Annotated in this window: 62 protein-coding genes and 1 pseudogene (1 of these 63 only partly in view); 34 read left to right on the forward strand and 29 right to left on the reverse strand. The window is 69.6% G+C overall.

The features are described from left to right. Positions 1-33 precede the first annotated feature (33 nt). The gene (locus AC5JOC_RS03040) at positions 34-1044 is read right to left on the reverse strand and encodes a substrate-binding domain-containing protein (RefSeq protein ID WP_192003948.1); all 1011 of its coding nucleotides are present in this window, start codon (positions 1042-1044) and stop codon (positions 34-36) included. 102 nt (positions 1045-1146) lie between these two features. On the opposite strand from AC5JOC_RS03040, the gene AC5JOC_RS03045 reads away from it, so the two are divergent. The 5 genes from AC5JOC_RS03045 (at position 1147) to AC5JOC_RS03065 (ending at position 8715) form a co-directional block, all read left to right on the forward strand. Next, a complete protein-coding gene (locus AC5JOC_RS03045; RefSeq protein WP_191939912.1) occupies positions 1147-2499 on the forward strand; it encodes an MFS transporter in 1353 nt (450 codons plus the stop codon). A 27-nt stretch (positions 2500-2526) separates the two neighbouring features. Further along, positions 2527-5022 (forward strand): alpha-L-rhamnosidase, encoded by a 2496-nt coding sequence (locus AC5JOC_RS03050; protein WP_494245292.1) that lies wholly within the window; start codon positions 2527-2529, stop codon positions 5020-5022. After that, the gene (locus AC5JOC_RS03055; protein ID WP_494245294.1) at positions 5019-7271 is read left to right on the forward strand and encodes a glycoside hydrolase family 3 C-terminal domain-containing protein; all 2253 of its coding nucleotides are present in this window, start codon (positions 5019-5021) and stop codon (positions 7269-7271) included. The genes AC5JOC_RS03050 and AC5JOC_RS03055 overlap by 4 nt, the downstream gene beginning before the upstream one ends. 86 nt (positions 7272-7357) lie before the next feature. Then, positions 7358-8143 (forward strand): SDR family NAD(P)-dependent oxidoreductase, encoded by a 786-nt coding sequence (locus AC5JOC_RS03060; protein ID WP_191939909.1) that lies wholly within the window; start codon positions 7358-7360, stop codon positions 8141-8143. 146 nt (positions 8144-8289) lie between these two features. Further along, entirely contained in the window at positions 8290-8715 is a 426-nt protein-coding gene (locus AC5JOC_RS03065; protein ID WP_494245369.1) for an RES family NAD+ phosphorylase, read from the forward strand. A gap of 49 nt (positions 8716-8764) precedes the next feature. On the opposite strand, the gene AC5JOC_RS03070 is transcribed toward AC5JOC_RS03065, so the two are convergent. Beyond that, complete coding sequence (locus AC5JOC_RS03070) at positions 8765-9109, reverse strand: CGNR zinc finger domain-containing protein (protein ID WP_494245296.1); 345 nt, start codon at positions 9107-9109, stop codon at positions 8765-8767. Positions 9110-9348: 239 nt separating this feature from the next. On the opposite strand from AC5JOC_RS03070, the gene AC5JOC_RS03075 reads away from it, so the two are divergent. Beyond that, positions 9349-10221 carry an alpha/beta fold hydrolase gene (locus tag AC5JOC_RS03075; protein WP_494245298.1) on the forward strand — a complete coding sequence of 291 codons (873 nt, stop codon included), beginning with the start codon at positions 9349-9351 and terminating at the stop codon, positions 10219-10221. Positions 10222-10283: 62 nt separating this feature from the next. Here the strand turns inward: AC5JOC_RS03075 and AC5JOC_RS03080 are convergent, their stop codons facing one another. The 3 genes from AC5JOC_RS03080 to AC5JOC_RS03090 all read right to left on the reverse strand — a co-directional run bounded on the left by AC5JOC_RS03080 (position 10284) and on the right by AC5JOC_RS03090 (position 12569). Further along, positions 10284-11159, reverse strand: coding sequence for a hypothetical protein (locus tag AC5JOC_RS03080; RefSeq protein WP_494245300.1), 876 nt, complete (start codon positions 11157-11159; stop codon positions 10284-10286). A gap of 93 nt (positions 11160-11252) precedes the next feature. Next, a complete protein-coding gene (locus AC5JOC_RS03085) occupies positions 11253-11732 on the reverse strand; it encodes a hypothetical protein (protein ID WP_494245302.1) in 480 nt (159 codons plus the stop codon). A gap of 633 nt (positions 11733-12365) precedes the next feature. Next, the gene (locus AC5JOC_RS03090; RefSeq protein WP_192003942.1) at positions 12366-12569 is read right to left on the reverse strand and encodes a hypothetical protein; all 204 of its coding nucleotides are present in this window, start codon (positions 12567-12569) and stop codon (positions 12366-12368) included. A gap of 151 nt (positions 12570-12720) precedes the next feature. Here AC5JOC_RS03090 and AC5JOC_RS03095 point away from each other — a divergent pair, with 151 nt between their 5' ends. Continuing rightward, positions 12721-13608 (forward strand): MerR family transcriptional regulator, encoded by an 888-nt coding sequence (locus AC5JOC_RS03095; RefSeq protein WP_494245304.1) that lies wholly within the window; start codon positions 12721-12723, stop codon positions 13606-13608. Between the two features lie 215 nt (positions 13609-13823). Here AC5JOC_RS03095 and AC5JOC_RS03100 read toward each other — a convergent pair whose 3' ends face one another. After that, positions 13824-14507, reverse strand: a complete 684-nt coding sequence (locus AC5JOC_RS03100; protein ID WP_206428274.1) for a response regulator transcription factor — start codon at positions 14505-14507, stop codon at positions 13824-13826. A gap of 116 nt (positions 14508-14623) precedes the next feature. Here AC5JOC_RS03100 and AC5JOC_RS03105 point away from each other — a divergent pair, with 116 nt between their 5' ends. The 5 genes from AC5JOC_RS03105 to AC5JOC_RS03125 all read left to right on the forward strand — a co-directional run bounded on the left by AC5JOC_RS03105 (position 14624) and on the right by AC5JOC_RS03125 (position 20020). After that, positions 14624-15238 carry a hypothetical protein gene (locus AC5JOC_RS03105; RefSeq protein WP_079704232.1) on the forward strand — a complete coding sequence of 205 codons (615 nt, stop codon included), beginning with the start codon at positions 14624-14626 and terminating at the stop codon, positions 15236-15238. Further along, positions 15235-16278 carry an efflux RND transporter periplasmic adaptor subunit gene (locus AC5JOC_RS03110; protein ID WP_494245306.1) on the forward strand — a complete coding sequence of 348 codons (1044 nt, stop codon included), beginning with the start codon at positions 15235-15237 and terminating at the stop codon, positions 16276-16278. The genes AC5JOC_RS03105 and AC5JOC_RS03110 overlap by 4 nt, the downstream gene beginning before the upstream one ends. Continuing rightward, positions 16275-16976 carry an ABC transporter ATP-binding protein gene (locus tag AC5JOC_RS03115; protein WP_159876406.1) on the forward strand — a complete coding sequence of 234 codons (702 nt, stop codon included), beginning with the start codon at positions 16275-16277 and terminating at the stop codon, positions 16974-16976. Before AC5JOC_RS03110 ends, AC5JOC_RS03115 begins: the two co-directional genes overlap by 4 nt. After that, positions 16969-18156 carry an ABC transporter permease gene (locus AC5JOC_RS03120; RefSeq protein ID WP_494245308.1) on the forward strand — a complete coding sequence of 396 codons (1188 nt, stop codon included), beginning with the start codon at positions 16969-16971 and terminating at the stop codon, positions 18154-18156. Before AC5JOC_RS03115 ends, AC5JOC_RS03120 begins: the two co-directional genes overlap by 8 nt. A 70-nt stretch (positions 18157-18226) precedes the next feature. Continuing rightward, entirely contained in the window at positions 18227-20020 is a 1794-nt protein-coding gene (locus AC5JOC_RS03125) for a sensor histidine kinase (protein WP_167374488.1), read from the forward strand. Between the two features lie 42 nt (positions 20021-20062). Here AC5JOC_RS03125 and AC5JOC_RS03130 read toward each other — a convergent pair whose 3' ends face one another. After that, complete coding sequence (locus tag AC5JOC_RS03130) at positions 20063-20407, reverse strand: cupin domain-containing protein (RefSeq protein ID WP_494245310.1); 345 nt, start codon at positions 20405-20407, stop codon at positions 20063-20065. Beyond that, on the reverse strand, positions 20400-21296 hold the full coding sequence (locus AC5JOC_RS03135) for a hypothetical protein (protein ID WP_494245312.1): 897 nt from the start codon (positions 21294-21296) through the stop codon (positions 20400-20402). The genes AC5JOC_RS03130 and AC5JOC_RS03135 overlap by 8 nt, the downstream gene beginning before the upstream one ends. Positions 21297-21429: 133 nt before the next feature. Between AC5JOC_RS03135 and AC5JOC_RS03140 the strand changes: the two genes are divergently transcribed. Continuing rightward, positions 21430-22161, forward strand: coding sequence for a hypothetical protein (locus tag AC5JOC_RS03140; protein ID WP_430893012.1), 732 nt, complete (start codon positions 21430-21432; stop codon positions 22159-22161). A 56-nt stretch (positions 22162-22217) separates the two neighbouring features. Here the strand turns inward: AC5JOC_RS03140 and AC5JOC_RS03145 are convergent, their stop codons facing one another. From AC5JOC_RS03145 to AC5JOC_RS03155, 3 genes are all read right to left on the reverse strand, one after another. Beyond that, positions 22218-22610, reverse strand: a complete 393-nt coding sequence (locus AC5JOC_RS03145; RefSeq protein WP_494245314.1) for a hypothetical protein — start codon at positions 22608-22610, stop codon at positions 22218-22220. A gap of 189 nt (positions 22611-22799) precedes the next feature. Further along, a complete protein-coding gene (locus tag AC5JOC_RS03150) occupies positions 22800-23102 on the reverse strand; it encodes a hypothetical protein (RefSeq protein WP_494245315.1) in 303 nt (100 codons plus the stop codon). A 496-nt stretch (positions 23103-23598) separates the two neighbouring features. Beyond that, positions 23599-23958 carry a PadR family transcriptional regulator gene (locus tag AC5JOC_RS03155; RefSeq protein ID WP_124767744.1) on the reverse strand — a complete coding sequence of 120 codons (360 nt, stop codon included), beginning with the start codon at positions 23956-23958 and terminating at the stop codon, positions 23599-23601. Between the two features lie 144 nt (positions 23959-24102). Between AC5JOC_RS03155 and AC5JOC_RS03160 the strand changes: the two genes are divergently transcribed. Then, on the forward strand, positions 24103-24822 hold the full coding sequence (locus AC5JOC_RS03160; protein ID WP_274498803.1) for a hypothetical protein: 720 nt from the start codon (positions 24103-24105) through the stop codon (positions 24820-24822). A gap of 50 nt (positions 24823-24872) precedes the next feature. Continuing rightward, a complete protein-coding gene (locus tag AC5JOC_RS03165) occupies positions 24873-25424 on the forward strand; it encodes a hypothetical protein (protein ID WP_494245317.1) in 552 nt (183 codons plus the stop codon). A 202-nt stretch (positions 25425-25626) separates the two neighbouring features. Here AC5JOC_RS03165 and AC5JOC_RS03170 read toward each other — a convergent pair whose 3' ends face one another. The 6 genes from AC5JOC_RS03170 to AC5JOC_RS03195 all read right to left on the reverse strand — a co-directional run bounded on the left by AC5JOC_RS03170 (position 25627) and on the right by AC5JOC_RS03195 (position 32874). Further along, on the reverse strand, positions 25627-27024 hold the full coding sequence (locus AC5JOC_RS03170) for a (Fe-S)-binding protein (RefSeq protein WP_494245319.1): 1398 nt from the start codon (positions 27022-27024) through the stop codon (positions 25627-25629). Further along, positions 26990-28480, reverse strand: coding sequence for an FAD-binding oxidoreductase (locus tag AC5JOC_RS03175; protein ID WP_494245320.1), 1491 nt, complete (start codon positions 28478-28480; stop codon positions 26990-26992). Before AC5JOC_RS03175 ends, AC5JOC_RS03170 begins: the two co-directional genes overlap by 35 nt. 118 nt (positions 28481-28598) lie before the next feature. Beyond that, positions 28599-29384, reverse strand: coding sequence for a glucosamine-6-phosphate deaminase (nagB, locus tag AC5JOC_RS03180; protein WP_137243006.1), 786 nt, complete (start codon positions 29382-29384; stop codon positions 28599-28601). 19 nt (positions 29385-29403) lie between these two features. Then, positions 29404-30021, reverse strand: coding sequence for an N-acetylmuramic acid 6-phosphate etherase (locus tag AC5JOC_RS03185; protein ID WP_494245322.1), 618 nt, complete (start codon positions 30019-30021; stop codon positions 29404-29406). Between the two features lie 367 nt (positions 30022-30388). Then, positions 30389-31552, reverse strand: a complete 1164-nt coding sequence (locus tag AC5JOC_RS03190; RefSeq protein WP_494245324.1) for an anhydro-N-acetylmuramic acid kinase — start codon at positions 31550-31552, stop codon at positions 30389-30391. Next, complete coding sequence (locus tag AC5JOC_RS03195) at positions 31549-32874, reverse strand: MFS transporter (RefSeq protein ID WP_430893029.1); 1326 nt, start codon at positions 32872-32874, stop codon at positions 31549-31551. Before AC5JOC_RS03195 ends, AC5JOC_RS03190 begins: the two co-directional genes overlap by 4 nt. A gap of 202 nt (positions 32875-33076) precedes the next feature. Between AC5JOC_RS03195 and AC5JOC_RS03200 the strand changes: the two genes are divergently transcribed. Then, a complete protein-coding gene (locus AC5JOC_RS03200; RefSeq protein ID WP_064295640.1) occupies positions 33077-33967 on the forward strand; it encodes a MurR/RpiR family transcriptional regulator in 891 nt (296 codons plus the stop codon). Between the two features lie 70 nt (positions 33968-34037). On the opposite strand, the gene AC5JOC_RS03205 is transcribed toward AC5JOC_RS03200, so the two are convergent. Next, positions 34038-34643 carry a TetR/AcrR family transcriptional regulator gene (locus tag AC5JOC_RS03205; RefSeq protein ID WP_494245325.1) on the reverse strand — a complete coding sequence of 202 codons (606 nt, stop codon included), beginning with the start codon at positions 34641-34643 and terminating at the stop codon, positions 34038-34040. A 128-nt stretch (positions 34644-34771) separates the two neighbouring features. Between AC5JOC_RS03205 and AC5JOC_RS03210 the strand changes: the two genes are divergently transcribed. Then, complete coding sequence (locus AC5JOC_RS03210; protein WP_494245326.1) at positions 34772-35428, forward strand: hypothetical protein; 657 nt, start codon at positions 34772-34774, stop codon at positions 35426-35428. A 44-nt stretch (positions 35429-35472) separates the two neighbouring features. Beyond that, positions 35473-36099 carry a hypothetical protein gene (locus AC5JOC_RS03215; protein ID WP_494245328.1) on the forward strand — a complete coding sequence of 209 codons (627 nt, stop codon included), beginning with the start codon at positions 35473-35475 and terminating at the stop codon, positions 36097-36099. A gap of 30 nt (positions 36100-36129) precedes the next feature. On the opposite strand, the gene AC5JOC_RS03220 is transcribed toward AC5JOC_RS03215, so the two are convergent. Beyond that, positions 36130-36921 carry an SDR family NAD(P)-dependent oxidoreductase gene (locus AC5JOC_RS03220; RefSeq protein WP_494245330.1) on the reverse strand — a complete coding sequence of 264 codons (792 nt, stop codon included), beginning with the start codon at positions 36919-36921 and terminating at the stop codon, positions 36130-36132. A gap of 96 nt (positions 36922-37017) precedes the next feature. On the opposite strand from AC5JOC_RS03220, the gene AC5JOC_RS03225 reads away from it, so the two are divergent. Both AC5JOC_RS03225 and AC5JOC_RS03230 read left to right on the forward strand, forming a co-directional pair. Then, a complete protein-coding gene (locus AC5JOC_RS03225; protein WP_494245332.1) occupies positions 37018-37506 on the forward strand; it encodes a MarR family winged helix-turn-helix transcriptional regulator in 489 nt (162 codons plus the stop codon). A 53-nt stretch (positions 37507-37559) separates the two neighbouring features. Further along, positions 37560-37964 (forward strand): VOC family protein, encoded by a 405-nt coding sequence (locus tag AC5JOC_RS03230; RefSeq protein WP_124767731.1) that lies wholly within the window; start codon positions 37560-37562, stop codon positions 37962-37964. On the opposite strand, the gene AC5JOC_RS03235 is transcribed toward AC5JOC_RS03230, so the two are convergent. From AC5JOC_RS03235 to AC5JOC_RS03250, 4 genes and pseudogenes are all read right to left on the reverse strand, one after another. Next, complete coding sequence (locus AC5JOC_RS03235; RefSeq protein ID WP_494245334.1) at positions 37919-38428, reverse strand: hypothetical protein; 510 nt, start codon at positions 38426-38428, stop codon at positions 37919-37921. The two genes, AC5JOC_RS03230 and AC5JOC_RS03235, sit on opposite strands and share 46 nt — an antisense overlap. Before the next feature lie 142 nt (positions 38429-38570). Continuing rightward, positions 38571-38855, reverse strand: coding sequence for a GNAT family N-acetyltransferase (locus AC5JOC_RS03240; RefSeq protein WP_494245335.1), 285 nt, complete (start codon positions 38853-38855; stop codon positions 38571-38573). Between the two features lie 472 nt (positions 38856-39327). Continuing rightward, positions 39328-40023: pseudogene (locus tag AC5JOC_RS03245) on the reverse strand (phosphotransferase); the annotation flags it as partial. Next, complete coding sequence (locus AC5JOC_RS03250) at positions 39930-40568, reverse strand: phosphatase PAP2 family protein (protein WP_494245337.1); 639 nt, start codon at positions 40566-40568, stop codon at positions 39930-39932. The gene AC5JOC_RS03250 and the pseudogene AC5JOC_RS03245, both read right to left, overlap by 94 nt. 250 nt (positions 40569-40818) lie before the next feature. Between AC5JOC_RS03250 and AC5JOC_RS03255 the strand changes: the two genes are divergently transcribed. From AC5JOC_RS03255 to AC5JOC_RS03265, 3 genes are all read left to right on the forward strand, one after another. After that, positions 40819-41202 carry a cupin domain-containing protein gene (locus tag AC5JOC_RS03255; RefSeq protein WP_079704208.1) on the forward strand — a complete coding sequence of 128 codons (384 nt, stop codon included), beginning with the start codon at positions 40819-40821 and terminating at the stop codon, positions 41200-41202. Positions 41203-41266: 64 nt separating this feature from the next. Then, on the forward strand, positions 41267-41677 hold the full coding sequence (locus tag AC5JOC_RS03260; RefSeq protein ID WP_494245339.1) for an NUDIX hydrolase: 411 nt from the start codon (positions 41267-41269) through the stop codon (positions 41675-41677). A 267-nt stretch (positions 41678-41944) separates the two neighbouring features. Then, positions 41945-42217 (forward strand): hypothetical protein, encoded by a 273-nt coding sequence (locus AC5JOC_RS03265; RefSeq protein ID WP_494245340.1) that lies wholly within the window; start codon positions 41945-41947, stop codon positions 42215-42217. On the opposite strand, the gene AC5JOC_RS03270 is transcribed toward AC5JOC_RS03265, so the two are convergent. Further along, on the reverse strand, positions 42178-42672 hold the full coding sequence (locus AC5JOC_RS03270; RefSeq protein WP_494245342.1) for a GyrI-like domain-containing protein: 495 nt from the start codon (positions 42670-42672) through the stop codon (positions 42178-42180). The two genes, AC5JOC_RS03265 and AC5JOC_RS03270, sit on opposite strands and share 40 nt — an antisense overlap. Positions 42673-42713: 41 nt before the next feature. Between AC5JOC_RS03270 and AC5JOC_RS03275 the strand changes: the two genes are divergently transcribed. Further along, the gene (locus AC5JOC_RS03275; protein WP_124767723.1) at positions 42714-43181 is read left to right on the forward strand and encodes an LptM family lipoprotein; all 468 of its coding nucleotides are present in this window, start codon (positions 42714-42716) and stop codon (positions 43179-43181) included. A gap of 141 nt (positions 43182-43322) precedes the next feature. Here the strand turns inward: AC5JOC_RS03275 and AC5JOC_RS03280 are convergent, their stop codons facing one another. Both AC5JOC_RS03280 and AC5JOC_RS03285 read right to left on the reverse strand, forming a co-directional pair. Beyond that, entirely contained in the window at positions 43323-44159 is an 837-nt protein-coding gene (locus AC5JOC_RS03280; protein ID WP_086472353.1) for an alpha/beta fold hydrolase, read from the reverse strand. A gap of 249 nt (positions 44160-44408) precedes the next feature. After that, positions 44409-45479, reverse strand: coding sequence for a S41 family peptidase (locus tag AC5JOC_RS03285; RefSeq protein WP_086472352.1), 1071 nt, complete (start codon positions 45477-45479; stop codon positions 44409-44411). Between the two features lie 123 nt (positions 45480-45602). On the opposite strand from AC5JOC_RS03285, the gene AC5JOC_RS03290 reads away from it, so the two are divergent. The 3 genes from AC5JOC_RS03290 (at position 45603) to bla (ending at position 47267) form a co-directional block, all read left to right on the forward strand. Then, entirely contained in the window at positions 45603-45998 is a 396-nt protein-coding gene (locus AC5JOC_RS03290; protein WP_494245344.1) for an SRPBCC family protein, read from the forward strand. A gap of 82 nt (positions 45999-46080) precedes the next feature. Then, positions 46081-46332 carry a hypothetical protein gene (locus AC5JOC_RS03295; RefSeq protein ID WP_494245346.1) on the forward strand — a complete coding sequence of 84 codons (252 nt, stop codon included), beginning with the start codon at positions 46081-46083 and terminating at the stop codon, positions 46330-46332. Next, a complete protein-coding gene (gene bla, locus AC5JOC_RS03300; protein WP_494245347.1) occupies positions 46329-47267 on the forward strand; it encodes a class A beta-lactamase in 939 nt (312 codons plus the stop codon). Before AC5JOC_RS03295 ends, bla begins: the two co-directional genes overlap by 4 nt. Before the next feature lie 14 nt (positions 47268-47281). On the opposite strand, the gene AC5JOC_RS03305 is transcribed toward bla, so the two are convergent. Further along, the gene (locus AC5JOC_RS03305; protein ID WP_494245348.1) at positions 47282-48331 is read right to left on the reverse strand and encodes an SDR family oxidoreductase; all 1050 of its coding nucleotides are present in this window, start codon (positions 48329-48331) and stop codon (positions 47282-47284) included. Positions 48332-48416: 85 nt separating this feature from the next. On the opposite strand from AC5JOC_RS03305, the gene AC5JOC_RS03310 reads away from it, so the two are divergent. The 7 genes from AC5JOC_RS03310 (at position 48417) to AC5JOC_RS03340 (ending at position 52490) form a co-directional block, all read left to right on the forward strand. Further along, positions 48417-48731 carry an ArsR/SmtB family transcription factor gene (locus AC5JOC_RS03310; RefSeq protein WP_124767719.1) on the forward strand — a complete coding sequence of 105 codons (315 nt, stop codon included), beginning with the start codon at positions 48417-48419 and terminating at the stop codon, positions 48729-48731. Positions 48732-48829: 98 nt separating this feature from the next. After that, positions 48830-49273 carry a hypothetical protein gene (locus AC5JOC_RS03315; RefSeq protein ID WP_159876346.1) on the forward strand — a complete coding sequence of 148 codons (444 nt, stop codon included), beginning with the start codon at positions 48830-48832 and terminating at the stop codon, positions 49271-49273. Next, the gene (locus AC5JOC_RS03320) at positions 49266-49592 is read left to right on the forward strand and encodes a transcriptional regulator (protein WP_494245350.1); all 327 of its coding nucleotides are present in this window, start codon (positions 49266-49268) and stop codon (positions 49590-49592) included. The genes AC5JOC_RS03315 and AC5JOC_RS03320 overlap by 8 nt, the downstream gene beginning before the upstream one ends. A 119-nt stretch (positions 49593-49711) precedes the next feature. Continuing rightward, a complete protein-coding gene (locus AC5JOC_RS03325; RefSeq protein WP_494245352.1) occupies positions 49712-50851 on the forward strand; it encodes an FAD binding domain-containing protein in 1140 nt (379 codons plus the stop codon). 27 nt (positions 50852-50878) lie between these two features. After that, entirely contained in the window at positions 50879-51232 is a 354-nt protein-coding gene (locus AC5JOC_RS03330; protein WP_079704193.1) for a UBP-type zinc finger domain-containing protein, read from the forward strand. Then, positions 51229-52161 carry an FAD-dependent oxidoreductase gene (locus tag AC5JOC_RS03335; RefSeq protein WP_494245353.1) on the forward strand — a complete coding sequence of 311 codons (933 nt, stop codon included), beginning with the start codon at positions 51229-51231 and terminating at the stop codon, positions 52159-52161. Before AC5JOC_RS03330 ends, AC5JOC_RS03335 begins: the two co-directional genes overlap by 4 nt. A 2-nt stretch (positions 52162-52163) precedes the next feature. After that, entirely contained in the window at positions 52164-52490 is a 327-nt protein-coding gene (locus tag AC5JOC_RS03340; protein WP_494245371.1) for an NAD(P)/FAD-dependent oxidoreductase, read from the forward strand. A gap of 41 nt (positions 52491-52531) precedes the next feature. On the opposite strand, the gene AC5JOC_RS03345 is transcribed toward AC5JOC_RS03340, so the two are convergent. Next, positions 52532-53752, reverse strand: a complete 1221-nt coding sequence (locus AC5JOC_RS03345; protein ID WP_426739096.1) for an MFS transporter — start codon at positions 53750-53752, stop codon at positions 52532-52534. Between the two features lie 31 nt (positions 53753-53783). Then, positions 53784-54465, reverse strand: the 3' portion of a protein-coding gene (locus AC5JOC_RS03350) for an SDR family NAD(P)-dependent oxidoreductase (RefSeq protein ID WP_228501397.1). The gene runs 134 nt beyond the window's last position; the window shows 682 of its 816 coding nt (coding positions 135-816); its start codon lies beyond the right edge, outside the window; the stop codon is at positions 53784-53786.

The raw sequence follows: 54465 nt of genomic DNA on the forward strand, positions 1-54465 counted from the left end.
GGTAGGACCGCGTTTCGCGAGGTCGCCCGCCGTTCAGCGAACGAGCTGGTCCGAGGCGGGTATCGCGGCGCAGGAGTCACGGACGATGACCTGTTCCAGGACCGCTTCGGAGAGATCCGGCAGCTCGGTCCCGCTGGCTTGGGCGATCGCGACGGCTGCGAAGTTCGCGCCGTCGGCTTCTTCGTTGCGGCGCACGGTCGTCAGGGAGGGGACGAAGAGGGCTGCGATCGGTGCGTCGTCGTGGCCGATCACGGAGAGATCGTTCGGCACGCTGAGGCCGAGTCGCAGAGCCGCTCCCACGATGAGGGCCGCGACGTCGTCGTTGTAGGCGGCTACGGCGGTGACTCCGGCGGCGCGCCAGTCACGGACCGCTTCGATCGCATCGTCCTGCCCGGCCAGTGTCCGCACGTCGAGTGGAACCCGGTCGTGTCGTTGCTCGTGCTGCTGAGCTGCCTGGACGCGCACGCTGGCGAGATCAGTCAGCCGGGGATCAGCCGTCGAGGCATAAGCGATGCGGCGGTGTCCGAGGCCGTGCAGGAACCTGAGTTGCTCGGCAGGTCCCGTTTCGGGTGAGGCGCTGCCGCCGATGTCGTCGGGGAAGATGTGATTGATGCCCTGAGCGCGCATGCTCACGAGTTGCTCCGGCGTGAACGGGGCGAACCCCATCACGACCTCCGGCTCGAGCAGCTCCCACAGTGGCCGAACGGCGCTTTCGCGGCGAGGCGTATACGTCACCAGGGTGTACCCCGCATCGTCGAGCACGCTGCTGGCTGCCTCGATCAACCGCTGCATGCTCGCGCCGACAGGCCAGTCGGGGAGGACGAGGAGGACGATGCGGCTCGCCCCTCGGGCGAGTGCCTGCGCTCCGGCGTGCGGCCGGTAGCCGATCCGCTCGGCCGCCTCCAACACGCGTGCGCGGGTACTCGACGAGATCGTCTGTCCGGCGGTCTGGTTGAAGACGAACCCGACGGTCGCGCGCGACACTCCGGCTTCGCGTCCGACGTCGGCGGCCGTTGGGCGTTTCTTCACGAGGGGATCGCTCACCGGACCACTCTGCCGTACTTGTGCTTGCGCGTGCTAGTTCGATCGGACTAGAGTGCAGAACTAGCGCGCGCTACCCGGCGCCATTTCGACAACGGAGTCCCCATGACACACGAGCCCCCACGCAACGAGACGCCGCGAGCGTCCGCTGCCCCCGCCCAGCCGTTCCCTGCAGCGCCGGCAGCCGTCGAGGAGGTCATCGACAGCGCACCCACCCGGGCCGAGCCGCAGGCGAGCCCGTCCTACATCTGGTTCCAGGTACTGGGGCAGTTCGGCGTCTTCGTCGCCTTCATCACTCCGCTGGCGATCTCCCTGGCGATCCGCCTCTCGGAGCTTGCTCCCGGCCGTGACGAGTACCTCGGCTACATCACCGGGTCGGGTGCCCTCGTCGTGATGCTCACCGCTCCGTTGTTCGGGGTGCTCAGCGACCGCACGCGTACGCGGATCGGGCGTCGTCGTCCGTTCATGATCGCGGGCACGGTGTTGGGTGTGGTCTCCCTCGTGGTGATGGCGCTCGCTCCATCCGTGTTGGTGCTCGGTTTCGGCTGGGTTCTCGCGCAGATCGGCTGGGGTCAGGTGCTGCAGAATCTGCAGACGTCGATGGCGGACAAGCTGTCTGAAACACAGCGTGGCAAGGTCGCCGGACTCGCGGGGTTCGCGACCCAGGTGGCGCCGGTGTTCGGTGTCGTGATCGCCGGGTCGTTCTCCGGGAACGCTCTGCTCCTCTTCCTGCTCCCGGGGCTCGTCGGAGTGATCTTCGTCGCCATGTTCGTGCTCTTCACGCGGGAACCGGACACGCGGGGGGCCCGCTTCGATGAGCGGCTCTCGCCGAAGACCTTGTTCAGTAAGTATCTGTACAACCCGCGGCGGTTCCCGGACTTCTCGCTGGTCTGGCTGGGGCGGTTCCTCTTCTACTTCGGTCTCACCCTGAACACGACCTTCACCGCGTTCTTCTTCGCCTCACGGCTCGGCGTCGAGGTGACCGAGGTCGCACCGATCATCGCCACCCTCGGCCTGTTCGGGATCGGAGCGACGACCCTGGGCGCGATCGGGGGCGGGTTCCTGTCGGACAAGGTCCGCCGCCGACGCGTCTTCGTCCTCCTCGGCGCCGTGCTGTTCGCCGTCGGCGCGATCGTGATGGCCCTGGCTTCCGACGTCCCGGTGCTGTACACCGGGTCGCTGATCACGTCGGTCGGCATCGGGATGTTCGCCGCGGTCGATCAGGCGCTGATCCTGGACGTCCTGCCGGAGAAGGCCACCAACGCCGGGCGGTACATGGGGATCATCGGCTTCGCCGTGTCGATCCCGCAAGCTGTCGCGCCGTTCATCGCGCCCGTCTTCCTCGCGATCGGCGTGACCGCCGGCGGCGGTAAGAACTACACACTGCTCTACATCATCGCCGCAGCGTTCACCCTGCTCGGAGGGCTCGTGGTCCTGAGAATCCGATCCGTCCGATAGCCCGTCACCACCGCTCGAGGAGCCACCATGTCGACCTGGACCGCGTCCTTCATCACTTCAGCCACCCCCAGTCCAGCGCCCGAGGGCCCTGCCGCGTACCTTCGCAAGGAATTCACGCTCACGAGACAACCTGCTGCCGCGACACTGCGAGTCACCGCCGTGGGGTTGATCGAACCCCACCTCAACGGATCAGTGGTCGGTGATGAGGTCCTCACTCCGGGCTGGACGTCCTATCGTCACCGCCTCGTGGTGAGCAGCCACGAGGTGACCGATCGCATCCGCATAGGCGGCAACGTGATCGGTGCCGTCGTGGGCGAGGGGTGGGCGCTGGGGCGACTCGGGTGGGAGGGCAAGCGCCACCACTACTCGGAGCGACCCGCCGGCTGGTTGCAGCTCGAGCTCGAATACGCCGACGGCAGCACCGAGGTGATCGTGAGCGACGACACCTTCCGATCCAGCACCGGTGGGGGGCTGACCGACAGCATCTACGACGGTGAAGAGTTCGACGCGCGCCTGGAGCCATCAGGGTGGGACGCGCCGGGCTTCGACGACAGTGCTTGGGATGGTGTGTCCCTGATGGACTGGCCGCAGGAGTCCCTCGTCGAACCCATCGCCCCGCCGATCCGGCGCATCGAGGAGCTCGCGCCGGTGGACATCCTCACCACACCCGCTGGTCTCACCGTGCTGGACTTCGGCCAGATCATCTCCGGATGGGTGCGACTGCAGGTCACGGGCCCCGCCGGCACGACCATCGCGCTCCGCCACGCAGAGGTCATGACCGACGGCGAGCCTGACTACGAGACGATCCGCACAGCGCGGGCGACGGACCGGTACACCTTGAGCGGTGGTGGCCCCGAGGTGTGGGAACCGCGCTTCACGTTCCACGGCTTCCGGTATGTGCAGGTCGACGGGTGGCCCGGCGAACTCACCGCCGATGCGGTCCGAGCGATCGTCGTGCACTCCGACATGCGGCGCACCGGGTGGCTCGAGACGTCCGATCCGCTGCTGAACCAACTCCACGCGAACGCCGTCTGGTCGATGCGCGACAACTTCGTCGGCGTACCCACCGACTGCCCGCAGCGGGACGAACGGCTGGGCTGGACCGGCGACATCAACGCCTTCGCGCCCTCCGCCGCATTCCTCTACGACGTCCGCGGCGTGCTCGGGTCCTGGCTGCGCGACCTCGCCGCCGAGCAGGCGGCGCGGGGCTTCGTGCCCTGGGTCGTCCCCGACGTCCTGTCGACCCCGTCATCGCCGACCGCCCTGTGGAGCGACGTGGCCGTCAGTCTGCCCTGGACGCTGTATCGGGAGTACGGCGACCCGCGGATCCTCGCGGAGGCCTACCCCTCGATGACCGCATTCATCCGCCAGGTCGCCGATCTGCTCGACGAGAACGGGCTGTGGAGCAGTGGATTCCAGTATGGGGACTGGCTCGACCCCGATGCGCCGGCGGACAACCCGGCCGGCGGGAAGACCGATCGGCACCTGGTCGCCGCGGCCTATCTCTGCCGAACCACTCGGGAGATGGCCGACACCGCCGGCGTCCTCGAGCGGCCCGACGATGCAGCGGAGTTCCGAGCGCTGGCCGAACGCGTGCGGACCGCCTTCCTGAATGAATACGTCAGTGCGAACGGGCGAGTGGTCGACGAGACCGCGACCGCCTACGCGCTGGCGATCGCGTTCGACATCCTCGACGAGTCCCAGCGGGCACACGCGGGGGACCGGCTCGCAGCGATCGTCGCGAAGGCCGGCTACCGCATCTCGACCGGATTCGCCGGCACTCCGTTGGTCACCGACGCCCTGTCCTCGACCGGCCACCTCGATGCGGCCTACCTGCTCCTCCTGGAGACGGGCTGCCCGTCGTTCCTGTACCCCGTGACCATGGGGGCCACGACCGTCTGGGAGCGATGGGACTCGATCCGTCCCGACGGCTCGATCAACCCGTCCGGCATGACCTCCCTGAACCACTACGCGCTCGGCGCCGTCGTCGACTGGATGCACCGCACGATCGGCGGCCTCACCCCGGTCGAGCCCGGCTACTCCAGGATGCGCATCGCGCCCCGGCCTGGCCGCGGTGTCACTTCCGCCGTGCTCAGACACACCACCACGCACGGCGACGTCCTCGTCGACTGGCGGATCGTCGACGGTGAGGGCCGCGTGCTCGTCACGATCCCGGACGGCACGACCGCCGTGGTCGAGCTCCCGCTGCACCCGGATGCGGCGGCGTTCGAGATCGCTGCCGGGTCGCACGAGTGGAACTACCCCGTGGAGGACGCGGGCCAGGGCGGTTCGTACAACTTGGACTCGACCCTGGGCGAGATCGCAGCCGATCCGAACGCCTGGCGCCTGTTCACCGACGCGTTCGGCCGACACGTCCCTGGCGTGCCGCTGGACGGCGACGACCCCGGCGCCGCGGCCCTGTCCATCAGAACCCTCCTGGACTACATCCCGGGCGCATCCGAGGAACTGAAGACCGACATCGAAGCGTCCCTCGACGCCGCAACCACTGGAGCATCAGCATGACGTTCGATCCATCAGCACTGACCCTCGCGCAGAAGGCAGCCCTCCTCTCCGGCGCCGACTTCTGGTCCACGAAGAGCCTGCCCGACGCGGGCATCCCATCGATCGTCCTCACCGACGGACCCCACGGCGTGCGACGCCAGGCCGGTGACGCCGACCACCTCGGCATCAACGACAGCCTGCCATCGACGTGCTTCCCCCTCGCCGTGGCGGTGGGCAGCAGCTGGGACCCGCAGCTCGCCGCACAGGTGGGTGCCGCCGTCGGCCGGGAAGCACGGGCGTTCGGAGTCTCCGTCGTCCTCGGACCAGGGGTGAACATCAAACGCAGCCCGCTGTGCGGCCGGAACTTCGAGTACTACTCCGAGGACCCTCACCTCTCCGGAGTGCTCGGCGCCGCTCACGTCACCGCGATGCAGGAGACGGGGGTGGGGGCTTCGGTCAAGCACTTCGCCGCGAACAACCAGGAACACGAACGGATGCGCATCAGCGCAGACGTGGACGAGCGCACCCTCCGGGAGATCTACTTCCCGGCCTTCGAACGAGTCGTCCGGGAGGCCAGGCCCGCCACCGTGATGTGTTCGTACAACAAGATCAACGGGGTCTACGCCTCCCACAACCGATGGCTGCTCACGGACATCCTGCGCACCGATTGGGGCTTCGAGGGCGCGGTGGTCTCCGATTGGGGCGCCGTCAGTGACCGCGTCGCAGGTGTGGCAGCCGGGATGGACCTGGAGATGCCCGGCAGTGGAGGAGCCACCGACCAGCAGATCGTCGACGCCGTGCTGGCCGGGCGACTCGACGAAGAGCTCGTGGACGAATCCGTCCGCAGGGTCGTGGCGCTCACCGAGCTGGCAAGCGATGCCACCGGTGATCTCGACGTGGACGGCCACCACACGCTGGCCCGACAGGTCGCGGCGGATTCGATCGTGCTGCTCAAGAACGATGAGTCCACCCTCCCCATCCGGCCGGACACCCGCATCGCCGTGCTCGGCGCCTTCGCGACCACGCCCCGGTATCAGGGAGGCGGCAGCTCCCACATCAACGCCACCCGCGTCGACGCCGCCCTCGACGCCATCCGCGACCAGTCGTGGGCGGAGGGGGTGACCATCGAGCACGCGACCGGGTTCACCGAGGACGGCTCCGGTGACACCGCCGCGCTCCTCGACGAAGCGGTCGCCGTCGCCGCCCGTGCGGACGTCGCCGTGCTGTTCGTCGGGCTGGGAGACCGCGACGAGTCCGAAGGGTTCGACCGCGACACCCTCGCCCTCCCGGCCCCGCAGGTCGATCTCATCCACGCCGTCGCAGCGACAGCGGCGAAGACCGTCGTCGTGCTCTCGAATGGAGGCGTCGTCTCGCTCGAAGGCTGGCACGACGAGGTCGACGCGATCCTGGAAGGGTGGCTGCTCGGTCAGGCGAGCGGCTCAGCCATGTCGGATGTGCTGTTCGGCCGGGTCAACCCGTCCGGCCACCTGGCGGAATCGATCCCGCTCCGTTTGGAAGACACCCCCAGCTGGGTGAACTTCCCCGGCGAGCAGGGCCACGTGCGGTACGGCGAAGGCGTCTTCGTCGGGTACCGGTACTACACCTCGGCGGAGGTGCCGGTGCGGTACCCGTTCGGTCACGGACTCAGTTACACCACGTTCTCCACCGAGAGCGTCGTCGCCCGGGTCGTCGGTGACGCCGAGGTCGAGGTCGACGTCACCGTGACCAACACCGGTGAGCGCACTGGCAAGCACGTCGTCCAGCTCTACGTCGCCCCGGCACCGGCGCCGGTGCGCCGCCCGGTTCGAGAGCTGCGCGGTTTCGCGAAGGTCGACCTCGGTGCCGGCGAGAGCACCACGGTCACGCTGCGGCTCGATCGGCGCGCCTTCGCCTACTGGGACATCGAGCTCGACCGGTGGGTCGTCACCGCCGGCGACCACCTGATCCAGGTCGGCTCGGACGCCGCCACCATCACCCGCGAGACGGCCGTGACGCTGAGCGGAGACACGATCGTCCGCGAACTCACCCTGGCGTCCACGGTCGGCGACTGGTTCGGTCACCCCGAGGTCGGACCCTTGCTCATGCAGGGCATGTCCGCGGGGATGACCGCGGAGCAGGCCCAGCAGGCCGCGGAGAACCCCGACCAGCTCAAGATGGTCGAATCCATGCCCATGCAGCAGTTCCTCGCATTCGTCCAGGGCGCCATCCCCGAGGAGTCCCTCGAGCAGATGATGCAGCTGTCGCGATCCGCTGCGGGTGCCGCACGATGACGAGGGTGCCGCCGCCTGGCGGTCCGGGCTCGCCGGTCGGCCGGCCACAGAACATCCCGAGAACGACGACGCCGATGGAGGCACACATGAACAGATACGACGACAGGCGAGTCCTCATCACCGGGGCAGGCTCCGGTATCGGACAGGCGACGACCCTGCGGATCCTCGCGGAAGGCGGGACGGTCGTCGCCGCGGACATCAGCGACACAGGCCTGGCGGACACCGCGTCGAAGGCAGGCTCTGACCTCGAACGCTTCCATCCGGTGATCATCGACATCGGTGACGAAGGATCGGTCCGTGGCGGCGTGGAGGAGGCCGTCGGAATCCTCGGCGGGCTCGACGTCCTCGTCAACGCGGCCGGCATCCTGCGTTCCTCCCACACGGCGACGACCAGCCTGGAGAGCTTCCAACAGATCATCCGCGTCAACCTCACCGGGACGTTCCTCATGATCCGCGAGGCCCTTCCAGCCCTGCAGCGGGGTACTGGAGCCGCCGTCGTGAACTTCAGCTCCACATCCGCCGGCTTCGCCCATCCCTACATGGCCGCGTACGCCGCGAGCAAGGGAGGCGTGCAGTCGATGACGCACGCGCTCGCCGCCGAGTACGCCAAGGATGGCATCCGGTTCACCTCCGTCCAGCCGGGCTCCATCTCATCCGGGATGACCAGCGGGACGGGCATGAGCGGTCAAAGCGTGGGTCCGGGCCTGCCGGACGACGTCGACTACAGCCTCATGATGAAGCTCCAACCCATGCTCGGTGAAGGCTTCGCCTCACCCGATGCCGTCGCGGGCGTCGTCGCGATGCTCGCGAGCGCCGACGGCGCGTTCATCACAGGCACGGAGATCCGGATCGACGGCGGAACCCACGCCTGACCCCTCGATCACCTGCTGACATCGGGTCGCGCGCGACATTCCGCGGTGAGAAGCTTGCGTTGTGACCGGTATCGACCTGACCTTCGCGCCACCGCTGAGGGGCACGTTCTACCGCGCCGATCGACCCGAGCTTCCGCGAGTTCGCGATCGCCGGATCGCGCGCCGCCGGGCGCTACTCGCGGGCGAACGAGCCGACGCTCTACCTGAGCTCGTCCATCGATGGCGTCGAGGCCGCGATGATCGCCCACCAGGATGCTCGGGCGGCGGCGCGCGAGATCGTGGAGATCGATGTCGAGGCGTCCGGCATCGTCGACCTGCGCGACGTGGGAGCGCTGGAGTCGGCAGGCATCGACCTCGCTGACGCGACAGCCCCGTGGCAGGACGTCGCCGCCGCCGGAGGCACGCCGACGTCGTGGAGCGTCCGCGACCGCCTCCTTGCCGGCGGCGCGAACGGGTTGATCGATCCCTCGCGCAAGCGCCCGGGGCTCTGGCATCTGGTGCTCTTCCGCTGGAACGAGCCTGATGCGCCGGTCGTCAGCTTGAGAGGGACTCATGTCGCCGCCGCGAATTGATGCCGCGACACGACGTTCGTCTCTGATCCGAGCGCGTCCCGAGCCCCGCTCAGCTCTGAGCGCGGCGCGCGTGCGTGCGCGCCTTCATCCGGTTGCCGCAGACCGCCATCGAGCACCACTTCGCGGTGCCAGGGCGGCTGTGGTCGACGAGGAACTGCGTGCACTCGTGGTTCGCGCAGGCACGGAGGCGCCCGGGGAACTCCGTGATCACGCTCGACCACGCCAGCACGACCCCCGCCACCAAGGCGATCGTCGTCAGGGACCTGAAGCTCCCAGACCACGCCATCCGGGGTGATGCGCGGCGTGCGCACGGCATCGTCGAGGATGCCCGCGAGGTCTCTGATCGCTCCTCCGTCATCTCCACGGACCATGGTCTGCAGCGCCTGTCTCGCATGTCGGAGGCGCGCCACCTCGTCCACGGATCCCGTGCCGCCCCAGCTGCGCGCCAGGTCTTGTCCGGTCGCCCCCTCGAGACGGTCGGTCGGGGTGCCCTCGACGACCGGCGCACTGTTCAACAGGCCCAGCAGCAGCTCCTCGTCGCGAAGCATCGTTCTCCGTTCTCGTGCGCCGTCCGGCGCCCTGGATCCATGCTACCGTCTGACTAACCAGTAAAACAATCTAAAGGGGTTAGCAATGGTCACCGTCCACCACCGCACCGTCTCGATCGACGGGCTCGACGTCTTCTACCGCGAGGCCGGCCCGGCAGACGCTCCCGTGCTCCTGCTCCTCCACGGGTACCCGAGCAGCTCCCACATGTTCCGGCACCTCATCCCGGCGCTTGCCGGCCAGTACCGCGTCATCGCTCCGGACCACATCGGCTTCGGTCGCTCCTCCGCCCCCTCGGTCGACGAGTTCGAGTACACCTTCGCGGCCCTCGCAGGGGTCACCGGCCGGTTCCTCTCGACCATCGGCGTGACGCAGTACACGATCTACGTCCAGGACTACGGCGCCCCGGTCGGCTGGCGCCTGGCCCTCAACGACCCCACTGCCGTCGTCGGGGTCATCTCCCAGAACGGCAACGCCTACGAAGAAGGCTTCGTGCCGAGCTTCTGGGACCCGATCTGGGCCGACGCCGCCGAACGGACCACCGAGACGCGCGACGCGCTCCGTCCAGCCCTCGGACGGGAAGCCGTCGAATGGCAGTACACCCACGGCGTGCCGGACGTGACGACCGTCGACCCCGACGCCTGGGAGCACGACCTCGCGCTCCTCGCCCGTCCGGGTCAGGACGACGTGCAGCTGGCGCTCTTCCGCGACTACGCCACCAACCGGGACCTCTACCCCGCGGTGCACGAATGGCTCCGCACCTCACAGGTACCGGTGCTCGCGATCTGGGGGCGTAACGACGAGATCTTCGCCGCCGCCGGCGCCACAGCGTTCACCCGCGACGCCCCCGATGCTCGCGTCGAGCTCGTCGACGGCGGACACTTCCTCCTCGAATCCGACCTCGACCACGTCGCTGACACCATCACGGACTGGCTCCGGACGACTGACCGAAGCGCATAGCCCGGCGGGTCGGTCCCTCCACCTGGACCGAGGTCAGCGGCGGCGCGTTCGGCTCGGACGGCTCAGGCTGCTGGCGGGTTGATCGTCAGTACGCCGGGGAGTCCGGAGGCTGCGAACGCCGCTTGGATGGCGGCGGTGACCTGGTCATCCGGCTTGCTGAGGTTGGCGTGGAGCGTGGTTTCGCCGTCGGCGACGGTGTAGATGATGCTGTCCAGGCCCGATGATCCCTGGAACGGGATGGTGAGCGCTTCGAGGAAGTCGGCGAGCGCAGCGGGCGGTGTCTCGTCAGTGGTGATGCGTACGCCCTTGTAGGCGCCGGTGCCGCTGTCCCAGGTCAGGGTCCATCGGACGGGACCGACGGTGTCCTCGAGGCGGTCGCCGGTCGTGTGCTGGCGGAGCAGGTCGACGAAGTCGGTGTACCGTCCCCGCTCGGAAGCGTCCAGATGGGCTGGGGCGTCGGTGGCGAAGTACAGCGTGATCGGCCCCGGTCCGGCCAGGTGTTCGGCGACCGACACCCAGCCGTCGTCGGAGATGGTGTTCCAGTTCTCGGCGAACACGGTCGAACGGGCGGCCGTTTCGACGGTGCTGATGTCGCAGGGTGCGAAGCGGTCGGTGGGTGCGAGTGACTGCAGGACCGTCGCCGTCTCATCGACCGTGATGTCCTCGTCGAGGTCCACCGACAGGGTGCAGCTCGAGCCGGAGCTGTAGGTGAACTCCTTCGCGTACGCCGAGACGGTGCCGTGATCGCCGACGACCTCCTGGAGGACCGGTGTCACCCGCCAGGAGGCGATCTTCATCGTCGAACAGGAGTACAGGATCATCGCTGCGATGCAGGCCATGGCGATGAGGAGGACGAGCACGACGATCCGGCCGGCCCTACTGCGGCGGGTGCGTGGCGATCTCGGCCGGGGTTCGCGAAGGGTCGGCTGGACGAACACGTCACACCACTTCCTGTGTGGCCGACCTGCGTCGGCGGAGGCGACCGGTGCCGACGGCGGCCGCGCGCGGTCCGATCGTCGCCGTCGCGGACATCATCGTCGGGAGAAGAGCCGCTCGAACAGCGAGGGCTTCGGAGCGGGCCGGCTGCCGGCGATCCGGCGCATCCGTGCCTGGATCTCCGGATCGCTCTGCATCGCCAACATCGCCAACCGCGCCGATCCGAGACCCCACTGCGACCAGTGCTTCGCGTGAGCCGTCACCGCCGTGATCTGGCTGAGCTGGTTCAGATCGCTGAGTTCCCGCCATCGCGTGAGGTCGAGCATCGCGATCTCCTCGGCATAGGTCTCGTTCACCCGGGTGATCCCGGCGTTGCCCGCTCGACGGCGCGCAGGGGTCTCGGCCGAGGCGTCGCCCGTCGCGAGGTGGATGGTGGCGAGCTCGTCGAGCAACTCCTCGAACACTGCGTGCAGCTCGGAACGGACCTTGGGGGCTGTCGCGATGACCTGGTCCTCCTCGGTCCTCCACGCGATGAGCACGCCGCCGGAGCAGAGGCGGCACAGTTGCCTGGGCACGATGCGGCTCGTGGCGTAGCCGCACTGGCAATACCCCGCGATGTTGGCAGAGGGTGTCGTCGAGTGAGACGAAGGTGCTGTTCTCCTCCGACTCGGCCTCTTCCACGGACTCCATCAGCAGCAGGGCTCCGGGCACGCCGACGGCCGCCGCCCGTCCGACATAGGTGCCGGGCACCCGGCTGATCTTCGCGGTCCACAGGTCGACGTCCTCGGCACTGAACAGCCCACTGGCCTGACGGACGTACTCACTGACGCTCCGCTCGACGATCGCCTCGAGCTCGGTGTCGAGTCGCTTCATCGCCGTATCGTCCGACGGGTCGTCGAATCGTTCGTTCAGCGCGATCACGGCTTCGCGGCCGCGAGCCACGATCGCCTGGTGCACGGCTGCGGCGCGCGGGTTCCGCTGCAGCAGCAGCTCCTCAGTGCCGAGTATCTCGATGCTCGTGATCATGGGGTTCCTCGCAACGTTGTGGTCGCGCTCAGCGCATGTTCTCGCAGCTGCGTCCCGAAGCGTTGTGATGCGTGCGATGCGATTCCCCATGGCCAAACCGTACCGGTCGCAATCGGCTCAGCGAATGGGGACCGCTCACCATCGAACGTCACCGTGCCCAGGGGCGTTCGTTCGATCGAGATTCACTCGTCGGTCGATGCTGCCCGGGAGTGGTGGCCACGGGCGACAACCGTCGTAGAGGCGAGCCCGGCGATGCCGAAGAGCGCGAACACTGCGACGACCGCCCAGTTCTGGGTGACGATCCCGAAGATGATGAACGCGACAGCGATCACCACGGTCAAGACGGCCGCAATCTGGGAGAGGTTCAGGTTCGTTGCTCTGGTCATGGTCGGCTCCATCCTGTTCGTGCATTCGAACGTAGGAGAACCACAACCGATGCACATCCGTCTCCCGGGGGACGGCCGTGGGTCGACTTGCACCTGCCGTAGCGTCATGTGGTGCAGTGGACGTATTCCGCCCACCGAGGAAGGCCCCCACATGTTCTCGTCCTTCACCCCGCCGCGCCAGGTCACGATCGGAGGCGCCGCTGCGTTCGTCGGCACCACCCCGCGGGCGATCCGTCACTACCACCAGATCGGTCTGCTCCCTGAGCCCGAGCGGGGGAGTGACGATCGCCGCCGCTACGGCTACGACGAGATGATCCGGCTGCTATGGATCCGTCGGATGGCGGACGCCGGCATCGCCCTCGACGACATCCGCGACGCCTTCGCGGACGGCGGCGCCGACACCGACGACGATGTCGCGCGCATCCTGGACCGCCTGGAGGGCTCCCTCGTCGCTCGGCAGGCGGAACTCGAGCAGCAGCGGACCGCCGTGCAGCGCATGCGTGCGCAGGGCAGCAGGTTGGGGCTGCTCTCCGACGTCGTGAGCGACCGCCTCACAGACCTGCCCGAGGGCGCCCTGCGGCAGGACGACCTGGACACCCTGCTCGTGACCGAGCGGATCTTCGGCGGGCTCGGCGCGTCCGTCCAGGCGTCGCGGTTCATCGCCCTGGCCACCCACCCGGAGCTGCGGGAGGAGTCCGACCGGGTCGACGCCGCCGAAGCAGCACTCGACGACACGGTCGCGGTCGACGACCCCCGCGTGGCGGAGGTCGCCGCCGAACGGCATGCCTTCGAGGCGGCCCTCCGCACGGTCATCGAGGACTCCGGCCTGGCGCAGGCCGACGACGACCGCTTCGACGCGTGGGACGAGTCCCACCCCCTTCCCGACGACGAGGACGGCGCAGGCTCGACGTGCGGCTCGACGAGCCTCACCGAGGCCGTCCGGATGATGCCCTACGACTTCTCCCGCGCACGCCTGCGGTGCATGGAACTGGTCCTCGAACTCGATGCACTTGACCTCGCACCACCGGCCGAACGCTGAGTCGTCGACCGCGATCATCCGTGTCGGGACTGGTCAGCACCACACCGCGCCGACCCGTCGTCCGTGTCGGGACTGGTCGTCACCGGTCTCGCCAGGAGGATCAGCGCGGGCCTCGTGTGTGCTGCCGGGCTGGTGCTCGTCTCGGGTGCCGTGCTGAGCTTCTGGGCACTGCCTGTCCTGACCTGAGCCAGCCTCGCGAGGCGTCCGGGCCTCGCTCAGCCCGCGTGGAGGGCGTACCCGACCCCGTAGACGGTGACGAGGCGGGTGGGCTGCTGTGGATCGGACTCGATCTTGGCCCGGAGGTTCTTCACGTGGGTGTCGATGGTGCGGCCTCCGATCCAGCGGTCGGTCCCGTGGAGACGATCGAGCAGGCGGGCACGGCTGAGGACGATGCCGGGATGCAGGGCGAACTCCTCGAGGAGGTCGAACTCGGCACGCGTGAGGTCGAGCAGCCGATCCGCGAGGGTGGCTCGATGCCGGTCCGGGTCGATCTCGAGGTCTCCGACGGTGATGACCGTCGAGGCCGGCACCGTGCGGCGGGCTCGTCGCAACAGCGCTCGGACCCGGGCGACGAGTTCGCGGGGGCTGTAGGGCTTCGCGAGGTAGTCGTCGGCACCGAGTTCGAGCCCGAGTAGCAGGTCGTTCTCGGTGGAGCGTGCGGTGAGGAGCAGGATCGGGAGGTCGAACTGCTCCTCGCGAAGCGTGCGGCAGACCGTGAGGCCGTCGGCCCCGGGGAGCATGACGTCGAGGACGAGCAGGTCGGGCGCGGAGCGACGCACCTCGGAGAGCGCTTCGGCGCCGTCGGCCAGGACGGTCACGTCGTGCCCCTCCCGTTCGAGGTAGCGGCGGACGAGCTCCGACTGCAGGGCATCGTCCTCGACGATCAAGACTCTGGTCACGATCCGATCCTAGGCACGGGCTCGGCGCGCGGTCGGGCTCCGGACCGATCGCTCACAAGTCCTTCACATCCCTCGGCGAGCGTGGGTCACAGCCGCTCACGACACGAGGAGGAACCGTGACACGCATCATCCACCGATCCCTGACCGCCGCCGCGGGTGCCCTGGCGCTCCTGGCGGCACTCACCGCTTGCGCTGCACCGTCCGCCGATCAGTCCGGAGACGGAGGCATCGCGACGTTGGAGACCGCCGCTCCGACGCCCACCGAGGTCGCCGACCCGCTCGTCGCGAAGTACGGCGAGCCCGTGCGTCTGCGTCTCGACATGTCGGATGAGGAGGAGGCCGACGCGTGGAAGCCACGGGACCGCTGTCTCGCAGACCACAGCCCGGCGACGCCGGACGCTCCGACGGGCGGTGATGGAGACGCGGTCAGCGGCGGCGTCGCAGAGGATCTCGCGGGGTTCGCCGAGGCCGAGGCGCTCTGCCAGCGCGTGGCGCCCTTGCCGCCGTGGGAGCTCGACGCTCAGAACCCGGACGCCCTGCGGTTCGCGCAGCGCGTGGTGGACTGCCTGCACGAACGCGGTGTCCGCGAGGTCGAGATCACCGAGCCGGATGCGTTCGGCCGGATCAACCTCGCCTTCGGTGGCGAGGCCAACGACGCCACCTCGATCTCGCTGGGGATGCAGTACGTGGACGCCTGCATGGTGTCCGCATCGGATGGGAGCGCCGAATGACCCGGTCGCGTCGCCGCACCGCGCTCGTCGGATCGCTCGTGCTCTGTGCCGTCCTCGCGGCGGGGGCCGGAGGAGCCGCCCTGCTCCTCCGGCCCGTGGCCGACGCAGCCCCGGTCGAGCAGACCGCCGCGCCGGCCACCGCGGTCGTCGAGCGGGGTGAGCTCGTGCAGACCGCTCGCCTCGACGGCACCGTCGGCTTCGGTACCGCGGTCCCCGTGACGACGAAGGCCGACGGCATCATCACCGGGTTGCCCGACGTCGGCGCGACACTCGATCGGGGATCCGTGGCACTGCGCGCGAACGAGCGACCGGTGCCGGTGCTGATCGGAGCGCTTCCGCTCTATCGCGCGATCGACGGCTCGGGGATGGAGGGGGCGGATGTGAGCATGGTCGCTTCGAACCTGATGGACCTCGGACATCTCAGCCGCAGTGATCCGGAGACCTTCGAGGCCGGGTGGGAGTTCACGGAGGCTGTCAGGGACTGGCAGGAATCGCTCGGCCTGGAGTGCACCGGCACGCTGGCCCCCGCCGACGTGGTCGTCTTGAGTGCGCCGAGTCGCATCGCCGCAGTGACGGCACGCCTCGGCGACGCGGCGGGCGGTCAGCCGTTCTCGGTCACGCCAACGACACGCGTCGTCGATGCGTCGGTCCCGGCGCAGGACGCGGGAGTCATCGGGGTCGGCGCGAAAGCGACGATCGAACTGCCCGACGGGCGCGCCGTCGGCGGGTCCATCGTCACGGTGACCACGACCGGGGAAGGAGCCGACGCGAAGGTCCGCGCGCTCGTCGCGATCGACGATCAGGCTGCACTCGCGGGCGTCGACGCCGCCGCCGTGACCGTTCGGGTCGTCACGAGATCCGTGCCGGACGTGCTGATCGTGCCCGTCGCCGCGCTCGTGGCGCTCGCCGAAGGCGGCTACGCGCTGCAGGACGACCGCGGCCGACTCCACGGTGTCGAGATCGGCCTCATCGCAGACGACCGGGTCGAGGTCAGCGGTGCAGGGATCGAGGCCGGCATGACGGTGGTGTCTGCACGATGACGACGCCGGCACTCGAGCTCGAGCACGTCAGCCGCGTCCACCCCGGCGGAGTCGCTGCACTCGACGACGTCTCGTTGCAGATCGACGCGGGTGAACTCACCGCGATCGTCGGACGATCCGGCGCCGGCAAGTCGACGTTGCTCAACGTCCTCGGCACCCTCGACCGTCCCACGGCCGGCGTGGTCCGCATCGGCGGCACCGACACCCGCGACCTCACGGATCGCGCGCTGTCCACCTTGCGCGGGAGCTCGATCGGGTTCGTCTTCCAGGGCTTCCATCTGACCGACGGCGTGACCGCAGAACAGAACGTCGCAATGGCGCTGCTCTACAGCGGCGTTCCCAGGCGGGAGCGCCGTGACCTCGCCCGCGCGGCACTCGAGCGCGTGGGACTCGAGCACCGCATCGGGCACGCGGCGCAGGACCTCTCCGGCGGTGAACGACAGCGGGTCGCCATCGCCCGGGCGATCGTGACCGACCCGCTCGTCGTCCTCGCCGACGAACCCACCGGCGCCCTCGACACGGCGAACGGCGAACGCGTGCTCAGCCTCCTCGAGCGACTGCACGACGAGGGCACCACCGTCGTCGTCATCACCCATGACGTCGAGCTCGCCGCACGACTGCCACGACGCATCGAGCTGCGGGACGGCCGCATCATCACCGACACCCGGACCGACACCAGGGCGGTGCCGCATGCGTGAGCGTCGCAGACGTCTCGACCCCCGGGATCTGCTCGCCGTCGGCACGGTCGGGCTTCGCACCCGACCGCTTCGCGCCGTGCTCTCGACCATCGGGATCGCCATCGGCATCGCGACACTGGTGACCGTCACCGCCGTGCCCGCGTCCTCCCAGGCCGCGCTCGATCAACAGCTCACGGCGCTCGGAGCGGACCTGCTGCGAGCCGACCCTCGCGCAGGCGCAGACGGAACCCCCGTGCCGCTTCCGGCCGAGGCACTCGGCATGCTGCAGCGCATCGGAACCGTGAAGGATGCCGCCACGGTCGGCAACGCCCACGCCCCCGTCCGCAGCAACGAGCTCCGCGGATACCCGGAGACCGGGCTGACCACACTCGCGGTCCGCGGTGATCTTCGCGAGGTGCTGCGAACGGACGTGACCTCCGGCCGCTGGCTCGACGGGAGCGACCTGCCGACGGCCGTGCTCGGCATCGACGCCGCTGATCGGCTCGGCCTGTCGCAGCTCCCCGATCGGCCGGTCACGATCGACGTCGACGGCGTCGCGTTCACCGTGATCGGCGTGCTCGCAGCGACGCCGCTCTCCGCCGACGTGCAGTCGGCGGTCCTCGTCGACGATGCTGCCGCGCGGCGCTGGCTGAGCTTCGACGGCGCACCGACGGTCGCCTACGTCACGGGTGTCGAGGCGTCGATCGACGCCTTGCGGCCGGTCGTCGCCGCAACCCTCTCCCCGGGGGCGAGCGGACTCGTGCAGGTGAGCCAGCCGTCGGCCGTGCTCGCCGCGAAGGCTGCTGCCCGATCCAGCTTCGATGGACTCTTCCTCGCGCTCGCCGCAGTCGCACTCGTGATCGGAGGCATCGGCATCGCGAACACGATGTTCGTCTCCGTGCTCGAGCGTCGCCGGGAGATCGGATTGCGACGAGCGCTCGGCGCGCACCGCGGTCAGATCCAGGCGCAGTTCCTCGTGGAGGCCATCCTGCTCTGCGCGCTGGGCGGCGTATCCGGAGTCGTGCTCGGTCTCCTCGGGACCGCGGCTTGGAGCGGTCTGCAGGGCTGGCCGCTGGTCGTTCCGGTGGAGACGATCCTGTCCGGCATGAGTGCCGCGCTGGTGACGGGCGCCGTCGCCGGACTCGCCCCGTCCATCCGCGCCGCCCGCCAATCGCCGACCGCGGCGCTCGCCGCGACCTGAGCGGGTCCGACGGTGCGCGGGTGCGCGGATGCGGTCCGGGATGGAAAGTGATGAGAGCATGGCCGACGACATGAGCAACAGCAGAAGAGCGGGTACCGCTGGGCCCCGACGCGTGCCCCGGCTGCTCGCGCGCTATCTCGCGGCTGGACTGCTGCTCGTGCTCGCCTCGGCCGGCGGTACGGTCTGGCTGGCTCAGACCTCGGAGTACCGGTACGACGAGCAGGCGTCCGGTGCCGATCTCGTGCGAGACGAGCAGGTGCTGGATGCGCTCAGGACGTGGGCCGGACGCCACGACGGCTGGAGCGATGTCGGGTCCACGCTGCTGCTGCTCAGCCAGGAGACCGGGCGTCGCATCGCCGTGGTCGACGGTGCCGGAACGGTGATCGCCGACACGGCGCCCGAGCTGCCCCGTCCGGCGGCCTCCACCCGATTGCTCGACCCGCTCGAACCCCTCGGGGACCCGGTGACATCCGAACTGCGTCTGCCCGACGGCATCAGCGGGCCGTTCTCGCTCGACGATGCGCAACGTGACCAGCTCACCGGGCAGGCCGCCGCCGTGGTGGCGTGCCTGGGCGATGCGGTCGTCGACACCGGGGTGTGGGGGAGCGGCCGCCCCGTGGTCAACGGGTACGACGATGCACCGGACTGTGGCCGTGCCGCCTTGAACACCCCGCTGCCGAGCGAGCGGGTCGCCCTCGACGAGCTCCGTGATCGCACGAACGCCTGCCTGCTCGCCGCGAACGCGCCGCTGGTCACCGACGTCGAACTCGATCTGTCTCCGTCGAGCGCCCCTGCGCAGCTCGCGTTGCGCACCGTCCCGACCGGCGACGACTCGGCTGACGGGTGCCTGCTGCAGGCGCGCATCGACCAGGCTCGGGCGACGACGGCGCCTGCCGTGAACGTGGTGCTCACCGACCAGCGAGGTGACGCGCAGGGCCCGCTCGACGCGAGTCCTGGATCGATCGCCCGCGTGGGCGTGTTCGTCGTGGTGCTGCTCGCACTCCTGGCGGTGGCCGCGGCGCTCATCGTCGTGCCGACCCTCCGTAGTGCCCGCCGACTCGAGACCGCGGTCGATCGGTTCAGCGCGGGCGATCGTGAGGCCCGCGCGGCGTTGCCCGCTCGCGATGACCTCGCCGGCGTCGGCGCCGCGTTCGACCGCATGTCCGGTGAGATCGCTGGACACGAAGCGTCACGGCGACGGCTACTCGGCGACATCGCCCACGAACTGCGCAGCCCGCTCACGAACATCCGCGGATGGGTCGAGGCGGCTGACGACGGTCTCGGTCTCGACGATGCGGCACTCCGCCGGCTCGTGCTCGACGAGGCCGGGCGGATGGAGCGGATCACCGGGGACCTGCAGCTCCTCGCGCTCGCGGAGGCCGGCGACCTCGTGCTGGAGCGCAGGGCGTGCGACGCGGCGGTGATCGTGCGAGAGCTCGGCGAAGCGTACCGAGCGCAGGCGGCGAGCACGGACATCGCGTTGCACGTCGAGCTCTCGGGGCCGTTGCCGCTCGAGACCGATCCTGCGCGGCTGCGGCAGATCCTCGACAATCTGCTCTCGAACGCTCTGCGCCACACGCCGCCGGGCGGTCGTGTCGACCTCGAAGCGGTGACCGCTGACGACCTGGTGCGGATCGCGGTCGTCGACACCGGCGAGGGCATCGCCCCGGCAGACCTGCCGCGGGTCTTCGACCGGCTCTGGCGCGGCGAGCCGTCTCGGGTCCGCGCCGGGCAGAGCACCGGCCTCGGTCTCTCGATCGCCCGCGGCCTCGCTGAGGCGTTGGGCGGCACGCTCGTCGCGCAGAGCGCCCTCGGCGAGGGCAGCCGCTTCGAGCTGTCGCTGCCTGCGCGCGTGCCGGAGTGACGGAATCCGCTTCGCGTCAGAGCCTCTGGTTGCAGGTCGGTCTCAGTTCGGCGCTTCACCCATCGTCAGTTCCGGCTCGACGCCGGCCGGCATCGGGAACCAGGCGAGGAAGGTGACGCCCTCGTCGGTCGCGTCGAAGACGATCGTCTCGTTCGCCGGCTCGTGGAAGGTGTCGCCGGCGCGCAGGACGGTCTGAGGCCCGGTCCCCACTTGGAAGTTCACGGAGCCGGTTTCGATGGTGCCGAAGACCGGGCCGTTGTGCCAGTGCGGCCCGACGTGGAAGTCGGGGGCGATCGTGATGCGTCGCACTTCGACGGAGGCGAAGCTCGGAGCCCCATCGAGCGTCACCGTGCTCAGGGTCGTTCGTTCGATCGGGGATTCACTCATGGGTCGATGATGCCAGTGACTGGTGACCAACAGCCCCGGGCCGATCAGCGATCAGGACGGATGGCCGATCGTGACGCTCTCCCGCTCGGCGCGGGTGAGCTTCACGCGGGCGAGCCGGATCCGTTGGCCGGCCTTCACCTGATCGAGGCAGGGCCACGGTGAGCAACCCTTCGTCCTGCGAGCCGATGAGGCAGCCGTCGGTCTGCGGGAACACCATCGGTGCGGGGATGGCGCGCAACACGCCGATCTCCTGTCTGAGCACCGCCAGGCGGTGGATGCTGAGGGAGCGTGCCACCGTGCTCGCCCGCACCGAGCGCAGCGCTCCGGCGAACACCCACACCGGCATGCGTGGTCCCGAGACGAGCATGAACGGGTTGCGGAGGTCCCGCTCGACGGTGTCGCGGCTGCCGCCGACCAGCCGATGATCGTAGGCGATCAGGGTCGGGGCCTCGCCGCCCCACTGGACAAGGCCCGTCGGGGCCTGGAGGGCGAGCCAGCCGCCCCGGCGGTAGATCCGGAACTCCCCCAGCGCTCGCATCGGGACCGACACCAGCGAGAAGCAGAACAAGAGGGCGCTCACGATCAGCCAGCCCGCGACCGCCGGCCTCGAGAGCCACTCGCCGAACGCGTCGATGCCCGGCTCGGGCGCGGCGGTGAGCGCTTCGACCAGCCCGAAGGCCTGGGGGATCAGGAACGGGATGCCGATGGCCAGCCCGGGTACGAGATACTCACCCTCGGTCTTCAGTCGGCGTCGGAACCCGCTGAGGGTGCTGAGCTCCTGCTCGACCTTCCAGCGCAACTCGTCCAGTCGACGGGCGTCGACGGTCGCTTCCCAGTCCGGGCCGATCCAGCCACGCACCGGCCCACTGTCGTTCCGAGGAATGCTCACACAGCCCAGGGTAGAGGCACCGCCGCATCGCTCGACGAGTGGCCGGGAGACGTGTTCCGGCTCAGGGACCGGTTGCGCCATCCACTTGAGGAAGCTATCTTCCTATAAACACGTTCCATGAACATTGGGGGAGATGATGATTCGCAAGAAGATCCTGGTACTGCTCACGTCCGGACTGGTGGTCGCCGGCGGACTCGGCGGTGTGGCAGCGCAGGCCGTGGCGAGCTCCGCGAAGGCGCCGGCGGAGGCGACCGCGACGCCGACCGCGAGCGCGACGCCGACCGAGACGCCGGCCGCGACCACGCCGCCCACCGAGTCCACGCACATCAACGAGTTCTACCTGCAGGGCCTCTGGCAGCGATTCTTCGAGGTTGGTAAAGCCGCGATGGCGTCCTGCATGACCGAAGCGGGGTTCGGGTTCGACGACACCAGCTTCGACGGGATGCCGCCAGGTCTGAGCGAGGCCGACCAGGACGCCTGGCAGGCGGCCGCGGTCCCCTGTCGTGAGGAGCGTGACGCGGCGACCGCTGCTGCCGAGGCGGCCTACGTGCCGACCGAGGAGGAGCGTGCCACGGCACTGGCGTTCGCGACGCAGTATCAGGGCTGGATCGATGCGATGCGCTCATGCATGGCCGACCGCGGCCACGAGTTCGTGGGCGCCGTCGACATGACGCTCCAGGCCTACCCGTATCCCGAAGGTCAGCAGGCGACCGGGATGCCCGACGGCCTGTCTCCGGAGGAGAGCCACCAGTGGAAGTTGGATGCGACCGGCTACGACTCCAGCTACCCCGAGTCGGAGCAGAGCACCTGGGACGCGTCCTGCGGATTCGTCGCCGACGCCGCCTACGGTGGGCCCGGTCACTGATCGGTCTGTCGACGATCACCTCCGGGCTGGATGCCGGTCCGAATCGTCGTCCACGGTCACCGGGCGCGTGTTCCGGCGCGGCGGGCCGGGCGAACGGAGCCCCCGGCGAGGACGAGCAGCGAGCTGGCTGGGATGGCGAGTACCGCCATCCCAGCGGCGGAGAGGGAGCGCCGATTGGCGCAGACGTCGTAGGGCGGCTCCGAGGTGTCTGTCGAGACGATCCCGCGAGCGACCATCCGGTCGCCTCCCGCGCCGAGCTCGCGGGGCCAGCCGGCGACGACCACGGATGAGCACACGGTGGTGTATCCGGGATGATCATCGCCGTCGACCCGCTCGTGGACGGTCGGCGGGAGGAACGCGAGCACGCCCATCGCCACGACGGACGCCAGCCCGACCGCGAGCAGCACCCACCACGAGACCGATCGTCGAAGGCTTCCGGTGTCGTCCATGCCCGTATTGTGACGCATCAGGCACTCGCCCGTCACCTCGGCGTGAGCAACGTCACCGCCGAGGGCTCACCGCGGTCGCCACGACCCTCGACTCACGCGCGGCGAGGAGGTCAGCGCCGACGCCATCCGAGCACCCCGCCTTCGTCGGTCACCGGTTCAAGGCGTCGCTGCTCCCGGTGCAGCAGGCGATCATGGCGTTCGCCATCGGGATGTCCTGAGCTGCAGCGCCACCACTTCCGTGGTCAGCTCTCCGCGCCCGCCTCGGTCGCCGGCATCGACGTCGGTGGGCGGCCACCACCAGATCGCGGCAGCGACGAGGCCGAGGAGGGAACTGATCCCGACACCGGCGGCGAGGAGCCCGAGGCTTCCGGCGGTCGCCGTCAGGTGGTCGGCCCAGGAGGCGATCTGCACACCGGTGGCGCTGATCAGGCTGAGCGATTCGACGGCGACGTACCCGAGCAGGAGCGCTGGGCGGCGCGAGCGCGACCGCACCGACGATGCGAGTGCGGCGTCGGGCCGTCAGTGCGGTCCCGACCAATGACAGGACGGCGAGCACACCGACGAGCATCGCCATCAGCGGCGGGACCCGGAGGTCGTCGATGATGATGGCGCGGATGATCCGCGCGTAGGTGTACCCGCCGAGGACGGTCAGGGTGACGCCGAGCGCGAGCATCCAGGACGTGATCCGCTGAGCGGTCCGCACGGTCGCTGGCGTGGCGTGGGTCGCTCACCGCGCTGCGACCGAGCTGGTGGGCGCGCCAGCTCACGTCGTGGATGCTCCCGGTGACGAGGCGCCGGACGATGTCCCGGCGAAGGCGCCCGGCCGACCATCCGGCCTCGTCCGCCCAGAGCGCGTGCTCATGCAGGTCTGAGGCGAGCTCATCGCGCCGCGCGGCGGCGACCTCCTCGGGGAGGTCGCGGGTGTACTGAGCGCACCAAGCGAGGACCCAGTGCGTCGTGGTGGTGAACGTCCTCGTGTGGAGCAGGCTCATGCGATCCCCTGGTCGGCGACGCGAGCCGCGACGCGGTGCTCGTCGACGAGTCGTGCGTGCTCGCGGTTCCGTGCGGCGGCACCGACCGCCGTGATGCGGTACATCCGTCTTCGGGGTCGACCCTCGGCGGCCGCGATCTCGTGGTCCTCCCAGTCCTCCTCGATCAGGCCGGCTTCGGACATCCGCGAGAGCGCCTTGTACAGGGTGCCGTGCGCGGCGAGTTTCCCCTCGGGACCGGCCAGGCGTTTCGCGAGCGCGAATCCGTAGAAGGACCCCTCCGACGCCTGCAGCACTGTGCCCACGTCGAGGATGTCGAGCTCGAGGGGGAACAGGGTGCCGGGGCGACGCTTGACCATGCGGACAGTATACGGAAGCTATCGGCCCATAAATCCACGTCGTGTTCTCCGTGGGCAACAGTTGTCCTATATCACGGGCAATTTGCGGCCCGCCTGTTCGCGGGCTATCTTCCTATAAACGTGTTGTTCGAAGTTGGAGAGATGATGGCTCGCAAGAAGTTCTTGATCCTGGTCGCGGCCGGGCTGGTGGCCGCCGGCGGGTTCGGTGGCGTGGCGGCGCAGGCGCTCAGCATGAGGCCCGCGACGGACTCCTCGGATGCTCCGGAGACCTCGGCGAGTTCCCCGGAGACGCCGACGCCGACGTCGCCACCGACCGATGCCGCTCACATCGACGAGTTCTTCCTGCAGGACAAGTGGCAGGAGTTCCGCCAGGTGGGCCTCCTGACGATGGAGTCGTGCATGGTGGAGGCCGGGTTCCCGTTCGACGGAACCACCTTCGACGGGATGCCGTCGGGGCTGAGCGAGGTCGACCAGGAGGCATGGTACGCCGCGGCGGAACCGTGCTGGGTCCAGCGGGACGCGGCGTCCGCGGCGGCCGAGGCAGCGTACGTCCCGACCGCGGAGGAACGAGCTACCGCGCTGGCGTTCGCGGCGCAGTACCAGCGCCACATCGACGCGATGCGCTCCTGCATGGCCGACCGCGGCCACGAGTTCGTCGGTGAAGTCGACATGACCCTGCAGACCGCGCCCTTCGCTGACACCGAGCGGCCGGCCGGTATGCCCGACGGTCTGTCGCCGGAAGAGACCCACCAGTGGATCATCGACGCATACGCGTACGACTCCAGCTACCCGGAGTCGGAGCAGGGGACCTGGGAGCGCGCCTGCGTCACCGCCGCCGACGCTGCTGCAGGGTTCGAACACTGATGGGGACGCCAGGAGCTGCACGTCTGGTCCCGCGGAGCCGAGCGCGAACCATGACAGCGCTCCTAGTGGCCGCCCTCGGTGTCGGCGTGTTCGCTGGCACCGGGGCGGCGGCGGTCGTCCAGACCGCGCACGCGGCCGAACAGCGCACCGTCGGCACGTTCGAATTCGTCCCGCTCGAGGACCGTGGCGTCGATGTCTCCGCGTACCTGAATCCGGATCCCACGATCACGACTGCGGACGACCGCCGGCGCAACACCTTCGGAACGCCGGTCTACGACGCGGACACCGACCCGAAGCTCGTGACCTACCCGAGCACGCTCACGCCCCAGCAACGTGCGGTGCAGGAACTGCTCGTCACCCGGAACTTCATCGCGGCGCAATGCATGGCGGAACTCGGCCTGGACTTCACCTTCTCCCTCCCGTGGGAGCGGACGGAGGATCAACGCCGCAGCAACTCCATCGATCTCCCCGCAGTCGGCACGCCGGAGTGGAAGGCGTACGTCGGCACGCGGCTCGCGGGCGAAAGCTACAACTGGGAGGACGCCGGCTGTGGCGGGTACGCGGAGCATGTCCTCGCATCAACCGGCGACGGCACCGAATGAGCGTCCCTTGAGGCGCGGTATGCGGCCGAAGCCGCTCCTCTCCCATGACTGCCGTCTCGGGAGACACGCCATGTGCGAACGATCCGCCTGGGACCAGCTCCTCGACGAGCCGGCGCGATGTCGCTGCAGATGCCACGGTGCGAGCCTGGGCTAGGAACCGGCGCAAGCGCCGAGAGTGCCCGTTCCGCTCGCCACGCGCGTCTCAGTGAGCGGAACGTGCGCTTTCGGCGGGCGCTGCCGACGCGGCGTCGAGCAGCTCGAGCACGTGGCGGTAGTCCTCGCCCGTGGCGCGGGTCATCCCGAGTTCGCAGGTGCGGTTGCACGACGCGTGCGCGTCGGCACCGAGGGCGGCGACCTCGGCGGCCTCGGCTTTCGTCGCGGACGCCGTCAGCTCGGGGTGCAGCATGCCGCGGTCGCCGGCGAAGGCGCAGCAGCCCCAGTCGTCCGGGACGTGCACGCGCTCGGCCACGGCTTCGCCGATCAGCACGAGATCCGGGTCGAGGCCCATCTGTCGTGAGGAGCAGGTCGGGTGCAGGACGAGTTGCTCGATCTGCGCTGAGACGTCGACCCGAGGCAGGATCTCCCGGGCGGCGAAGGCCACCGCGTCCTCGACGACCACGCCGCTCTCGCTGAGGAGCTTCGCGAAGCCCTCGGTGCAGCTCGACGCGTCGCTGACGACCACGAGGCCGCTGTCGGCCACGGCCGCTCGGATGCGTTCGACCGTGCGTTGCTCGTTCACCGCAGCACCGGACGCGAACCCCTTCGACGACCACGGGGTGCCGCAACAGATCGACTCGACGCCGTCGGGGACCATCATGCTCAGGCCCGCCCGCTCGAGCAGTCGGGTGAAAGCGCCCATGACGCCGTCCCCGCCGTCCGCCGCGCCGAACATGCTGTTCACGCACGCCGGGACGTAGATGCCGACGGTCGGACCGTCACCGGCGCCCACCGTCCGACCGAGGGCCTTCCGCGAGCGTCCGCCGCCCGGCAGATCGCCCGAGTACTTCGGCACGGTGTCCGCGCCGAGCACGGCACGCGCGACGTCCGTCACCGCACCGACCACCGGAGCCGGCAGGAGCTTCGCGCCGGAGAGCGCGACCGAACCGATCCTCGTGACCGGCCCCCAACCGGTGGCAGCAGCCTTCCAGCCCGCGGCGGCGACCGGAGCCGCCTCGGTGCGCCGGATGCGCTTGACCAGCGCGCCCGTGTTGATCTGGACCGGGCACGCCGTCTGACACATCCCGTCGACGGCACAGGTCTGCACGCCGGCGTAGTCGTAGTCGTCCGCGAGCTCCTCCGCGAGGGCGATGTCCCCGCGAGCGCGAGCGGACTCCTCGGCACGGCGGACGACGATGCGCTGCCGCGGCGTCAGCGTCAGGTCGCGACTCGGGCAGACGGGTTCGCAGTACCCGCACTCCACGCAGCGGTCGACCTCCTCCTCGACGGTCGGCTGGAGCTTGATCCCCTGGAGGTGCGCCTGGGGATCCTCGTCGATCAGCACGCCGGGGTTCATCACCCCGGCCGGGTCGACCAACCGCTTCAGCTCGAGCATCACCCCGTACAGTTCATCGCCGTACTGCCGGCGGACGTACGGTGCCATGGCGCGACCCGTGCCGTGCTCGGCCTTCAGGTTGCCGCCCGCCGTCGAGGACGAGGTCGACCATCTGCTCGGTGAAGCCGTTGAACCGGCCGAGCGCGGCGTCGCCCTCGAACCGGTCGGTCAGCATGAAGTGGATGTTGCCGTCCTTCGCGTGGCCGAAGATGACCGAGTCGCGATAGGCGTGCTGCACGAAGAGCTCCTGCAGGCTCGCGCAGGTGTCTGCGAGGGCGGCGGTCGGCACGACGATGTCCTCGAGGAGGGCCGTGGTGCCGGAGGGTCGCGCTCCCGCGACCGAGGCGTAGAGGCCCTTCCGGAGTGCCCAGGCGCGCGACCGCTGGGACGCGTCGCTCGAGAACACCACCGGCGCGTGCACGTCCAGACCGTTCAGGAGCACACCGCCCGCCGTCGCGCGGTCCCTGAGTTCGACGGCGTCCTCGGAGCGGTACTCGACGAGGAGTGCCGCGTGATCCTGCGGCGTGAAGCCCTGGATCTCCGCCGGGCTGCCGGGGAGACGCTGCCCGACCGTCAGGGACGTGGCGTCCATGAGCTCGAGCGTCGCGGCTCCGGACGCGACCAGCTCGGGCAGCGCGCGCGTCGCCGCGTCGAGGGAGGGGAACACGGCCAGCGCCGTCGACACCAGCGGGAGGACGGGGACGGTGCGGAAGGTCGCCTCGGCGACGAATGCCAGCGTGCCCTCCGAGCCGATGATGAGGTGCTGCAGGACGTCCACGGGCGACTCGAAGTCGAGGAACGCGTTGATCCCGTACCCCATGGTGTTCTTCAGGGAGAACTGGCGCTCGATGGACGCGACCGACGCCGGGTCCGATCGCACGCGGCGCTGCAGGCGCTCGATGCCCTCGGCGAGCTCCGGTTCCGCTTCGTGGAGCTGTCGGTCGGCCGTCGGGTCGGCCGTGTCGATCGTGGTGCCGGACGGGAGGACGAACACCATCGACTCCAGCGTCCGGTAGGTGTTCTCGTCGATCCCGCAGGCCATGCCGCTGGAGTTGTTCGCGATGACGCCGCCGATCGTGCACGCCACCTCGCTCGCCGGGTCCGGGCCGAGGCGGTAGCCGAGTCGCGTGAGTCGCGCGTTGACCTGCGCCACCGTCGCCCCCGGCTGCACCCGGACGCGCTTGCCGTCGTCGAGCACCTCGATGGACTTGAACCGCTGCCTGGTGTCGACGATGATGCCGGAACCGGAGGCCTGACCGGACAGGCTGGTGCCGCCCGACCGGAACGTGACGGGCGCGGCGGACCGCGTCGCCGCCCGGAGGATCGCTGCGACCTCGGCAGCGCTCTCCGCGATGACGACCGCCTCGGGCGTCAGCAGGTAGTGCGATGCATCCCCGGCGTACGCGGCCAGGTCGATCGCCCGGGTGCGGATCCGGGAGGGGTCACCCACGGCTTCGCCGATGGCTTCGGTGATGAGGGATGGGACGGTGGTCGGGTGTGCCACGAGGCTTCCTTCTCGAATGCGGGCGTCAGCGGGGTGCAGGGGAGCGGGGTGCTGGGTTGCGGCTGCGGTGGCCGGACGCCTCAGAGGATGGGGCGTCGTCGGCCATCGCCCGGCCGATTCATTCGAAGCGTTGCCAGTCCGGCCGGTTGTCGTAGGTGTAGCGATAGTAGTCCGACAACCGCAGCCCTGATGCCGCTGCCTCGTCGACGATGACGGTGGCGTGCTCGTGCAGCTGGAGCGCCGACCCGGGGACGAACGCGCTGAGCGGTCCTTCGACGGCGGCCGCGACGGCGTCGGCCTTCCCCGCACCCTGGGCGACCAACACGAGCTCGCGCGCCTCGAGGATGGTCCCGAGTCCCTGCGTCATGCAGTGGGTCGGCACCTGGTCGGGCGAGTCGAAGAAGCGGGCGTTGTCCTGGCGGGTCTTCGGCGCCAGGGTCTTGATGCGCGTGCGTGACGCGAACGACGACGTGGGCTCGTTGAACCCGATGTGTCCGTTCGACCCGATGCCGAGGATCTGCACGTCGATGCCGCCGGCCTCGGCGATGGCCCGGTCGTACTCCTTCGCGGCGGCCGCGAGGTCCGCGGCGCGACCGTCCGGGACGCGGACGCGCGAGGGGTCGAAGCCGAGCGGGGCGACGACCTCGCGCGCGATCACGCTGGCGTACGACTCGGGGTGGTCGGCGGGGATGCCCACGTACTCGTCCAGCGCGAAGCCGCGCGCTTCGGCGAACGACAGCGAGCCCGCCTGCACGCGACGGGCCAGTTCCGCGTAGATGCCCTGCGGGCTGGACCCGGTCGCGAGCCCGATGACGGCCTGGGGCCGCCCGGCGACGATCGACGCGATCTTCGCGCCGGCGACGCGACCGACCTCGGCGGCGTCGGGAAGGATGATGATCTCCACGGTGTCCTCTCGTTCCTGCTCAGGCGCTCGCCGCGGCCACGGCCGAGCGGACGTCGCCGTCGTGCGATTCCAGCAGCCGGGCGGCCGTCGCTGCGTCCACGTCGGCGAGGAGCATGACGACGGCGGTCTTGGCGTGGGCGCCGGCCTGCTCCAGGGCGGCGTCGGCGATCGACCGTTCGACACCGGTGGCGTCGGCGACGATCCGCTGCGCGCGGTCGACGAGCTTCTCGTTGGTCGGCTTCACGTCGACCATCAGATTGGAGAAGACCTTGCCCGAGCGCACCATGGACGCGGTGGACAGCATGTTGCACACGAGCTTCTGCGCGGTGCCGGCCTTCAGACGGGTCGAACCGGTGAGCGCCTCGGGGCCGGTCATCACCTCGATGGCGATGTCCGCCTCGGCGCTGATCCGGGCGTTCCGGTTGCAGGACACGGCGATCGTCCCCGCGCCCAGGTGGCGTGCGTAGCGCAGGCCGCCGATGACGTACGGGGTGCGACCGCTGGCCGCGAGACCGACGACGACGTCCGTGGGGCGGAGGTCGGCCGCGATGAGTTCCGAGGCGCCGAGCTCGATGTCGTCCTCGGCGCCCTCGACGGCGACGACGAAGGCGTGCTCGCCCCCGGCGATGAGCCCCAACGACCTCGGAGGGGTCGGTGCCGAAGGTCGGCGGGCACTCGACCGCGTCGAGCAGTCCGATCCGACCGCTCGTCCCCGCACCGAGGTAGATCAGTCGTCCACCCTGCCGGCGAGCCTCCGTGATGCGCTCCACGGCGCGCGCGATGCTCGGCAGTTCCGCTCGGACCGCGTCGGCGACGAGTCGGTCCTCGTCGTTGATCACCTCGAGCAGCCGGAGCGTGTCCAGCGTGTCGAGGTCGACCGTGCGCGGGTTGCGTCCCTCGGTGGAGAGCGCTGCCAAGGTACTCGATGCTTCAGGCACGAACGGCCCTCCGTTCTGGGTCGGACGGGCTGGCGCCGTCGTGGTGGTCCGTGGGGCTGTCGACGGTCATGCTTCGAACCGCAGCGAGCGAGGCGGCCCGTCGAGCGTCCGCGCGGGGAGCGAGTGCCCCGGGACGATCGCGCCGAGGACGCTGCCGTGCGAGGCGCCGGTGGCCGAGGGGAGGGATCCCGCCTGGCCGTTCACCGTCAGGAAGCCGAGGACGGCGAAGGCGAGCGCCTCCTTCGCGTCGGACGGGAGGCCCGCGTCGTCGCTGCTGACGACGTCGGCCTCGGGGAGTGCAGCCCGGATGCGCGCGACGAGCTGGGGATTGCGCACCCCTCCGCCGGCGAGGATGACGCGCTCCACCCCACGGACGGCGTCGGCGACGGTCCGTGCGGTCAGCTCGGTCAGGGTCGCGACGAGGTCCTCGATCGGAAGCGTCGGACGGCCGGCGAGCTGCTCGCGGAGGTAGTCGAGGTGGAACAGTTCCTTGCCCGTCGACTTCGGGGCGGGGCGCTGGTAGTACGGCTCGCGCAGGAGGAGGTCGAGCGTCTCCTCGTCGACGGTGCCACGCGCGGCGAGCTCGCCGTCGGCGTCGAACTGCCGGGCGCCGCCGGTGTGCTCGGCGACGACGGCGTCGATGAGGGCGTTCGCCGGTCCGCTGTCGAACGCGATCGGGTCCTGGCCGGGCCGCACGATGGTGGCGTTGGCGATGCCGCCGAGGTTGACGGCCGCAGCGGTCTCGCCACCCAGCCAGAGCGCGTCGATCATGCTGACGAGCGGAGCACCCTGCCCGCCGGCCGCGACGTCACGTGAACGCAGGTCGGCGACGACGGTGCAGCCGGTGCGTTCGGCGATCCAGGCCGGCTGGCCGAGCTGGAGCGTGCCCTCGACCCGGCCGTCCTCGACCCAGTGGTACATCGTCTGGCCGTGGGAGACGATCAGGTCGGCGTCACCGTCGCAGAGCTCCGCGACCGCTCGGACCGCGAGGTCGGCGAAGGCCTGCCCGATCCGCGTGTCCAACCGACAGATGTCGTCGACACTGGTGGTCGCCGGTGGCAGGGCTGCGGTGATCGCGGCTCGCAGTTCCGGGTCGTACCCGGCGGTGAGCATCCCGAGCGGGCGGACGACGAGGGTGTCGCCGTCCACGCTGATCTCGGCTGCGGCGGCGTCGATCGCATCGTGCGAGGTGCCGGACATGAGGCCGATGACGCGCATCGGGCGGCTCACTTGCGCAGCTCCGCCCGGTGGGCGTTCCCGCGGAGCGTGCCGATGGCGATCGCGCTCACCAGGCAGGTCGCCATCACGTAGTACGCCGGGACGTCGACGTTGCCGGTCGAGGCGATCAGCGACGTGATGATGAGGCCGGCGCTGCCCGAGAAGACGGCGTTCGAGATCGAGTAGGACAGTCCGAGGCCGGTGTACCGCACGGAGGTGGGGAACATCTCGGCGAGCATGGCGGGGCCCGGGCCCGCGATCAGGCCGACGACCGCTCCGGCGACGAACACGGCGAGGCCGTGGACTCCGACGCCGAGGTCCGGGTTCTGCAGCACGTTGAGCAGGGGCAGCGCCAGGATCACGATGAGCCCGGTGCCGGTGAGCATCACCCAACGCCGACCGATCTTGTCCGACAGCCAGCCGGCCGGGAGGATCGTCGCGGCGAAGCCGGCGTTCGCGAGGACCGTGGAGATCAGTGCTTCCTGGAACGAGGCGTTGAGGCTGCTCTGGAGGTAGGAGGGCATGACGACGAGGAAGGTGTACCCGGCGGCGGACCAGCCCATCAGGCGACCGATCCCCAGGAGGATCGCCTTGGCGGTCTCGGCGGCGCCCGCACGCACGACCACCGGCTTGGCGACGTCGGTGGTGTCGGCGGCGGCGACCTTCTGGAACTCCGGGGTCTCCTCGAGCTTCAGGCGGAGGAACAGGGCGACCGCGCCGAGGGGGATGGCGAGCAGGAAGGCGATCCGCCAGCCCCACGCCGCCAGATCGGCTTCGGACAGCAGGGATGCCAGCAGCGCGACGGTGCCGGCGCCGCCGAGGAGTCCGAGCGCGACCGTGAACGACTGCCACGATCCGTAGAAGCCGCGCTTCCCGGCCGGTGCGAACTCGGTCATGACCGAGACGGCGCCGCCGAACTCACCGCCGGCGGAGAGGCCCTGCAGGATGCGCACGATCGTGAGCAGGATGGGCGCCGCGATGCCGATGGAGGCGTACGTCGGGAGGATGCCGATGAGTGCGGTCGCCCCGGACATCATGACCAGGACGAGGATGAGCGTCGGCTTGCGGCCGATCCGATCGCCGATCCGGCCGAAGAGCGCCGCCCCGACCGGGCGGAAGAAGAAGGCGATCGCGAAGGACGCGTAGGTCGCGATGAGCGACTCGATACCGGTCTGCTGGCCGTCGCTGAAGAACTGCGCGGCGAGGATCGTGGCGAGGAACCCGTAGATCCCGAACTCGTACCACTCGATGAAGTTGCCGACGCTGCCGGCGACGATGGCCCGGCGTCGGGCGGTGCTGCTGATCACGTCGCTGCGTGGTGTGGAGCTGGTCACGGGACCTCCCTTGGTTCCTGGATCGTGCATGCCGGCAGCACCCGCGGTACTCCGCTACACGTGTCGGCCAGTCCGCACCTGAGGAGGGCACTGGTCGCGAGTCGGTGCAACAAACATACACAATTCGATCATGGATGGTAATTTCCATACATCCTGACCGCGGGTGCCGACGGTACAGTGATGACGGTCGAGAGGAGCACCGATGGGAGCCGACGTCCACCGGACATCACGGGCGGTGTCCACCGAGGTGCGCGCCCGTCTCGACGAACTCCGTCCCTCCGAGCGGCGGATCGCCGAATCGCTGCTCGCCGACCCGGGTGCCTTCGCAACGCGGTCGGTCGCCGAGATCGCCGAGGAGGCCTCGACGTCGACGACGACGGTCGTGCGCTTCACGCGCAAGATCGGCTACGACCGCTTCAAGGACTTCCGCCACGACCTGACCGAGGAGAACCTCCGCGAGCGGCTCGCGCTCGCCGGGACGAACGTGCAGTCGCCCGACATCGTCGCCGGAGACAGCCTCGACGACATCGTCGCGAAGGTCGCCGCGAACGAATCCCTCTCGATCGCCGACACCGCACAGGCGCTCGACACGGCAGCCCTCACGCGTGCGGTCGCCGCGGTCGCCGGCGCTCGCCGGGTCGACATCTTCGGTGTCGGAGCGAGCTCCATCGTCGCCGTCGACCTGCAGCGGAAGCTCTCGCGGATCGGGCGCGTGGCGCTCGAATGGCCAGACCCTCATGCCGCCTGGACCGCCGCTGCGATCCTCGACGAGCAGGCGGTCGCCGTCGCGATCTCGCACTCCGGCGCGACCGCTGACACCGTCGACTACCTCCGGCTCGCGGCCCGCTCCGGGGCGACGACCATCGCGATCACCAACCACGCGGAGTCGACCCTGGCGACCAGCGCGGACATCGTCCTCCAGACGTCCGCGCGGGAGACGGCGTTCCGCTCGGGAGCGCTCGGCAGTCGGATCGCACAGCTGATGGTCGTCGACTGCCTCTTCATCGGAGTCGCCCAGGTCGACTCCGAAGCGTCCATCGGTGCGCTGCAGCGGACCTTCGACGCGGTCCGGGAGCGTCGCTCCTCCGAGTGATGCCCCCGCCGACCCTGCTCGGCGCTCGTGGAACGGCTCGGCCGTCGTCGTCGGACGAGGCTCCCTGTCGCTACGAGGCGTCCGCGCGCAGGACGGCGGTGACCGCGAGTCGGAGGGACGAGCTCTCGAACCCGAGTCGTGCGCGCGCGCCGGGGAAGGCGCGCTCGAGCGACAGGCCGTTCACGACCGAGAGCAGGAAACGCGACTGCTGCTCTCGATCGCCGTCGACGAGGGCGCCCTCCTCGTGGAGTCGGGCGAGCCACCGGTCCACGCGGCTGACGGCGAGCCGCTCCATCGCGAGGAAGGTCTGGGCGGACTCCTCGGGTGTGGGTGATGCGACGTAGGCGTCGTGGAGCGCGGTCCAGTTCTGTCGCGCGCCGGCACCGGTGCCGACCGCGGAGAGGAGGAGTTGGAGGCATGCCTGCAGGCGTTCGGCCGGCCCCTTCGTCGCGTCTGCCATGGGATCGTCGGGGATGTCGAGCGTCTGGAGCCCTTCGATGACGGTGTCGAGCAGGACCTGCTGCGTCGGGAAGAAGTGCCTGAGGGACCCGGTACTGACGCCTGCCTTGGCCGCCACGGCACGGACGCTCAGTCGCGCGGTCGGGTCTTCGGCGAGCATCGTCGCCGCGGCGATCAGGATCTTGGATCGCGTATCGGAGCCTGCCGGTTCGGTCATGCGCAGGGGCCCTCTTCCCAGTTCTAGTACAGCGTGCTAGCGTGTCCCTCGATTATCACACTGTACTAGAGATGGCGGTGTCGAGGTGACCCGACGGGCGCCGGTCGGTGTGGAGAGGAGCGTGACGGATGGAACAGAGCTGGCGGGAGCGTCGGTGGACGCGCCGAGCGAAGGCCGGTGATGGCAGCGCGTTGAAGCCGTTCCGCTGGTGGCAGATGACCACCCGGTCGGTGATGTCCATCACCCTGCACGAACCCGACGGCCGAGCCGTCACGCACACGGTCGATGTCCGTCACGGAGGTGATGCGTCGGACGGTGTCGTCAGGGCGAGGCTCTACCGGGACGGCGCCCTCCATCTGGTCTCCCGGGTGCCGGCGCGATTCGACGTGCACGGCGGACACATCGAGGTCAGGGTGAGCGAATCCGGTCTCCGCCGTTGCCATTTCCTCGCCGACGACGGCTCTGAGCGGCAGCTGGCGCCGGATCCGCGCTCAGCGGAAGGGCGACGCCTGCAACTCGCTCGTCGACACCCCGTCGCGAGCTCCGTCCTCGGCGCGCTGTCGATCGTCCTCCTGCTCGTCGGCGTCGGCTTGAACGCACTGCAGATCGCGGAACCGATCTCGCAGATCCCGCCGATCGCCGACACCCTCGGCACCTTCGAGTCACCGCTGCACCTCGACCCGTGGCTGAACATCGCCCTCGGGGTGGGGGCGGCGCTCGGCGCGATCGAGCGAGCCTCCCGCCTCCGTTACCACTGGCTGCTCGACAGCGGAGCGGGGACCTGATGTCGCCGCGCCCGTCCAGCCGATCGAACCGACCGAGGAGCAGCATGCGCGCACCAGCACTCCGACCGTTCCGGATCATCAGCGAGAATCGACGTGCCTACCTCGTGCTCAACGCCCTCGCGTATGGGCTGACGCTCGCCGGTTTCCTCATCGGTCTCGCCTTCCCCGACCTCACGCGTGCTCGGGAGTCGGCCATGGTCGAGGACGGCACCGCCGCGCTCGTCACACAGCTCGTGGACACGCCGCCGCTGTTCGCGCTGATGATCCTCGCGGTCAACGTCCTCCGACTGAGTCTGCTCACCATCGTCCTGCCGTCCGTCGTCGTGCCGTTCGCGGGGCTCGCGGCCTTCGGGTTCTGGGCGGTCCAGACCGGGATCACGCTCGTGCCCCTGACCGCCGACGGATGGGTCGCGCTCATCCCGCACTCGCTCACGCTCGTCATCGAGCTCCAGGCGTACATCCTTCTGCTGCTCGGCGTGTACCTGCACGGCGTGTTCTGGGTCCGGCCGACGGCCGCCGGAGTGGTGCGCCACCGCCAGGGATACCTGCAGGGGCTGCGGCGGATCGGTGTGCTCGCCCCGCCGGCGCTGGCCCTTTTGGTCATCGGGGCGGTCTGGGAGGCTTACTCGTTGCGGTACCTGGTCCACCCGCTCGGCCAGTGGCTGGCGTGATCGTCGCAGAGCGCGCGGCACGCCCTCTTGCTAGAGCATCCCGGTCAACACTCCGCCGTCCGCGCGGAGGGCTGCACCGTTCGTCGCCGACGCCAGTGGGCTCGCGAGGTAGGCCGCCAGCGAGGCGATCTCCTCGGGCTCGATGAAGCGTTCGAGCAGAGTGGTGGTGTTGCGACCGATGATCGAGGCCTTCACCGCGTCGACCGGCGCGGCCTGGTCGGCGGCGATCGACTCGATCGTCGTGGCGACGCCGTCCGAGTAGGTCGGGCCGCCGAGGATCGTGTTGACCGTCACGGCGGTGCCGCGGGTCCGCTTCGCGAGTCCGTTGCCGAGGGCGATCATCGCCGCCTTCGTGACGCCGTAGTGGATCATGTCGGCGGGGATGTTCACGCCGGACTCGCTGCTGATGAAGAGGATGCGCCCCCAGCCGCGATCCAACATGCCTGGCAGGGCGTGCCGGGACAGCCGGACGCCGCTCATCAGGTTGACCTCGAGGACGTGGGACCACTCGTCGTCCGAGATGGACTCGAACTCCGCGAGACCGAACTGGCCCACGTTGTTCACGAGGATGTCCACGGCGCCGAGGTCACCGAGCAGTCGCTCGACGGAGGCGGGATCGGCGAAATCCGCGACGATCCCGTCGTGGCCGGCATCGGGGTGCGTGCGCCGAAGCGCGGCGACCGCGTCCTGCACCGCCTGCTCGGAGCGCCCGTTCACGATGACGCGTGCGCCTTCGGCAGCGAGCCTCCGCGCGACGGCGGCACCGATGCCGCCGGTCGATCCGCTGATGAACGCCGTCTTGCCGCGGAGTTGTAGGTCCATGTCGTCTCCCTCTGTCGGCGATGCGCCGATTCACTTGCTCAGGCAAGTCACCCTAGGTCGGTTCACTTGCTCAAGCAAGTCGAATAGGCTTGCCCCATGACCGAATCCGCCGAACGTCCCGGCCTCAGCGGCGACCGGCTCGCGGCCTGGGCCTCAGTCGCCACCTTGGTGGAGCGGCTTCCCGCGGCACTCGACGCCCAGCTGCAGCGAGACAGCGGGCTGAGCCACTACGAGCACGGGCTGCTCTTCGCGCTCGACACCGCCCCGGACCGCACACTCCGGATGAGCACGCTCGCCGGGTACGCGAGCAGCACGCTCTCGCGGCTCTCCCGCGCGGTCTCGCGACTCGAGAAGCAGGGCTGGGTGCGACGCGAGGTCGACCCCACCGACGGTCGGTTCACCCTCGCCGTCCTCACGGACGACGGCCACGCGCACGTCGCCCGGTCCACGCCGGCGCACCACGCCCTCGTCGAGGAGCTCGTCTTCGGCTCGCTCACGGAGGCGCAGGTGCGGCAACTGGCCGAGATCAGCGCGAGGATCGCGACGACGATCGATCCGACCGTGCCGTGGGCGCCGTCCGAGTGAACCTCGGAAAGACGTCCTTGTGGGCGCGCTCACGCCGGGCGTAGCTTGACCGCATGAGCCTCTTCATCACGTGTCCGGTCGAGAGCGTCGAACGCGCGACCGCCTTCTACGACGCCCTCGGCTGGACCCGCAACGCGGCGATGTCCTCTGACCAGGTCTCCTGTTTCGAGATCGCTCCCGGGCAATACGTCATGCTCGGGAGCCGAGAGATGTACGCGAGCGTCGGCGGCACCGAGGAGCTGATCGGCGGACCGGACACGCCCTCGAAGGTGACGGTCTCCTTCGACCTCGGCAGTCGCGAGGCGGTCGACGAGCTCGTCGAGCGGGCCGGTGCCGCGGGTGGACGGATCGGCGACACCGACGACTACCCGTTCATGTACCAGCGCCAGTTCGACGACCCCGACGGGTACCACTACTCGCCGTTCTGGATGAAGCCCGACGCCGAGCCGACCGCCTGAGTGACCTCCCCGCGACACGGCACGGCGAGCAGGTCGCCGGGCGCGAGGTCGCGGGGGAGCAGCACGCGCTGCTCGGTTCCTGCCGCGCTGTCGAGGTGGAACGACACCGTGTGCGTCGTCGACGCTCGCCCGATCAGCCGGAGTTCCGACCAGCACGGCTCGACGTCTGCGAGACAGGCGTCGAGGGTGAGGTGATGGCCGTCCTCGCCGAACGCCGCAGCGACGACGCGCATGACGACCACGGAGGTCTGCTCGACGGGAGACGGGCATCCGCCTGTGCCGGGGATCACCGCTGCCGCCGAGTGGACGCACGGGGTTCCGCACTGCTCGACCAGGCGCAGCATCGGAACGTCGTCGACGATCACGTCCGTGGTGCTGAGGTGGGTGTGTGCCGGCCAGCGGTCGGGGAGGAACGGGTCCGGGATGCTGCGGCGGAGTGAAGGCAGGATCGTCGTGAGGGTCATGACCTCCGGTCTACGCCTCGCATTCTGCCCGAGTACCAGTCCTCACGGGATCCATACATCGTTCCCCGGAACCCAGACGGTCTCCTCACGTCGCGCGCGGGCGGAGGGGGCGTCGGGCCCCGACCATGGCTGGCATCTCCTGTCAGAGTTCGCGCGCGAACGACACCGTCGTGGCCGTGCGTCCGGTCTCGGCGAGTCCCGCCTTCAGGAGGACCCGCTGGGATGCGAGGTTGGTGACGTCGGTCTCCGCGGCCGCCCGTTCTGCGCCATGCGCTGCGGCGAACGACAGTGCGCCGGCGACCGCTTCCGTCGCGAGTCCGACCCCGCGAGCGGCGGGAACGAGACCGTAGCCGAACTCGACGCGGCCATCGCTGTCGGGCGGACCGAAGAAGCCGAAGTCCACCGACGGCCGACCCGTCGGCGTCACGGATGAGGTACATCGTGAAGATCGGGTCGCCAGTGGTCGATTCCGCGAGGCCACGGAGCGGGCCGAGCTCGTCGGCGAAGGGGTACTCCGGGTGCCAGGCGTCACCGTCGCGCTCATCGCGTTCGACGATGCGTCGCGCGAGCGCCGGTGAGATCGGTTCGAGGGTGGTTCGTTCGGTGCGGATGATCATCGATGCCAGTCTGGCAGGGGCCAGACACGCATGATCGCCATGCGGTACCGGCCGGTCTGACGCCGCCGCCCAGAGTGCCCGTTCTGCTCTTGACCGGAGCGTCAGGGGACGGATTGCGCACTCTCGGTGGCCTCCTCGAGGACCTCCAGCTCGTGACGCACGTGGTCGAGTGCATCCCCGGGGTGGCGATGCTGCAGATCGTGCAGCATGAACCGGCAGGCCCAGATGCGCGCGGCCGTCGACGCCTCGTCGAGGCTCGCGCCCGTCGGTCCAGCCTGCGAGGAACGCCCGCCACACCGGCTGGTCGAGCAGCGGTATCGCGTGTGGGTCCAGCCGGAAGATGGCGGAGGTCCTGGCCCGGTCGTAGTCCGGCGACCCGGCTGCGGCGTTGGTCCAGTCGATGACGGCGGTCACGCGGTCGTCCGGCCCCAGCAGGATGTTCAACGGGTGGAGATCGAGATGCAGGAGCGAGCGCTCGCCGTCGATGGAGGCGAACGCCGGCGGAGCGGTGACCGTCCACAGCGCCGCCTGCGCACGACCACAGGCCAGACCCCGGGTGAAGGCCCGCTCCGCGGTCACCCCGCTGAGATCGGCGGCGACGGTGCCGTCGACCCGCTCGATGAGCGAGGCCGCCCATGGTCCGCCGTCGGTCGGGACGAAGGTACCGAGGGTCGCTGGAACCGGCACCGCCACGGAGGCTGCGTTCGCAGCGGCGAGTTCGTGCGCGATCGTCTCCGGGGAGCCCAGGCGCAGCACGACGTCGTCGGTACCGAACACCCGCCCGGTCATCCCGCCGAGCGGCTCGAGGCGTTCATGATCGAGCCCGAAGTGGGCGCTCGCTTCGATGAGGGCGCGACGGAATCCGCGCTCGTTGTCGTCGACCATCACGTCATCGTAGGTGAGGTGCGCCGTCGGGTCACGGCTGTCGTCACCGTCATCCCCGATGACGAGCGGGTCGCGGCTGAGCGGCGCTGCCATGCCACTGTCGCAACGATGAGGACGGTCGTGATCGCCAGGCCCAGGACCGCTCCCATCGCGACATCATGGACGTAGTGCACGCCTTGCACGACCCGGCCGGCGGCGACGAGCGCCGCCAGCGCGAGCGCCGAGCATGTGACCCACCAACGGCCGACGGCGATCGCTATGACGACGGTCGCTCCGAACGCGAGCGTCGCGTGATTCGACGGCAGTGACCAGTCGCCGGCCGGCGGGCATTCGGTCGCGATCGACCACCGGGTGCATGGTCGAGGTTGGGCGAAGAGGAGTTTCAGTCCCTCGCTCGCGGCGTAGGCGAGGCCGACCCCGGCGGCGCCGGCGAGCAGCCGCGCCCGCCGTTCCGGGTGGCGGACCCAGGCGAACGCAGCCGTCGACATCGTCGTCGCCGCCAGGAGTGCGAGGCCGATCTCCGAGGCGAGTTCGACGTTCGGGATGGCCGAGCCGAGGGCGGCGAGCCAGCGCGTGCCGACGACGCTGACGCTGCCCGGCGCTGGGGCGATGAGGAGGGTGAGAGCGAAGAGGGTCACCGCAGCGAACGGTAGGAGGGCGCGGCGATGCGGGATAGAGAGCGGCATGCCTCGACCGTATGGACTTGCCACCGGCATCGCATCGGACTCCGGATGGCCCTGATGTCGGCACCGAGTCGGATGTGGAGAGCGCTGAGATCGTGCAACCGGCGCGCTCAGTGCTGCAGTTGTGTGGTCGGAAGCCGGCGCGCACCGAGACTGAGGGGCGATACCGTGCCACGAGGCACGTCAGTCGCGAGACGATGGATGCATGACTGCTCTCCACGGAATCGATATCGCCGCCGAACTCCGACAGGTCGAGGCCCATTGGACTCCTCGAGTGGTCGGGCGGGTCAACGATCAATACGTGAAGGTCGCGAAGCTCCTCGGCCAGTTGGTCTGGCACGACCACGCGAACGAAGACGAGATGTTCCTCGTCGTCTCGGGCACGCTCCGTATCCAGCTCCCCGACGATGAGGAGGTCGTGCTCACGCCGGGCCAGTTCTTCGTGGTGCCGCGGGGCGTGCAGCACAATCCCATCGCCGACGAGGAGGTCGAGATCGTCTTGATCGAGACCGTCACGACCGCGCACACCGGTGACGTGATCGTCGAGGGCACGGTGCCCGTCGAGCGTCAGCTGGGCGACTTCCGCTGACGACATGATCGCCGGACGGCACTCGAACGTAGGGTGGGCGGATGCCTGTTCCGGATGAATCGCGTTGGACCACGCTCGGGAAGATGACGGTCCACCGAGGTCGGGTCACCTTGGTCGATCACGAGGTCCGATTGCCGGACGGGTCGCGGTCGAAGCCCCGCTCGATGCCGCCCGGCGTGAGCTCGAAGAAGAGCTCGGTATCGTTCCGGACGACCTCCGACCGCTGCACACCTTCTTCATGAACCCGGGGCGAGCGTCCTGGCCGACACACCTGTTCATCTCGACTCGAGGCATCCGCCCCGGCCTGGCAGACCTGTCGGATCCCGCGGAGCAGGTGCGGCTCGTGCGCATCCCGCTGTCCGAGCTCGACGCGCTGATCGCCACCGGAGCGATCGTCGACCCGCCGCTCATCGTCGCCCGAGCCGTGGCGGCGGCCCAGGGCATCCTCCCGCCGCTGGGAGTGGCAAACGAGTAACGATCTCGCTGAACGCATCTGACCGAGAGCTCGAGCAGGCGGCACCGGTCGCGCTCCCTCGATTCGGGTACGCTCGCGGCGTGAACGAAGACGAGACGCTCGTCCACGTGACGCACGACGCGCCGTGGCTTCCTCCCGGGAGGCCGGGCCGAGGTGGTCCGCCGGACGACGCCACCCCGGCCGATGTCGGTCGTACGCTTGCTCCTCCGCCACTCCGACCGGGTGTTCTGCGTGCCGAGGCAGGGGACAGGTCGGCTCGATCTCCCGATGCTCGAGGCCGCATCCGATGATGTCGACGGCACGGCGGCCGTTCGTGAACTGGTGCAACGCATCACCGGTGAGCACACGGGCATGCACTTCATCGGCGCCGTACGCAACGTCGTGGAGGCGCCGGCCGACGGATACGACTGGCCGGTCCCTGCCGCCCACTTCGGCGTGTGGGCTTCGGACGCGACTCCGATGGTTGACGGCACCTGGGTGCGTCTCGACGATGACGAGCATCAGCTGCGCGACCGACACTGGTACCCGTTGGTGAGCTGAGCCGACAGCTCAGCTGCGGCGACCTGACCGGAACGAGGCAGTCGACCTCGCCCTCGCGCCGATAGTGCTCGATGTGGGGACGGTCTCTCGTCGTGATCGGCGAGGTCGAAGAGCACGTCGAAGGCGCCGGCGATCTGCGCGTAGACGCCGGGCGCCTCGCCGCGAAGACGCAGCCTGAGGTAGTCGCCGCCGGGGATCACGGTCTCGTCCAGGCCGAGCGGGTTGTCGGCATCCCGGTCCAGCCGCACGGACGCCATGCGGTACCTGTCACTTCCTCCGTAGACCAGACCCATCATCCTGCGGCCCCGCAACGAGTCGAACGAGTTCTCGAACGCCGGCCAGGCCGCCTGCACCTGCTCGATGTCGAGTGCGACGTCCTGACTGAGGGCGGCGATGTCGTCGAGCGTCACGACGTCGATCCGGCCGAGCTCATGCGTCATCGGGAAGTGCCTCATGCCTCGTGTCTAACACGTGACGCCATGGTAGGAAGGTCCCCATGCGCCGCGCCGTCAGCACTCTCCTCGCCCTGTGTCTCGTCGGCGCACTGGCGGGGTGTGGTGTGTTCGACCGAGGGCCGAGCTACGAGTCTGCCAAGGAACAAGCGCTCTCCCTGCGTCAGGAGTTCGAAGCGACGTTGCCGGACGGAGCGTCGACGGTGAGCCAGAACGACGTGGAACTCGCCTGCAGCGGCGGTGCCGTCCAGTACGACGGCAGCATCACCGTGAGCGTCGCGGAGGACTTCGATCGCAACGCCTGGTTGGACGAGGCTGCAGCGATGTATGCCGACAGGGCGGCCTGGAAGGTCGAGAAGGTGGTCGCAGCCGACGACTCCTCAGACCTCACGAGTGGCGTCTCCTTCATCTCCGATGACGGCTACTACGTGCGTCTCGACGAATTCGCTGACACGTCCGAGTGGGGGCCGGTCCTCGTCCTGGGCGCGTCGGGTCCATGTGTGCGTCGTTGAGTCGACCGTTCGCCCGAACACCAGCGGAGACATCCGCCGAGGGATCGACGTCGGGTCATTGCGACGGCCGGACTCGGCCATCACACGAACGGCGCACCCGAGATCACCCGGGTGCGCCGCACGTCTCCGACGGTGGTTCCCTTACTGCTCGATGAAGGCGAGGAGGTCGGGGTTGATGATGTCGGCGTGGGTGGTCAGCATGCCGTGCGGGAAGCCCTCGTAGACCTTGAGGGTCGCGTTGCTGAGGAGCTCGGCCTGCTTGATGACCGCGTCCTTGTACGGCACGACCTGGTCGTCATCGCCCTGCATGCAGAGGACCGGCACGGAGATCGCCTTGAGGTCCTCGGTCTGGTCGGTCTCGGAGAACGCCTTGATGCCCTCGTAGTGCGCCACGGCGCTGCCGGTCATGCCCTGACGCCACCAGTTGTCGATGACGGGCTGGGACACGGTGACACCGTCGCGGTTGAATCCGTAGAACGGGCCCGAAGCCACGGCCTGGAAGAACTCCGCCCGGTTCGCGGCGAGCGCGCTCCGGAAGCCGTCGAAGACCGAGATGGGTGTCCCTTCGGGGTTGGCGTCGGTCTGCACCATCAGCGGAGGCACGGACGAGACCAGGACCGCCTTCGCCACACGACCCTGCGGCTCGCCGTACTTGGCGACATACCGCGCGACCTGACCGCCACCCGTCGAGTGCCCGATGTGGACGACGTTGCGCAGGTCGAGGTGCTCGACGACCGCCGACACGTCGCTGGCGTAGTGGTCCATGTCGTGGCCGGACCCGATCTCCGAGGACCGCCCGTGTCCACGTCGATCGCTGGCCACGACGCGGTACCCCTTCGACAGGAAGAAGAGCACCTGCGCGTCCCAGTCGTCCGACGACAGCGGCCAACCGTGGTGGAACATGATGGGCTGCGCCGCCGGGTCGCCCAGATCCTTGTAGTAGATTTCCGTGCCGTCGTCCGTTGTCACGAATGGCATGACTGACCTCCAAGCTCATGTCGAGCCAAGCCGTGCTCGGAACGACTCTCGCGAATTCCACTTCCACGGAATGTGGGAGCGCGACCACGGTAACGCGGCGAAGCGGCGGTTTCGACGGCCAGTCGAAAGTCCCGACACCTGTCCAAACCGGTTGCCGCAGACGTCCAGTTCCGAGTGGCCGAGAGTGCTCGTTCTGCTCGCTGGGCGTGCTCGGACGAGCAGAACCGGCACTCTCGGTGGACGGATCGTTCAGCCGCGGTCGGCGACCCACGCGCCGATCACCGCGGGGAGCTGCGTGAAGTCCTCGACGACGGTGTCGGGCTGGATCGGGACACCGTAGCGTTTGCCGGTGCGATCGGCGTCGACGGCGACCGTCAGGTTGACGACCGCGCCGTCGTAGAGGCGGACCGGCTGGTTCGCCGTGCTGAAGCCGTAGCTCGGCTGACCGAACACGCGCACGTCCGACTGCCCGATGAAGGCGATCGCGACCGCCTCCGCGGAGCTGCCGGTCATCCCGTCGATGACCACGGCGATCGGACCGTCCACCTTCGGCTGCGGCTTCGTCGCCGCGCTCTGTCGATTGCCGTCGGACGAGACGCCGCCGCCCGACACCGAGACGACCGTCGACCTGTCGACGGACTCGAAGGTCTCGACGGTCCCGTCATCGAGCAGTGGTGCCACGGCAGCCAGCATGGGCCACACGTTGCCGCCGTGGTTGTCCCGCAGGTCGACCACCCACGCCGACGTGTCGGGCCTGGCGGCGGTGATCGCATCGACGGCCGTGTCGATGTACCGCTGGCCGAAGGAGTCCTTTCCGGAGCCGCCACCGATGAGTGTCGGGAGGCGGATGGTCGTCACGCCGTCAGCGCTCGTGACGGTGGGCAGTTCGTTCTCCGCTTTCGATCCCGACGACGGCCCGAACAGTTCGGCCGCGGTCGCAGGATCGTTGAAGGTGGTGTGGGGGCCGCCGAGCTCGGCCGCCGCCTTCGTGAGCGGCCCGTAGGTGTCGGCATAGTCGGAGGCGTCCGCGACTGAGGCCAGAGCCCGCTCCCGCACCTGCGTGTAGCGGTCCGGCGTCGCGTCCACGCCCCGCTGCATCGCATCCAGCGCGACCTCCGCATACGTCTGCGGCGATGGTGGGACGAGGTAGATCCCGTACGACCGCAGGAGCGGCGCGGCGACGACCGCGCCGCCGACCACCAGCGCGAGGAATGATGCCGTGACGACGGCAGCGATGAGGCCACGCCGACGCCGACGACGTCGCTGTTCCATGGGGGCCGGTGATGGCAAGGGCGGTCGACTGCGGGTGATGCCGGGCATGCCTCCAGGCTACAAATCGTCGATGGTCGAATCGTCAGCCCGCAGGACGATCCCGCTCGCGGAGCATCATCCGCAGGCGGGACGTGGCGGATGGATCCCACACCGAGGTGGCAGGATGCGGTCATGAGAAGTCACCATGTGAGCCGGGTCATCGGCGCTTCGCCGGAAGCCGTTTACGAATACGCGTCCGACATCGACAATCTCCCACGGTGGGCGGCCGGTCTCGCGCAGGCCGAGGTGGTCCGCGAGGGCGACACGCTGTTCGTCGAGTCGCCGATGGGTCGGGTGGAGGTCCGGTTCGTCGAGCGCAACCGCTTCGGCGTGCTCGACCACGACGTCACCCTGCCGTCGGGGACCGTCGTGACCAACCCGGTCCGCGTGCTGGCCCATCCAGAGGGTGCCGAGGTGGTGTTCACCGTGCGCCAGATCGAGCTGGACGACGACGCGTTCGCGCGGGACGTCGCGATGGTTGCGGCGGACCTCGAGCGCCTCGATCGTCGGCTCACCGGGCAGGAATGATCGGCGCATGCCCGACCTGGCCCTGGCCCTGGTCTCGTCGGTTCGTGCGCCGTCGTTCCGGATCTCGCGATAGCGTCCTCCCATGGACTCGCTCGTGCAGCAACGGCTCGCCTTCGAACGTGAGCGCACCGTCGGCTGGGTGATGATCACGATCGGTCTGCTCTTCGTGGCCGGCTCCGTCTGGTTCGCAGCCGCGGGCTCCCCACTCAGCTGGGCGATGGCGGTGTTCTGGACCGTCTGGGCGTGCTTCGGCATCCGGCGGGTGGCGACTTCGCGTCGGACGCAGCACGCGTTCGAGCGGGAGCACGGCGCTACCGCCGGCGTTCGTCGATGACGCGGAGCACCGGTGGCGTCGTCGCCGTCGCCCTGGCCGGTGGGCTGGTGCTCGGGCTCGTGGGGTGCGCCTCCGCTACTCCGTCCCCGTCGGCGTCGCCGAGCTCCCCAACCTCGGCGCCAACGTCGGCGCCGCCCACGTCGATGCCCGACCTGTCCGGCGAGTTCCAAGCCCTGGAGGCCGAGTTCGGCGCGCGCGTCGGCATCAGCGCCGTCGACACCGGGACCGGCGCGCGCCTGTCCTACCGGGCTGACGAGCGCTTCGGGTACGCCTCGACGATCAAGGCGCTCGCCGCAGCGGTCTTCCTCCACGAGGTGCGCGGTTCGGCGCGTGACGAGGTCATCACGTGGTCGGCTGAGGATGTCGAGGCGGCCGGCTATTCGCCGGTGACGAGTGAACACGTCGAGACCGGCCTGACCCTGTCGCAGCTCGCCGAGGCCGCCGTCCGGCAGAGCGACAACACGGCCCTCAACCTCGTCCTCGCGCGGATCGGTGGGCCCGCCGCGTTGGACGCCGCCCTCGTCACGCTCGGCGATGAGGTGACCGAGGTCGTCAACGCGGAGCCGCTGTTGAACGTGATCGAACCGGGCAGCACCGATGACACCACCACCCCTGCCGCGTTCACCGACAACCTGACGCGCCTCGTCGACGGCTCCTACCTGGAGTCCGCCGACCGGGCGACGCTCCTCGCCTGGATGAGCGGCAACGCGACCGGCGACACCCTGATCCGGGCCGGTGCTCCGGCGGGATGGCAGGTGGCCGACAAGTCCGGGGGTGCGGGTGGGATCCGGAACGACATCGCGATCATCGACCGGCCGGGCGGCGACCCGATCGTCCTGACCATCCTCACGAACACACTCGACCCGGACGCCGAGTACGACGACGCGTTGGTCGCGGAGGCGGCGAGCGTCGCGCTCGCCGCCTTCGAGCAGTAGCCGGGCTCCTGCGCCTACGGGATGAGTCGCTGCTCCCGCAGGTCCTGGAAGATCCGGAGGAACATCGCCTCCGTGTCGACGTACTCGTGGAACCCGGCCCGGCGGGACTTCGAGGTGTCGGCGATGACGTCGTAGTCCCACGCGAAGACGAAGTCGCCGAACGCCCACGACGACACCTCGGCGTAGCTGGTGGGCGCGAGGCCGTGCCGCTCGACCATCGCGTTCCACAGGGCCTCCTTGTCGGCCATCACCTCGGCGAGGCTCATCTCGAGTGGCGGCGCGACGTCGAGGTCGAAGAAGGCGGCGATCTTCGGCCACATCGACGACCACCGGAACACGTCGCCGTTCGTGATGTTGAACGCCTCGTTGCGGGCATGCTCCGTGGTCGCCGCCCACACGGTGGCCTTCGCGAGGAGGTCGGCGTCGGTCATCTCGATCAGGCTCGTGTACGCGCCGGGCTTGCCGGGGAAGCGCAACGGGATGCCCAGTTCCTTGCTCATGGACGCGTAGACGGCGATGACCATCGCCAGGTTCATCGGGTTGCCCAGGCCGATCCCGGCGACGACCGACGGCCGCAACGCCGACCACGACCAGGCCGCCCCGACCTGGCGGCGCTCGAGGAACTGCTGCTGGTCGACGTTGAACTCCGGCGGCATGTGCGGCGGGTCGGACTCCTTCGCGGGTGTCGCGAAGGGTCCCAGGTGCGCGCCGTAGACCTTGTAGCCCTGCATCAGACTGATGTGTTCGAGGCCCGGCGCGACGGGTTCGACGGCATCGACGACGTTCGTGAGCATCGCGAGGTTCGGTGCGACGAGCTCGGCCCAGCTCGGGCGGTCCTGGTAGGCGGCGTAGAACAGGTGCGTCACCTCCGACAGGCCCTGCAACTGGTGGATGGTCGCGTCGCGGTCGAGCAGGTCCACCGCGAGGTGCCTGACGGATCCCCGGTCGGTACCGCCGCGGCGGGACAACCCGATCACGTCCCAGCCGAGCCCCTCGAGGTGGGTGATCAGGTTCCCGCCGATCACTCCGCGGGCTCCGACCACCAGTGCTGTGTGCTGTGTCATGACATCTCCATCGTTAGATCGCGATTTACCGATCCACAGTGTTGCACAACATCGTGGAATCGCGATATTGCGATATGGTCGACGTATGACGAACGCTGACGAGTTGGACCTGGTGGCGGTCTTCAAGGCGCTCGGCCACCCGACGCGCCTGGCCATCCTGGGGTGGTTGAAGGATCCCGAGTCGTTCCCGCCGCAGGATCAGCCGGCGGCCGAGGTCGGCGTGTGTCTCAAGCACATCCAGGCGAGGGCCGAGGTGTCGCAGTCGACGGCCTCGCAGTTCATGGCCACGCTCCAGCGCGCCGGCCTCGTGACGTGCACCCGGATCGGCCAGTGGTCGCACTATCAGCGCGACGAGGCCGCGATCGAAGCGCTCGGTCGGCACGTGACGCTCGCCGTCTAGGGGGGCCGTGGCGCGATGGCAAGCGTCGCGCCCGATGGTTGTTTCCTTTGGGGAAACACTATGATAGTTTCTTCAGACGCAACGACTGGAGGTCGATCATGGATCATGAAGACGCACAGGACCGCTTGAACCAGGCACGAGACGCCTCGCGCCGCTCCGCACGCCAGGGAGCGCTCACCACCGCCATCCTCACCGCGGTACTCATCACCGCGCTCGGGGTCGTCGTCGACCTCGACATGGTCTGGCTGCTCGGACTCGTCGCCATCGGGTTCGTCGCCCTGTCCCTCGCGCGCCCGGTGAAGCTCCGCCTCGACTGGTCGGACCGGACCGGCGTACTGCTGCTCACCGCGAGCGGCGTGGCGGTCGCCGTGGTCTACGTCGTGACCCAGTGGATCGCCCGTTCCGCAGGTGTCTCCGTACCGAACACGGTGTCCGCGGTCGTCGCAGCCGTCGTCGTGTTCGCCGTCTGTCTGCCCGCACTGGTGCGCCTCGCGAACGGCTCCACGCCGCTCGGCGGACGGTCGGGGTCGCGCGATGCCTGACGACGATGCAGCCGAAGACGCCGCGGTCAGCCGCCAGGCGCTGAACCCGCTCTTCCACGAGCCTGCCCGCCTCGCCCTGCTGTCCGCACTCGCGCCCGCCGAGTACACCGACTTCGCCTCGCTCCTGCGCATCACCGGCGTCAGCAAGTCGGCGCTCTCGAAGCACCTCTCGGCGCTCGCCGACGCCGGGGTGATCGAGGTCGGGAAGAGCGACACGGACCGCCGCGGACGCCGTATCGCACTCACGACGGAGGGCCGGGTCGCCTTCGACTCCTATCTCGACGCCCTCGATGCCATCGTGCAGCGGGCGCGTCGGTGACGCGGGGTCTTCCAGCGGCGGGCGGCGCTCATGGCTCGGCACCGGACTTCCGACGGACGTCGCAACGAGGCGTGACCCGCCCGACCTACGGTGGAAGCAGACCATCGGAAGGGGGCGCGATGCGAGCGACACCTGCTGGAGAGCGTCTGTCGATCGGGATCGTGGGCGGCTCCCTCGGTGGCCTGTTCGCGGCTTCCCTCCTCACGCGTCGCGGACATCGTGTGACGGTCTTCGAGCGGTCCAGGACCGGGCTCGAACGGCGCGGCGCGGGGCTCGTCGCCCAGCAGGAGCTCTACGACCTGCTGCACGCGGTGGGCCGTGACGCCGAGGCCCGCGTCGGCGTGGTCGCCACCGATCGCATCACCCTCGCTCGAGACGGCCGGGTCCTGACGAGCGACCCCACACCGCAGATCCAAGTCTCCTGGGACCACACCTACTCGGTCTTCCGCAGCCTCGTCCCGCCCGAGGGGTACCGGCTCGGACAGGCAGTCGCCACCGTGCACGACCGCGACGAGGGTGCCACCGTCGAGACGGCGACGGGGGAGCTGCACGAGTTCGACCTCGTCGTCGGCGCCGACGGACTCCGTTCGGTCACCAGGCATGCCGTCGCCCCCGACGACGACCGCAACCGGTACGCCGGGTACATCACCTGGCGCGGCCTCATCCCCGAAGCCGAGCTCCCAGCCGCCGCCGCACGCACCTTGCTCGGACGTTTCGCCTTCTACTCCGGTCCCGAGGTGCACATGCTCGGGTACCTCGTCCCCGGCGCGGACGGGGAGACCGAGCCCGGCGCGCGCCGCTACAGCTGGGTCTGGTACCGCAGCATGTCCGAGCGCGAACTCGCCGACCTCATGCAGCTGACGCACCGGCCGGCTGGGAGTTCCTCGACCGCGCCCGGCGACCTGCCGAGCGAGCTCCGCGAACGACTCCTCGCCGAAGCGGAGCAGCTCCTCCCACCGCCGTTCGCCGCAGCGGTGGCAGCCGAGCCGCGCCCATTCATGCAGGCGATCTACGACTACGTGCCGCCGCGCATGACGAGCGGGCGCATCGCGCTCCTCGGAGACGCTGCAGCCGTGGTCCGCCCGCACACCGCCAGGGGAGCCGCCAAAGCGGCCGGCGATGCACTCGCGCTCGCCGCGGGCCTGGACCTGGGGCTCGGTGTCGACGCGGCACTCTCGCAGTACGAGGCCGAGCGGCTCCCGATCGCGCGAGCAATCAGCGACTACGGCCGTCGCATCGCTCGTTCCCTGCAGCTCTGACCGCACACTCATCAGGAGGAGAACACCATGGACGACGTCGAGCAGTACATCAAGCCGGACGTCCCGCCGTCCGGGCCCGGTTGCGTCGAGTGCGAGGCGACCGACAGCTGGTGGCTGCATCTCCGCCGCTGCACGTTCTGCGGGCACATCGGATGCTGCGACGACTCCCTGAACAAGCACGCGACGAAGCACGCGACCACCACCGGTCATCGCGTGATCCGCAGCTACGAGCCGGGTGAGGACTGGTTCTACGACTACGGCACGGAGGAGTCGTTCGTCGGTCCGACCCTCGCGCCCCCGCTCAGTCACCCACGCTCGCAGACGGTCCCCGGGCCGCACGACCGTGTCCCCGCCCAGTGGGAACGACTCCTCGGTTCATGACCGTCGTCGGGGAGGTGGCGATCGCACCACTGCTCGTGTTCGAGCGGTCCTTCGGTCGCGAGGCCTTCGCGATCCGTGACTACCTCACCCGCAGCGGTGTCCCGTTCCAGACGGTGATCGTCGAGACGGACGAGGACTGTCGGGCGCAGCTCGGTTCGGGTCTGGCGGAGGCCCGGCTTCCCGTCGTCGCCTTCCCCGACGGCACCCGGCTCGCCGATCCGACGCCCGCGCAGATCGCCGAACACTTCGGCTGGATCAAGCGACCGCAACGCAGCGAGTACGACGTCCTCGTCTACGGCGCCGGACCGGCCGGCCTCTCCGCCGCGGTCTATGCGGCGTCCGAGGGACTCGATGTCGCCGTGGTCGAACGGGACGCCGTCGGTGGTCAGGCAGGATCCAGCAGCCTCATCGAGAACTACCTCGGCTTCGCGCACGGCATCTCCGGCGCAGCCCTCGCGGAACAGGCTCGTCGACAGGCGATCGCGTTCGGCGCCGAACTGCTCGTCATGCGTCACAGCCTGAGCCGGAGCTTCGGCGACCATCACATGCAGGCCGAGCTCGCGGACGGCTCGCGACTCTCCGCGCGGGCGGTCGTCTGTGCGACGGGGGTGCAGTGGCGTCGCCTCGGCTTGCCGAAGGAAGACGAGCTGGAGGGCTCCGGCGTCTACTACGGCGCCGGCACGAGCGAGGCGTCCTCGTGCGTCGGCGAGCACGTCTACATCGTGGGCGGTGCGAACTCGGCGGGCCAGGCGGCGATGAACCTCGCCGCGCACGCTGAGCGGGTCACCGTCCTCGTCCGCGGTCACTCCCTCTCGTCGACGATGTCGACCTACCTCCTGCGCCGCTTGCTCGCGGCCCCCAATGTCGAGATCCTCGTGGACACGACGGTCACCGCGCTCCACGGCGACGACCGCCTCCGCAGTCACTGACCATCGACTCGGCGGGGACGACGACCGACGTGCCTGCGTCGCGCCTGTTCATCTGCATCGGCGGGAGCCCCAACACCGCCTGGGCCCGCGACTCCGCGGTCGCGCTGGACCCTCGCGGCTTCCTGCTCACCGGAGGCGACCTGCTGCCGGAGCACCTGTCGGCGTGGCCGCTCCGCCGTCAGCCCCTGCACCTCGAGACGAACCAGCCCGGCGTGTTCGCGGCCGGTGACGTCCGCGCCAACTCCATCAAGCGGGTCGCGTCGGCCGTCGGCGAGGGGGCGATGGCGGTCTCCCTCGTCCATCGCTACCTCGCCGAGACGTTCGGGTAGGCCGAAGCCGACACCGCCCGTTCAGTGGCAGCCGGGCCCGGTCAGGGGCGTCCGGCCGCTCGCCGGGTCATCGCGACACCGGCGAGCACCGTCGTCACCAGTACGAGCGAGACGAAGATCAGCAGCACGTCGATCTCCGGTGCGAAGGTGAGGGCGAAGCCGATGGCCAGCACCGGGAGTGCGAGGCCGCAGTAGGCGATCAGGAACACGAGCGACAGCGTCTCGCCCCGGCGGGCGGGATCGGCGAGCGATCCGGCGGTCGCGATCGCCGACTTGAACAGGACGCCGACACCGAGTCCGGCGATCACACCGCCGACGAGGAAGACCCCCAGCTGCGGCAGGACCGCCCCCGCGGCGACCGCGGCGAGTCCGATGCCACAGCTCACGGTCGCGATCAGGAGTTGGCGCTGCAACGGGAGTCGAGCGAGCAGCACCTGACCGAGCGCGGCGGCTCCGAACACGGAGAAGGTCGTCACACCGGCGAGCAGGTGGTCGGGTGCGTCGAAGGTGCCGATGAGGATGGTGGGTGCGAGTGAGGTGAACAGGCCGAGGAGCGCGAAGCCGGCGAAGGCCCCGAACCCCGCGGCGATGAACGCCCCTCGGGACGACGCCGGGACCGCGAGGCGCTGTGGTCGGTAGCGCCTCCGTGGTTCGCTCTGCTCGACGGTCTCGGGCACGGAGACCATGACGATCGCGGCGATGACGAGCGCGACGAGGAACACCGCGTGCGGGAGCACGAGCGGGTTCGGGAGGAACTCGGCGAAGAGTCCTCCGATGAGCGGTCCGAGGGCGAGACCGCCCAGGTTGCTGGCTCCGGCGACCGATGCCGCGACGATCGAGTTCTCGTCGGGCCGGGCGACCGCGCGCAGCTCGCCGAGGTGCGCGGTCGCCGTCGCGGTGAGCACGCCGATGCTGACGCCGTTGACGACCCGCGCGACGATCAACCCCTCGACGCTGCTCCAGAGGAGGAACAGCACTGCCGACAGCGCCGAGATCAGGATCGCGATGAGCAGCATCCGCCGCCGCCCGACCCAGTCGCTGATGTGGCCGACGAAGAAGAGGCTGAACACGACGCCGACGGCGTAGGCGGCGAAGATGACGGTGATCGTCGAGACGGGGAACCCGTCCCTCGCCTGGTACAGCGCGTACAGCGGGGTCGGGACGGTCGAGTAGGCCATCACCAGCAGGAACGTGGTGGCGACGATCCAGAACCCGGCACCGTGGGAGACGCGGGATCGGGTCGAAACAGGGGAGGTCGTCATCGGGTCGCTCGGCTCTCGATCGGTGTCGACGTCAGGGCAGGATCGAGTCGACGTAGCCGCCGTCGACCCGGAGCGCGCCGCCGGTGGTGCCGGACGCGAGCGGCGAGGCGAGGTACACCACGAGGTTCGCGATCTCGATGGGTTCGAGGAGGCGGCCGATCAGCGACTGCGGGCGGTGCAGACGCATGAACTCCCGCTGGGCGTCGTCCCACTCGAGCTCGTCGCCGACGAGCTGCCGGACGAAGGTCTCCACGCCCGGCGTGTGGGTGGGGCCGGCGATCACCGAGTTCACGGTGACGCCGGTCCCTGCGGCAGCCTTCGCGAAGCCGCGGCTCACCGCGAGGAGGGCGGTCTTCGACATGCCGTAGTGGATCATCTCCTCGGGGATGACCACGGCGGAGTCGCTGGCGATGTCGACGACACGACCCCAGCCGCGACCGGACATGCCGGGGAGCAGGAGCCGGGTGAGGCGAGCGGCCGACAGCACGTTGACCTCGAACATCGACCGCCACTGCTCGTCGGTGATGTCCAGCGGCGGTACGGCCTCGAAGACACCGAGGTTGTTGACGAGGATGTCGACCTGGCCGGCCTCAGCGACGAGCCGTTCGGCTCCCTCCCGGGTGGTCGCGTCGGCCGTGATCCCCCGCACCGACTCGACCGATTCGGTGTCGAGCGAGAGGACGGCGGCCTCGAGGCGATCGGCGTCGCGGCCG

The sequence above is a fragment of the Plantibacter sp. genome, from assembly GCF_059073635.1.

Coding starts and splice junctions, on each gene's coding strand:
- AC5JOC_RS03045 (WP_191939912.1), top strand. CDS start 1,147: ATGACACACGAGCCCCCACGCAACGAGACGCCGCGAGCGTCCGCTGCC.
- AC5JOC_RS03050 (WP_494245292.1), top strand. CDS start 2,527: ATGTCGACCTGGACCGCGTCCTTCATCACTTCAGCCACCCCCAGTCCA.
- AC5JOC_RS03055 (WP_494245294.1), top strand. CDS start 5,019: ATGACGTTCGATCCATCAGCACTGACCCTCGCGCAGAAGGCAGCCCTC.
- AC5JOC_RS03060 (WP_191939909.1), top strand. CDS start 7,358: ATGAACAGATACGACGACAGGCGAGTCCTCATCACCGGGGCAGGCTCC.
- AC5JOC_RS03070 (WP_494245296.1), bottom strand. CDS start 9,109: ATGCGAGACAGGCGCTGCAGACCATGGTCCGTGGAGATGACGGAGGAG.
- AC5JOC_RS03075 (WP_494245298.1), top strand. CDS start 9,349: ATGGTCACCGTCCACCACCGCACCGTCTCGATCGACGGGCTCGACGTC.
- AC5JOC_RS03090 (WP_192003942.1), bottom strand. CDS start 12,569: ATGACCAGAGCAACGAACCTGAACCTCTCCCAGATTGCGGCCGTCTTG.
- AC5JOC_RS03095 (WP_494245304.1), top strand. CDS start 12,721: ATGTTCTCGTCCTTCACCCCGCCGCGCCAGGTCACGATCGGAGGCGCC.
- AC5JOC_RS03110 (WP_494245306.1), top strand. CDS start 15,235: ATGACCCGGTCGCGTCGCCGCACCGCGCTCGTCGGATCGCTCGTGCTC.
- AC5JOC_RS03115 (WP_159876406.1), top strand. CDS start 16,275: ATGACGACGCCGGCACTCGAGCTCGAGCACGTCAGCCGCGTCCACCCC.
- AC5JOC_RS03120 (WP_494245308.1), top strand. CDS start 16,969: ATGCGTGAGCGTCGCAGACGTCTCGACCCCCGGGATCTGCTCGCCGTC.
- AC5JOC_RS03125 (WP_167374488.1), top strand. CDS start 18,227: ATGAGCAACAGCAGAAGAGCGGGTACCGCTGGGCCCCGACGCGTGCCC.
- AC5JOC_RS03130 (WP_494245310.1), bottom strand. CDS start 20,407: ATGAGTGAATCCCCGATCGAACGAACGACCCTGAGCACGGTGACGCTC.
- AC5JOC_RS03140 (WP_430893012.1), top strand. CDS start 21,430: ATGATGATTCGCAAGAAGATCCTGGTACTGCTCACGTCCGGACTGGTG.
- AC5JOC_RS03145 (WP_494245314.1), bottom strand. CDS start 22,610: ATGGACGACACCGGAAGCCTTCGACGATCGGTCTCGTGGTGGGTGCTG.
- AC5JOC_RS03155 (WP_124767744.1), bottom strand. CDS start 23,958: ATGGTCAAGCGTCGCCCCGGCACCCTGTTCCCCCTCGAGCTCGACATC.
- AC5JOC_RS03160 (WP_274498803.1), top strand. CDS start 24,103: ATGGCTCGCAAGAAGTTCTTGATCCTGGTCGCGGCCGGGCTGGTGGCC.
- AC5JOC_RS03165 (WP_494245317.1), top strand. CDS start 24,873: ATGACAGCGCTCCTAGTGGCCGCCCTCGGTGTCGGCGTGTTCGCTGGC.
- AC5JOC_RS03170 (WP_494245319.1), bottom strand. CDS start 27,024: ATGGCACCGTACGTCCGCCGGCAGTACGGCGATGAACTGTACGGGGTG.
- AC5JOC_RS03200 (WP_064295640.1), top strand. CDS start 33,077: ATGGGAGCCGACGTCCACCGGACATCACGGGCGGTGTCCACCGAGGTG.
- AC5JOC_RS03205 (WP_494245325.1), bottom strand. CDS start 34,643: ATGACCGAACCGGCAGGCTCCGATACGCGATCCAAGATCCTGATCGCC.
- AC5JOC_RS03210 (WP_494245326.1), top strand. CDS start 34,772: ATGGAACAGAGCTGGCGGGAGCGTCGGTGGACGCGCCGAGCGAAGGCC.
- AC5JOC_RS03215 (WP_494245328.1), top strand. CDS start 35,473: ATGCGCGCACCAGCACTCCGACCGTTCCGGATCATCAGCGAGAATCGA.
- AC5JOC_RS03220 (WP_494245330.1), bottom strand. CDS start 36,921: ATGGACCTACAACTCCGCGGCAAGACGGCGTTCATCAGCGGATCGACC.
- AC5JOC_RS03225 (WP_494245332.1), top strand. CDS start 37,018: ATGACCGAATCCGCCGAACGTCCCGGCCTCAGCGGCGACCGGCTCGCG.
- AC5JOC_RS03230 (WP_124767731.1), top strand. CDS start 37,560: ATGAGCCTCTTCATCACGTGTCCGGTCGAGAGCGTCGAACGCGCGACC.
- AC5JOC_RS03235 (WP_494245334.1), bottom strand. CDS start 38,428: ATGACCCTCACGACGATCCTGCCTTCACTCCGCCGCAGCATCCCGGAC.
- AC5JOC_RS03255 (WP_079704208.1), top strand. CDS start 40,819: ATGACTGCTCTCCACGGAATCGATATCGCCGCCGAACTCCGACAGGTC.
- AC5JOC_RS03265 (WP_494245340.1), top strand. CDS start 41,945: ATGCTCGAGGCCGCATCCGATGATGTCGACGGCACGGCGGCCGTTCGT.
- AC5JOC_RS03270 (WP_494245342.1), bottom strand. CDS start 42,672: ATGAGGCACTTCCCGATGACGCATGAGCTCGGCCGGATCGACGTCGTG.
- AC5JOC_RS03275 (WP_124767723.1), top strand. CDS start 42,714: ATGCGCCGCGCCGTCAGCACTCTCCTCGCCCTGTGTCTCGTCGGCGCA.
- AC5JOC_RS03280 (WP_086472353.1), bottom strand. CDS start 44,159: ATGCCATTCGTGACAACGGACGACGGCACGGAAATCTACTACAAGGAT.
- AC5JOC_RS03285 (WP_086472352.1), bottom strand. CDS start 45,479: ATGCCCGGCATCACCCGCAGTCGACCGCCCTTGCCATCACCGGCCCCC.
- AC5JOC_RS03290 (WP_494245344.1), top strand. CDS start 45,603: ATGAGAAGTCACCATGTGAGCCGGGTCATCGGCGCTTCGCCGGAAGCC.
- AC5JOC_RS03295 (WP_494245346.1), top strand. CDS start 46,081: ATGGACTCGCTCGTGCAGCAACGGCTCGCCTTCGAACGTGAGCGCACC.
- bla (WP_494245347.1), top strand. CDS start 46,329: ATGACGCGGAGCACCGGTGGCGTCGTCGCCGTCGCCCTGGCCGGTGGG.
- AC5JOC_RS03305 (WP_494245348.1), bottom strand. CDS start 48,331: ATGACACAGCACACAGCACTGGTGGTCGGAGCCCGCGGAGTGATCGGC.
- AC5JOC_RS03310 (WP_124767719.1), top strand. CDS start 48,417: ATGACGAACGCTGACGAGTTGGACCTGGTGGCGGTCTTCAAGGCGCTC.
- AC5JOC_RS03315 (WP_159876346.1), top strand. CDS start 48,830: ATGGATCATGAAGACGCACAGGACCGCTTGAACCAGGCACGAGACGCC.
- AC5JOC_RS03320 (WP_494245350.1), top strand. CDS start 49,266: ATGCCTGACGACGATGCAGCCGAAGACGCCGCGGTCAGCCGCCAGGCG.
- AC5JOC_RS03325 (WP_494245352.1), top strand. CDS start 49,712: ATGCGAGCGACACCTGCTGGAGAGCGTCTGTCGATCGGGATCGTGGGC.
- AC5JOC_RS03330 (WP_079704193.1), top strand. CDS start 50,879: ATGGACGACGTCGAGCAGTACATCAAGCCGGACGTCCCGCCGTCCGGG.
- AC5JOC_RS03335 (WP_494245353.1), top strand. CDS start 51,229: ATGACCGTCGTCGGGGAGGTGGCGATCGCACCACTGCTCGTGTTCGAG.
- AC5JOC_RS03345 (WP_426739096.1), bottom strand. CDS start 53,752: ATGACGACCTCCCCTGTTTCGACCCGATCCCGCGTCTCCCACGGTGCC.